Annotated in this window: 55 protein-coding genes, 1 tRNA gene and 2 pseudogenes (2 of these 58 cut by a window edge); 26 read left to right on the forward strand and 32 right to left on the reverse strand. The window is 50.9% G+C overall.

Going from position 1 to position 57426, the window contains the following annotated elements; genetic code table 11:
• The 4 genes in view from NA330_RS05725 to NA330_RS05740 are tightly spaced (at most 11 nt apart) and all read right to left on the reverse strand, a layout consistent with a single transcriptional unit that may run on beyond the window.
• Positions 1-2540, reverse strand: partial view of a hypothetical protein gene (locus NA330_RS05725; protein ID WP_024149218.1) — the 5' portion only. Its footprint begins 2176 nt before the window's first position; only the first 2540 of its 4716 coding nucleotides appear in the window; it begins with the start codon at positions 2538-2540; its stop codon lies beyond the left edge, outside the window.
• Positions 2541-2551: 11 nt separating this feature from the next.
• On the reverse strand, positions 2552-4750 hold the full coding sequence (locus NA330_RS05730; RefSeq protein WP_023202712.1) for a DEAD/DEAH box helicase: 2199 nt from the start codon (positions 4748-4750) through the stop codon (positions 2552-2554).
• Positions 4747-6063: an ATP-binding protein gene (locus NA330_RS05735; protein WP_023202711.1), complete on the reverse strand. Its 1317-nt coding sequence runs from the start codon at positions 6061-6063 to the stop codon at positions 4747-4749. Before NA330_RS05735 ends, NA330_RS05730 begins: the two co-directional genes overlap by 4 nt.
• Before the next feature lie 3 nt (positions 6064-6066).
• Positions 6067-8370: a TerB N-terminal domain-containing protein gene (locus NA330_RS05740; RefSeq protein WP_223175020.1), complete on the reverse strand. Its 2304-nt coding sequence runs from the start codon at positions 8368-8370 to the stop codon at positions 6067-6069.
• Here NA330_RS05740 and NA330_RS05745 point away from each other — a divergent pair.
• Positions 8281-8487, forward strand: a complete 207-nt coding sequence (locus tag NA330_RS05745) for a hypothetical protein (protein ID WP_223175023.1) — start codon at positions 8281-8283, stop codon at positions 8485-8487. The genes NA330_RS05740 and NA330_RS05745 overlap by 90 nt on opposite strands.
• A gap of 89 nt (positions 8488-8576) precedes the next feature.
• Here the strand turns inward: NA330_RS05745 and NA330_RS05750 are convergent, their stop codons facing one another.
• Positions 8577-9644 (reverse strand): nucleotidyl transferase AbiEii/AbiGii toxin family protein, encoded by a 1068-nt coding sequence (locus tag NA330_RS05750; RefSeq protein WP_001650662.1) that lies wholly within the window; start codon positions 9642-9644, stop codon positions 8577-8579.
• Positions 9644-10261 (reverse strand): DUF6088 family protein, encoded by a 618-nt coding sequence (locus tag NA330_RS05755; protein ID WP_001650661.1) that lies wholly within the window; start codon positions 10259-10261, stop codon positions 9644-9646. Before NA330_RS05755 ends, NA330_RS05750 begins: the two co-directional genes overlap by 1 nt.
• A gap of 198 nt (positions 10262-10459) precedes the next feature.
• Between NA330_RS05755 and NA330_RS05760 the strand changes: the two genes are divergently transcribed.
• Positions 10460-10912: an AAA family ATPase gene (locus NA330_RS05760; protein ID WP_023241583.1), complete on the forward strand. Its 453-nt coding sequence runs from the start codon at positions 10460-10462 to the stop codon at positions 10910-10912.
• Between the two features lie 95 nt (positions 10913-11007).
• On the opposite strand, the pseudogene NA330_RS05765 reads toward NA330_RS05760, so the two are convergent.
• The 4 genes and pseudogenes from NA330_RS05765 to NA330_RS05780 all read right to left on the reverse strand — a co-directional run.
• A pseudogene (locus NA330_RS05765) lies at positions 11008-11112 on the reverse strand (IS5/IS1182 family transposase); the annotation flags it as partial.
• A 384-nt stretch (positions 11113-11496) separates the two neighbouring features.
• A complete protein-coding gene (locus NA330_RS05770) occupies positions 11497-12816 on the reverse strand; it encodes a ferredoxin reductase family protein (RefSeq protein WP_024149217.1) in 1320 nt (439 codons plus the stop codon).
• A gap of 75 nt (positions 12817-12891) precedes the next feature.
• Complete coding sequence (locus tag NA330_RS05775) at positions 12892-13155, reverse strand: YdgH/BhsA/McbA-like domain containing protein (protein WP_017441072.1); 264 nt, start codon at positions 13153-13155, stop codon at positions 12892-12894.
• 25 nt (positions 13156-13180) lie between these two features.
• Complete coding sequence (locus NA330_RS05780) at positions 13181-13804, reverse strand: FMN-dependent NADH-azoreductase (protein WP_023241581.1); 624 nt, start codon at positions 13802-13804, stop codon at positions 13181-13183.
• 100 nt (positions 13805-13904) lie between these two features.
• On the opposite strand from NA330_RS05780, the gene NA330_RS05785 reads away from it, so the two are divergent.
• Positions 13905-14810: a LysR family transcriptional regulator gene (locus NA330_RS05785; protein WP_000568121.1), complete on the forward strand. Its 906-nt coding sequence runs from the start codon at positions 13905-13907 to the stop codon at positions 14808-14810.
• A gap of 273 nt (positions 14811-15083) precedes the next feature.
• Here NA330_RS05785 and NA330_RS05790 read toward each other — a convergent pair.
• The 3 genes and pseudogenes from NA330_RS05790 to NA330_RS05800 all read right to left on the reverse strand — a co-directional run.
• Positions 15084-15311 (reverse strand): annotated as a pseudogene (locus tag NA330_RS05790) (Arm DNA-binding domain-containing protein); the annotation flags it as partial.
• A gap of 158 nt (positions 15312-15469) precedes the next feature.
• Positions 15470-15545 (reverse strand) — tRNA-Phe (locus tag NA330_RS05795).
• A 105-nt stretch (positions 15546-15650) separates the two neighbouring features.
• Complete coding sequence (locus tag NA330_RS05800; RefSeq protein WP_023241580.1) at positions 15651-16358, reverse strand: DUF554 domain-containing protein; 708 nt, start codon at positions 16356-16358, stop codon at positions 15651-15653.
• Positions 16359-16782: 424 nt separating this feature from the next.
• Between NA330_RS05800 and NA330_RS05805 the strand changes: the two genes are divergently transcribed.
• Positions 16783-18918 (forward strand): ornithine decarboxylase, encoded by a 2136-nt coding sequence (locus NA330_RS05805; protein WP_023241578.1) that lies wholly within the window; start codon positions 16783-16785, stop codon positions 18916-18918.
• 61 nt (positions 18919-18979) lie between these two features.
• Here NA330_RS05805 and NA330_RS05810 read toward each other — a convergent pair whose 3' ends face one another.
• From NA330_RS05810 to mutY, 4 genes are all read right to left on the reverse strand, one after another.
• A complete protein-coding gene (locus tag NA330_RS05810) occupies positions 18980-20236 on the reverse strand; it encodes a nucleoside permease (RefSeq protein WP_001049804.1) in 1257 nt (418 codons plus the stop codon).
• A 216-nt stretch (positions 20237-20452) separates the two neighbouring features.
• Positions 20453-21538, reverse strand: a complete 1086-nt coding sequence (gene mltC, locus NA330_RS05815; RefSeq protein WP_000976289.1) for a membrane-bound lytic murein transglycosylase MltC — start codon at positions 21536-21538, stop codon at positions 20453-20455.
• A 112-nt stretch (positions 21539-21650) separates the two neighbouring features.
• Positions 21651-21926: an oxidative damage protection protein gene (locus NA330_RS05820; protein WP_000091706.1), complete on the reverse strand. Its 276-nt coding sequence runs from the start codon at positions 21924-21926 to the stop codon at positions 21651-21653.
• A 27-nt stretch (positions 21927-21953) separates the two neighbouring features.
• On the reverse strand, positions 21954-23006 hold the full coding sequence (mutY, locus tag NA330_RS05825) for an A/G-specific adenine glycosylase (protein WP_001148959.1): 1053 nt from the start codon (positions 23004-23006) through the stop codon (positions 21954-21956).
• A 154-nt stretch (positions 23007-23160) separates the two neighbouring features.
• Between mutY and trmB the strand changes: the two genes are divergently transcribed.
• The 5 genes from trmB (at position 23161) to NA330_RS05850 (ending at position 27350) form a co-directional block, all read left to right on the forward strand.
• Positions 23161-23880 carry a tRNA (guanosine(46)-N7)-methyltransferase TrmB gene (trmB, locus tag NA330_RS05830; RefSeq protein ID WP_000786893.1) on the forward strand — a complete coding sequence of 240 codons (720 nt, stop codon included), beginning with the start codon at positions 23161-23163 and terminating at the stop codon, positions 23878-23880.
• Positions 23880-24206, forward strand: coding sequence for a YggL family protein (locus NA330_RS05835; protein WP_001107559.1), 327 nt, complete (start codon positions 23880-23882; stop codon positions 24204-24206). The genes trmB and NA330_RS05835 overlap by 1 nt, the downstream gene beginning before the upstream one ends.
• A gap of 49 nt (positions 24207-24255) precedes the next feature.
• Entirely contained in the window at positions 24256-24975 is a 720-nt protein-coding gene (locus tag NA330_RS05840; RefSeq protein ID WP_000984835.1) for a DUF2884 domain-containing protein, read from the forward strand.
• Positions 24976-25163: 188 nt separating this feature from the next.
• On the forward strand, positions 25164-26210 hold the full coding sequence (gene ansB / locus NA330_RS05845; RefSeq protein ID WP_023241577.1) for an L-asparaginase 2: 1047 nt from the start codon (positions 25164-25166) through the stop codon (positions 26208-26210).
• Between the two features lie 132 nt (positions 26211-26342).
• Positions 26343-27350, forward strand: a complete 1008-nt coding sequence (locus NA330_RS05850) for a DUF1202 domain-containing protein (RefSeq protein ID WP_000252200.1) — start codon at positions 26343-26345, stop codon at positions 27348-27350.
• A 90-nt stretch (positions 27351-27440) separates the two neighbouring features.
• Here the strand turns inward: NA330_RS05850 and hemW are convergent, their stop codons facing one another.
• Genes hemW through NA330_RS05875 form a run of 5 tightly spaced genes read right to left on the reverse strand, consistent with a single transcriptional unit; the run spans position 27441 to position 30747 of the window.
• Complete coding sequence (gene hemW / locus NA330_RS05855; RefSeq protein WP_001096521.1) at positions 27441-28577, reverse strand: radical SAM family heme chaperone HemW; 1137 nt, start codon at positions 28575-28577, stop codon at positions 27441-27443.
• Entirely contained in the window at positions 28570-29163 is a 594-nt protein-coding gene (locus tag NA330_RS05860) for an XTP/dITP diphosphatase (protein WP_001174769.1), read from the reverse strand. The genes hemW and NA330_RS05860 overlap by 8 nt, the downstream gene beginning before the upstream one ends.
• 7 nt (positions 29164-29170) lie before the next feature.
• Entirely contained in the window at positions 29171-29461 is a 291-nt protein-coding gene (gene yggU / locus NA330_RS05865; RefSeq protein ID WP_001277205.1) for a DUF167 family protein YggU, read from the reverse strand.
• The gene (locus NA330_RS05870; protein WP_001094848.1) at positions 29458-30024 is read right to left on the reverse strand and encodes a YggT family protein; all 567 of its coding nucleotides are present in this window, start codon (positions 30022-30024) and stop codon (positions 29458-29460) included. The genes yggU and NA330_RS05870 overlap by 4 nt, the downstream gene beginning before the upstream one ends.
• Before the next feature lie 18 nt (positions 30025-30042).
• Positions 30043-30747, reverse strand: coding sequence for a YggS family pyridoxal phosphate-dependent enzyme (locus NA330_RS05875; RefSeq protein WP_000997812.1), 705 nt, complete (start codon positions 30745-30747; stop codon positions 30043-30045).
• Between the two features lie 17 nt (positions 30748-30764).
• Between NA330_RS05875 and NA330_RS05880 the strand changes: the two genes are divergently transcribed.
• Both NA330_RS05880 and NA330_RS05885 read left to right on the forward strand, forming a co-directional pair.
• Complete coding sequence (locus tag NA330_RS05880; protein ID WP_001055642.1) at positions 30765-31745, forward strand: type IV pilus twitching motility protein PilT; 981 nt, start codon at positions 30765-30767, stop codon at positions 31743-31745.
• Between the two features lie 132 nt (positions 31746-31877).
• Entirely contained in the window at positions 31878-32564 is a 687-nt protein-coding gene (locus NA330_RS05885) for an IclR family transcriptional regulator domain-containing protein (protein WP_000098324.1), read from the forward strand.
• 46 nt (positions 32565-32610) lie between these two features.
• Here the strand turns inward: NA330_RS05885 and ruvX are convergent, their stop codons facing one another.
• The 8 genes from ruvX to metK form a co-directional block, all read right to left on the reverse strand.
• Positions 32611-33027 (reverse strand): Holliday junction resolvase RuvX, encoded by a 417-nt coding sequence (gene ruvX, locus NA330_RS05890; protein WP_000017096.1) that lies wholly within the window; start codon positions 33025-33027, stop codon positions 32611-32613.
• On the reverse strand, positions 33027-33590 hold the full coding sequence (locus tag NA330_RS05895; protein ID WP_001053171.1) for a YqgE/AlgH family protein: 564 nt from the start codon (positions 33588-33590) through the stop codon (positions 33027-33029). The genes ruvX and NA330_RS05895 overlap by 1 nt, the downstream gene beginning before the upstream one ends.
• A gap of 215 nt (positions 33591-33805) precedes the next feature.
• Positions 33806-34753 (reverse strand): glutathione synthase, encoded by a 948-nt coding sequence (gene gshB, locus NA330_RS05900; protein ID WP_023181538.1) that lies wholly within the window; start codon positions 34751-34753, stop codon positions 33806-33808.
• A 19-nt stretch (positions 34754-34772) separates the two neighbouring features.
• A complete protein-coding gene (gene rsmE / locus NA330_RS05905; protein WP_001222488.1) occupies positions 34773-35504 on the reverse strand; it encodes a 16S rRNA (uracil(1498)-N(3))-methyltransferase in 732 nt (243 codons plus the stop codon).
• 76 nt (positions 35505-35580) lie between these two features.
• Entirely contained in the window at positions 35581-36288 is a 708-nt protein-coding gene (gene endA, locus NA330_RS05910) for a deoxyribonuclease I (RefSeq protein ID WP_000286124.1), read from the reverse strand.
• Positions 36289-36383: 95 nt separating this feature from the next.
• Positions 36384-36881, reverse strand: a complete 498-nt coding sequence (locus tag NA330_RS05915; protein ID WP_000856775.1) for a SprT family zinc-dependent metalloprotease — start codon at positions 36879-36881, stop codon at positions 36384-36386.
• Positions 36882-36959: 78 nt separating this feature from the next.
• Complete coding sequence (galP, locus tag NA330_RS05920; RefSeq protein WP_001113171.1) at positions 36960-38354, reverse strand: galactose/proton symporter; 1395 nt, start codon at positions 38352-38354, stop codon at positions 36960-36962.
• A 492-nt stretch (positions 38355-38846) separates the two neighbouring features.
• Positions 38847-40001 (reverse strand): methionine adenosyltransferase, encoded by a 1155-nt coding sequence (gene metK, locus NA330_RS05925; RefSeq protein WP_001062140.1) that lies wholly within the window; start codon positions 39999-40001, stop codon positions 38847-38849.
• 55 nt (positions 40002-40056) lie between these two features.
• Here metK and NA330_RS05930 point away from each other — a divergent pair, with 55 nt between their 5' ends.
• From NA330_RS05930 to NA330_RS05955, 6 genes are all read left to right on the forward strand, one after another.
• Entirely contained in the window at positions 40057-40356 is a 300-nt protein-coding gene (locus NA330_RS05930) for a hypothetical protein (RefSeq protein ID WP_001576358.1), read from the forward strand.
• Positions 40357-40415: 59 nt separating this feature from the next.
• Positions 40416-40565, forward strand: coding sequence for a hypothetical protein (locus NA330_RS05935; RefSeq protein WP_001751809.1), 150 nt, complete (start codon positions 40416-40418; stop codon positions 40563-40565).
• A gap of 85 nt (positions 40566-40650) precedes the next feature.
• Positions 40651-40782, forward strand: coding sequence for an acid stress response protein YqgB (yqgB, locus tag NA330_RS05940; RefSeq protein WP_000729109.1), 132 nt, complete (start codon positions 40651-40653; stop codon positions 40780-40782).
• A gap of 8 nt (positions 40783-40790) precedes the next feature.
• On the forward strand, positions 40791-42767 hold the full coding sequence (gene speA / locus NA330_RS05945; protein WP_001278580.1) for a biosynthetic arginine decarboxylase: 1977 nt from the start codon (positions 40791-40793) through the stop codon (positions 42765-42767).
• 144 nt (positions 42768-42911) lie between these two features.
• Entirely contained in the window at positions 42912-43643 is a 732-nt protein-coding gene (locus NA330_RS05950; protein WP_000032793.1) for a hypothetical protein, read from the forward strand.
• A gap of 153 nt (positions 43644-43796) precedes the next feature.
• Positions 43797-44597, forward strand: coding sequence for a FadR/GntR family transcriptional regulator (locus NA330_RS05955; RefSeq protein ID WP_001576357.1), 801 nt, complete (start codon positions 43797-43799; stop codon positions 44595-44597).
• A 314-nt stretch (positions 44598-44911) separates the two neighbouring features.
• Here the strand turns inward: NA330_RS05955 and NA330_RS05960 are convergent, their stop codons facing one another.
• The gene (locus NA330_RS05960) at positions 44912-45019 is read right to left on the reverse strand and encodes a racemase (protein WP_001667677.1); all 108 of its coding nucleotides are present in this window, start codon (positions 45017-45019) and stop codon (positions 44912-44914) included.
• 810 nt (positions 45020-45829) lie between these two features.
• Here NA330_RS05960 and NA330_RS05965 point away from each other — a divergent pair.
• From NA330_RS05965 to speB, 6 genes are all read left to right on the forward strand, one after another.
• The gene (locus NA330_RS05965) at positions 45830-47302 is read left to right on the forward strand and encodes a mannitol dehydrogenase family protein (protein WP_023241575.1); all 1473 of its coding nucleotides are present in this window, start codon (positions 45830-45832) and stop codon (positions 47300-47302) included.
• A gap of 2 nt (positions 47303-47304) precedes the next feature.
• On the forward strand, positions 47305-48321 hold the full coding sequence (locus NA330_RS05970; RefSeq protein WP_000853913.1) for a zinc-binding alcohol dehydrogenase family protein: 1017 nt from the start codon (positions 47305-47307) through the stop codon (positions 48319-48321).
• Between the two features lie 13 nt (positions 48322-48334).
• Entirely contained in the window at positions 48335-49342 is a 1008-nt protein-coding gene (locus NA330_RS05975) for an Ldh family oxidoreductase (protein ID WP_000104231.1), read from the forward strand.
• A gap of 38 nt (positions 49343-49380) precedes the next feature.
• Entirely contained in the window at positions 49381-49875 is a 495-nt protein-coding gene (locus NA330_RS05980) for a YhcH/YjgK/YiaL family protein (RefSeq protein ID WP_000965537.1), read from the forward strand.
• Between the two features lie 223 nt (positions 49876-50098).
• Positions 50099-51025, forward strand: coding sequence for an alpha/beta fold hydrolase (locus NA330_RS05985; protein ID WP_077943753.1), 927 nt, complete (start codon positions 50099-50101; stop codon positions 51023-51025).
• 204 nt (positions 51026-51229) lie between these two features.
• Positions 51230-52150, forward strand: a complete 921-nt coding sequence (speB, locus tag NA330_RS05990) for an agmatinase (RefSeq protein ID WP_000105550.1) — start codon at positions 51230-51232, stop codon at positions 52148-52150.
• A 100-nt stretch (positions 52151-52250) separates the two neighbouring features.
• Here the strand turns inward: speB and NA330_RS05995 are convergent, their stop codons facing one another.
• Positions 52251-53009 carry a M48 family metallopeptidase gene (locus tag NA330_RS05995; RefSeq protein WP_000701830.1) on the reverse strand — a complete coding sequence of 253 codons (759 nt, stop codon included), beginning with the start codon at positions 53007-53009 and terminating at the stop codon, positions 52251-52253.
• 275 nt (positions 53010-53284) lie between these two features.
• On the opposite strand from NA330_RS05995, the gene tkt reads away from it, so the two are divergent.
• The 3 genes from tkt to NA330_RS06010 all read left to right on the forward strand — a co-directional run.
• The gene (gene tkt, locus NA330_RS06000) at positions 53285-55276 is read left to right on the forward strand and encodes a transketolase (protein ID WP_000098650.1); all 1992 of its coding nucleotides are present in this window, start codon (positions 53285-53287) and stop codon (positions 55274-55276) included.
• Positions 55277-55587: 311 nt separating this feature from the next.
• Entirely contained in the window at positions 55588-56031 is a 444-nt protein-coding gene (gene cmtB / locus NA330_RS06005) for a PTS mannitol transporter subunit IIA (RefSeq protein ID WP_001518319.1), read from the forward strand.
• Positions 56032-56058: 27 nt separating this feature from the next.
• Positions 56059-57426 carry the 5' portion of a PTS mannitol transporter subunit IICB gene (locus NA330_RS06010; protein WP_000400411.1) on the forward strand. The gene runs 12 nt beyond the window's last position, so only the first 1368 of its 1380 coding nucleotides appear in the window; it begins with the start codon at positions 56059-56061; its stop codon lies off the right edge, out of view.

Genomic DNA, 57426 nt, shown 5'->3' on the forward strand with positions numbered 1-57426 from the left:
CTATAGCGCGCCAGGAAGCGACGATTGAAGTTACCGTTTTTGGTGTGGCTAAAACCGCTGGTGGCGCTAAGCCCTATTACTTTATTGTGCGTGCCGGTTAATAAACGCAGCAGCATGGCTTCGGGCAACTCTTGTACCAGATCCATTTCGAACGCCAGAATAATTGTGCGCTCGGCTCCCCTGTTCACGTAATTGAGTTCAGCTATAGGCGTCATCGTGAATACGGTTTTGGGTTGCAGATAAGTGTAGAAATGATCAATCAACAAGTTTTCATCGGTGGTGCGATCGAAGATATGTCGCACTACGCCGGCTACGTTATTGGCTGCGTCAACAAACTGGCCCAAAGGCGTATTCTGGCTGCTGGAGTTATCCTGGCCGCCATTCTTTACCCAGCGCTTAAAGTGCCGGTTGGTGATTTCAGAACAGGCGGCGAGGATGACGGAGACCAACTGGAACAGATCGTGCAGGGTGGGATTGGTATCGCTGGCATCATTTTCGACTTCGTAATATAGCTCGGTGCGCGTTATGTCGCCTTCGCTATTGCGCCTACGAATGCGTTTCAGCCCTTCTTCATTGACGTACATTTTGGGGTTAAAGCTGAATACGTTGCGGGTGATGGAAATGATGCGTTCGGCGGCGTCGCCGTTGACTTCAAATGCCCCTAACTGGTCACGAAACATCTCCAGGATCGATCCCAGCGTTGTACCGGGGGATAGTTCGCACTTTTCCGCCAGTAAATTGCGCAGAGTAGTGATGAATTTGACCATCTCTTGCTCAAAGGTCGTTTGCGCTTCTTTGGGCTTGTTTCGGCGTTCTAAGCTGAGTACCGCGTTGTGAATACGTCCTGCGACGGAAATAACGTGCGCCAGGTTATTTTCCTGTGTGATTAGCTTTACATGGCATGTTTCGTCAAGGCGGGTGTAGGCTTCATGTAGTTCATCAATGATCACCGTAAAACGAATATTTTTCTGGCGAAAAGGACAATCTGGATTGCGTCTGAAGTGTTCGTCGCGAAGATAGGTAACCTGCCCGATATGACCGGCTGCCGCAACGGTGCTAATCTGTGGATCTTTGGGAGTCAGCTTACCGCCAATCAGCAAGTCGAAACCTACGGACTCAAAACGCACACCTTCGCCTCGCTGACGAGGCACCAGTCGGTAAGTTGATGTGTCGAACTTATTCGTGGTCATTAATAGCACTGACGGGCGGTACTGGCAAACTTCGAAAGGCAATACCTGTTTGATAAGCTCGAAATAGACTTCGTGTACGCTTATCTTAGGTTCAAGCTTTCCTGGTTTTCGCACTGTCTCCGCATTTTTCATTCGCTCCTGGCGCGCCTGGAGTCCGCGACGAATGTACTCTTTAATTGAAGCTTTTTCACTATCTGGTCCAAATAGTAATTTACAGGCTGACTCAATCGTATTGCGGATACTGTGACGACAGTTTTTTAGCTGCTCTTCGAGAATTTCTCTTTCGTAGTTGGTATCCTGAGAACCGTATGTTGTCAGCTTTTTTAACTGCTCTTCACAGCGATCAATTTGTGAAACATGATAATTGAGCGAACGCATAGCGACGCCGATATATTTGCTACCTTTCGCTCCTTCGTACCATTGAATATAGCGGTCGCGGTTTTTCAGGCCAGAGGCCCAGTCCATAAAGTCGAGGTCGGCAATATCCTTACGAGAGAGAACGCAAACGAATTCGCCGCCAGCGGCCAGAATTTTCTCTTTCTGGCTGCTGTCCAGGTCGATTTGTGATTTTTGCGGCGACATGAACAGCAGGTTGGTAAAGCCACCTTCGGGAAACAGATCATCTGACTTTGGGGTTTTGGCGAAACGCTCCAGATATTCGACATACCCTTGAATTACGCCATAGCTTTTGCCGAATCCCGTGCCGTCGGAACTGAAAATGACCTCAGCGCCATCACGTTCATGCACGTGGTAAAGTTGAGAGACTCGGGCGCGACAAGAGTTAATATCTTCAATCAGCTTTGCGTCGGGAATTTTATTGGAGATGAAGTTTTGCAGATTATTATTGATAGTTTTCTCTCCAACACGCTCACACTTACGGTAACTATTGATAGCTATTTGATCGCTTTCGATCAGAATCTTTTCCACCTGCATGGGGGCAAGATGCAAGGCTGTCGCGATTTCATTTATAGTATTGGACAGTGGTTCATGTGGATTGCTAATCGTGAAGTGGTTTAGTGCTGCCGCAACGGTATCTGGATGCAATGCTTTTCTGAGGGTGGGAAAGGTGAGGCTGTAATCGTATAGCGCTAAATCATTGCTTATCAGGCAGCGAAACGGTTGTTTAGTGGGATCGCCACCAGGACGGCTGGCAAATCCCAGGATTTTTGCCTGTTCGAGGCGATAAAGCAATGCTGCGGCATCGCGGTCAGGTGAGTCAAATGCATCGTGGAGCTGCTGGCTAAATGGCATTGTGGCATTCAGCCGGTTATGGCTGACCAGCGCGGAAAAGTGCTGACGCACCAAGATTAGCAGCTTACAATCTTCCTCTATAGTCCAGCTTTTTCTCATTCTTCTTCCCCTTAATATAAATGCCCCTGTAACCACTCCTCCACGCGCTCAACATCAAAAGCGCGTAACCCATACTCCTGCGTCAGCAACGCCTCCGGTAAATACTCATCATATTTTTCGAGGCTCTTTTCAACGATGCTTTCGGCAAGACGGGATTCGGAAGGTAGCCCTTCCTGAAGTGCGCTGAATAACGCCTGTTTAACCTCCGAGATCGTAGTTTTTTCTACTTCAACCACACCAGCAAATGAGCCCGCCTTGAAACCGCGCTGGATAAGTAATGCCGACAGCGTATTTACGGTTTGATCGCCAAGCCAGGGAAGAATGTAGACATGCTGCCCCTGCTGAATAAAATATTCCGAAGCCAGATTATTGTTGCGAAAACAGTGCAGCCCTTCATCAAACAGGTTTCTGGCCGTGGTATCGGCAAAATCGGCTTTGCGATCGCCAACGGTGATGCGGTAGTCTCCCTCCCGATAAATGGTAAGCATTTCCTGGCGGACGACATCATGAATTGACATCCCTTGTCCGCAAAATAACGGTGGCTGCCCACCCTTTGTCGCCTCGACATAGATGACTTTTTTATCACTATTGATATCGGTTACCTTCCAGCGTCGACCGCCGAAAATAATGTGTTGGTCAGGCATTAGTGGGGAATCGACGGGGATAGAGCCCAATATTTTGCTCCCCGCCACAATACGAAACTCTTCCGGCGTGCTGAACACGGCGTAGAAGGTGTATTGATTTACCTGACGTTCGCCCTCGACGCCCAGAACCAGTTCGCCGCTTGATAGCTGGGTCAGAAACTGGTGCTCTCCCATATGCTTCAATAACGTTTTGAAGTCATCGATTCGGACTTTCTGAAATGGCCCTTGTTGACATAGCTGTGACCAGATCTGATCCGCACGCACGCCTCCCCACTGTGCCACGATCGCCAGAATCTGATGGAACAGGGTGGAATAGTGCATCTGCCGGGTATCGGCGGGCTCAAACCATTTGCTGTCGATAAGTAAGCGGATCATGGCCAGCGACTGAACAAGCTGAAGCCTGAGCTGGTCGACAATGCCTGATGTTGGCGTCAGTTCATGTTCGGCAATCAGCATTCTCAATACGGCAGGCGAGTCGCGCCGACCGGAGCGTCCCATTCGCTGGCGCAGGCTGGCTACGGAATGGGGGGCGGTAACTTGCACAACGGAGCTGACTTTACCGATGTCGATGCCAAGCTCTAACGTCATCGTACAGATGGCGGTGGTGGGTAAGTTGCCTTGTTGAAGCCTCTGTTCCAGCGTTTCACGCAGATCTCTGGACAGCGAGCCGTGATGCGGGAAGAACTCGTTGGGTACGATGTTTGCTTCACTGAGATCGCTAAGCGTAGCGGCAATGCTTTCGGTCCGTTTGCGACTATTAGCGAACACCAGATGGGAATCACCGCGACAGAGGCGAAAGATATCATGGCAGATTTGCGTCTCTGCTGACGGTGGTGGCTGCTGGCCTGTGGTGGTCAATGGTTCCAGATAACCTTTCACCTGCACTTTTAACGTGGCGTGAGTCTGACTATCAGTAATAATGTCGCAGGGTAGACGTTGATTTGGCCGCAGAGATAAAGGTACTCGCTCCAGTTCCCCCAGTGTTGCGCTGAGTGCGACTCGGGGGACTGGATTGTCGATTCTTCCGAGCAGGTGATCGATTCGATTTAACAGAGAGAGAAGCTGCATACCCCGCTCAGAACCGATGAAAGCATGGAATTCATCAATGGCGATATAGGCCAGTGGCGCGAAAGCCAGCTTTAACCATCCCGCATTGCGGATCAGCATCGCTTCCAGCGACTCCGGGGTGATAAGCAAAATACCGGCAGGATTCTTCTTTGCTTTCAGCTTCTTGCTCTGCGCAACATCGCCATGCCAGGGTGTGACCGGCATCGCCAGCGCATCGCCGAGGCTTTCCAGCCGCCGATACTGATCGTTAATCAGGGCCTTAAGTGGGCTAATGTATAGAATGCCAAAACCGCCCTGAATATCCGCAATGGCAGAACAGGCGGGCAGGAAAAAAGCTTCCGTTTTACCCGCGGCAGTCGCGGCGCTGATCAGAACATCCCGATCGCCCGCTAATATCGGTGGAACGGCTTTTTTTTGCAGTTCCCGGAGATCGGCCCATCCCTGCCGGTATATCCACTTCTGTATCCGTGGATCCAGCCGCTGGTATTCGTTCATCATAATCTGAAGTCGGCCAGACCATCCTCATCGGCATCTTCTGCCGACGTTATTTCATCCATATCGCTGGGCTTTTCTTCCGCGATCGCGACACCCGCGATTAACTGTGACCACTGAATGGACGGGTTTTGTTCCAGCACGGCCAGCATATCCAGGAAGGCTTTAATCGTGTTTCGTGGCGTACGGAAATAGGCATCGCCAATAGTGTTGCTACAGTGGCGTAGGAATGCCGTCAGCGCATCATCAGGAACCAGATAGTTATCCGCATCGCCGCCGGAATAAACGTGACGTAGGTTTTTCAACAGAATGTAGAGCTCTTCCGGCGTCAGGCTGGCTAAATACAGGGAAGGGGACGAATAATCAATCACCCCAGCCCGCTGGGCGAAGCTGTTTTCCGCCAGTCGTGACTGGAGCGCTTCGTAGCTGTATAGCCCCTTGCGTGGATCGAACAGGAACTCTGGCGTACCGCCGAGTAAAAAGCCGATATATTCAGCCGTCCCTTGCAGACAGTCATTCAGAATACGCAGTATTTGTTCATAGTTGGCAACCCGGGCCTGAGTATTACTGAGCTTATACAGATTGACCATCTCATCCAGATTCACCAACAAACCCGCGTATCCGGCCTGACGGACAAACAGGCTCATCAGCTTTAACGAGTCGTAGAAAGAGGCATCAGAAATAATGGTACGCACACCCAGATCGTTACGGGCGTCGGTTTTCGTGGTGTATTCACCTCTCAGCCAGCGAATGGCATTTGATTTTAATGTCTCATTGTCCTGCTCGTGGCCCTGCCAGTAACATTCAATGACTTTGGCGAAATCGTAACCGCCAACCATATCAGACAGGGCGGCGAGCTTTTGGTGAATAATTGTCGGAACAGGTGTGTTTATACTTTCCGCTTCTTTTCTAGCTTCCGTGATAAAGCGCTCAACCACGCTTAATAATGCGTTTCCGTCCGGCTTATTTCGCGTAGATAGATTTTTCATTAGCTCGGAATAGAGGTTACGCGCCTGTCCACCCGTCGCGTGGATGCGCCTGTCCGGGGATAAATCGGCACTGATTGTCACCAGTTTTTTCTCTAGTGCAATTGAGCGCACAACGCTTAAAAAGAATGTCTTACCTGAGCCGTATTCCCCGATAATCAGCCGGAATCCTGCACCGCCATCCGCGATACGTTCAATATCCTGATACAGCGCTTTTATCTCGTTGACCCGGCCAACCTGAATATGCTGAATACCAATTTTAGGCGTCACTCCTGACTTCAATGACTGAATAATAGCGTCTCTTTCTTTGAGACGAATACGAATGCCAGACATAAATTATCCTTTGAGTTCTTGTGCAATTTCCAGGTCAACGTAAATATCATCGTCATCATCAAGCACCGGGGCGTCAACCTGTTCGAAAGACCAATCATTAATTGCTTCAATCGCGCCGCTTAGCATCAAATTAAATTGCTGGCATAGCTCAGCGACTTCGTTTCGCGCCCAGCGCTCTTTTTCCAGCAAACGTTGGTAAAGCTGGTGATGTGCTTCATCAAGACCTGCGCCAGCGTCTGGCGGGATCTCCGCCGGGGATTCATCTGCGGGTTCATCTTCGGTGAAGATGGTGTTCAGTAACTGGCGTACGTCCGTGGTATCAGACTCATGACGGGCAAGGATCCGTTCATCAAGAGAAAACGCGCCGCTCGTCGCTGATGGGGTTTGTAACGTAGCCGTCGGCGTTGTTTCTGCGGTTGACAGACGGTGGATATCGCTGGTGACGGTACTGCTGTCCAGACCAAGGCTGGCGTAGATTTTTTCCAGTTGCTTAATTTCAGCCGGATCGATTTTTCCATCCGCGCAGGCGACGCTGATAATCACGTTGCCAATAGTGGACTTATCTTTATCGCTGAGCTGCTCAATTTTACCTTTCAAGCCGGCCTGATTTGCAGGCGTATTGAGCCGCCAGGTGAGGTAGGCGTGCAGCGAACGTTTTTCTGTTGGTGACAACGCGTCGTTATGATTAATCGTTCTCTCCAGCGCAGCCTGTTCAGCAACGTCCACGCGCTTGTCCATTTGTGCAATCATGGCGCCCAGCCGAAGCGCCACTGAGACTGATGTAAATTCCGCCGACGGTACGTAGAATTCCGCATGTCCTTCGGGAAATAAAACAAGATGTCCTTCTGGTTCTGGCCGGACAAGGTGATAGCGCATATCCGGCGCAATGCCGTAGCCTGCTCGCCGGGCGAAATTTTGCATCAGTTCGGCTTCTTTCTTATTAATCTTATCCGGTACAGGCATACCCAGTCTGGCCCAGAAATCAGCTACTGTCGCCAGTCCTGAATAGTCACGGATTTTATCATCTGCCCAATGTTTAAATTCAGCAAACAGGCGTTCTGCGTCTTCGGTCAGTATTTCATCGGGAAGCAGCATGATGGCGGCGACATCGCTTGCTGAGGCATCTTTTTTACCGAGATAGCGACTGTAGGTATCCAGCGCGTTGATACAGGATTCTGCAACAGAAATTAATTTCTGAACTGGGGCTTTTAAAACGCTGGGATCGGGAAGATCCATCTGTTTTTTTACCTGAAGTTCCCGAAGCGTACCACTGGCGGGGGTATAGCTTAGATGCAACCGTGTTTTATTGGGTTTGACGACAATACCGTCACCGTATTTTTGGGTATAACGCTGTTTGAATAACGCGGAAAATTCAGCATGACATCGACGGGCAGGCGTGCGCAGGGTGTAATCAGGAAAATAGTGTATCCATGCCAGTGCCAGATCGGCATAAACAGGCTGTCCTTTATCGACCACCGTCGCCAGATTTAATCTGAACAGTAATGAACTTCTTGACGAGAAATATTCGTTTTCGGTATGTATAGAAAGTAACTTCGGTCTGAGAATGATCATCATTTCCAGCAACTGTGTTGCATAATGACGGAAGGAACCGCTTGCCTGAAATACGGTTCTCAGGCGCGATATCTCTTCGAATAATGCTTTGAATTCATCGTCAGAAATGGCTTCTTGTGTGCCATCCGCCAGTACGCGGCGTTCAAGACCGTAAAAATAGATAAATACATAACCAACGGGGCAGGTCGCATCGCTGCGATCGCTTGCCAGCCAGTCAAGATAGGCACCACGGCAGCGAGGGGAGAGTGTGGCAAAGGTGGGCCAATATCCCAGAGATTCATCATAATAGTGGCGTGAACCAGGCTCAATGGATAAAGAGTCATTAACCAGAGAAGCATCGGAACCATCGTTGTAAAGATAGCCATATTCACCTGATGAATATGTTTTTAACTGCCCACCAAAATAAAAATTACCGTTCTTAATGACGATGTTTTGAATAGTGATGCTTTCTCCCGGTTTGACCCATCGCGCTGGCGTGGTATTGCGCCGGGGGGCTGTTTCTCGCGGCTGTTCACGATGGGTGCTGTATTCAACCGTTTGCCCATTCACAAAAGTAAAGGTTGCCAGTTCGTCATCATCGGATGCCTGAGAATGCATATTTGTCACGCTGTTGGCTGGCTTATTGGGATATTTGTGTTGAGATGAATGATTTATTTTGGTGATGATTTTGCTGTTTACTTTGGGGGGCGGCGACTTTTTCTTTTTGGAAAACAGAAGCCAGATAACCGCCAGCATAATAACAAATATCCAGAAGCCCATTCCGTGCCCTTAATCGCTGATAACGCTTCCCGGCATTGTTCAACTATCGGCAAAGGCGGTAAGCATAAAACTGGAAGAGAGATCGTAAAATGATACCGCGAATGGGCTGGAGTACAAGCATGAAACTATATTATTCAAAAGGCTTATGTCATATGGCTGAGGGATCAATTAGCAGGAATAATTTATATCGATGAACCACACATAAAACGATTGATATTATCCTGAGCATGGCGAAGGCGGTCAGCAATCTCAGTAAATCTGTCAGGCTCACGAAAGAACATTCCCCCTTCCACTGCCGTTTGATGATCCCCGGCGATCGCAGCGAACCGTTCAGCATCGTCAGGCAACAGTTGCAGGTTTCCGACAATCACCTGAGTAAAATCCACGCCCGGCACAGACCAGCGACGTTGCTTCATCTCGACCACGTTGCCCATGGCTTCCAGCGTTTCATAGGGGCTGGCAAAATGATTACGCAGCAGACAATCCACATCATACCAGTGGCGTGCCAGTCGGGCCGGATTTGGCGCTTTGGTTTGCGTGCAGAATTGGTGCAGCGCCGTCAGCTTTTCCCAAAGAATATAACCGGTGTCATAAGCGCTTACGGTCGCGCTGGGTAACTTGAGTGTATCCATGCCTGCAATCCCGGACAGATAGCTTACAACAGGCATCAGATCGGTTGGCTTGCCACGATTTCGTCCGCCAAATTCCAACAGAATATGATCGCGCTGATAGGCCATACTGTCTTCTTTCACCCGTGGAAAATAGATATCGACTTTTTCGCCACCGCTGTCGGGTTCCATTTTTGCTTCAAGGCCCGAAATATCATAAATTTGAAAGCGTTGGTTTAACCGTTCTGCCAGCGCGTTTGTCCATTCTGTTAAGCGCTCTTGCTGCTGCTCTCTGAACCGGCGATTCTGGCTGTTATTTAGCGTGCTTTGCTCCCATGCCTGCTGTTCTTCCTCTTCAGAGTGACCTGCCAGATCGGCCCAGTGAACAGAAAGATCGATATCTTCAGAAAAACGCTCAATCACGTTCCAGCATTTGCTTAACGCCGTTCCACCTTTAAACGCGACAGATAAATCTCCCAACAGCTCCTCATTAAAAAGCAACCGAAGGATCTCCGTTACCCAGAGATCCTTTTCCAGAAAGCTGGCTCCCAGCCCGGAGGGATGCTGCTGCGCCGCGTAAGAGAGGATTTCCTGAAGCTCGCGACGTTGTGATGCGCTCCGGTAGTAATCAAAAATGTCCATCAGAGCGCCTTTTGCAACGTCATCAGGTGCGAGCGCCACGCGTGAAGCGCAGGCTCATTCATTAACTTTCCGGCAATCTGTCGCGCTTTAGCGGACGGGATGCTCAGCCGATGAAAAGCATTCTTCAGCGTTTCCGGTGGGGTATGTTGCTGATCCAGACTCAGCAAACCGCGCATCAGCTCTCCTTCAGGTCGGTTCAGCCAACGTAACCGGCTTGCTGATTTATGCTGGATCCGGACCAACTCATTGCCGACACGGAACTCTCGCGTAGGGCCGTTTGACCAGTAGATGCGTTTAACCGGCGCCTGCGTTTGCAGCCCTAGCCGGTAAGCGGCTTCCAGCCCCTGAAGGGTGATTTTGTAACCGCGTTCCTTTGCCCATGCGGCGGCAACGGCATTGGCGCTGGCGACAACGTTTACGGATGGAAGGTTTTTTAACGGTTTTGGCCGGGAGTAGAAACCGCGTTCAACCCGGACCAGCAGGCCTTCTTTGACCAGACGACTCATTGCCTGTTGTACCGACGCGCGACTTCCCAGCGAGTAAAATCCGCTGATGGAAAAGGGAACGCCCCGCTTCATGCGGTGAACCCGCTGGCGGGCCAGAGCGGCAACAGACATTGATTCTCCTGTACTGACATTTTAATTGATATGTGATTTCATTGTATCCCTTGTGTATCAAGGAGTCTAACATAAAAAATGTCAGTAACGTTCATTATAGAACAATGTATAAAATGGCAGTTATCAGTGAGGTTGCTTGCTGTAGGGAATGACGGCGATAAAATATCCACATACAGAAGGCGGTGACAATGATATAGCATGACCATTCTCTCCATCCACGGCGTTCGCAGTTATCAGGGTGAAAAGCCAGCAGAGTTCGACTTGAGTAAGTATGTCACTCTTATCTATGGACAAAACGGTTCTGAGAAATCAACCGTTTCTGGCTACTTTTATAAGCATGGTCGACCAGATTACAGCCGGTGCAGCCTGCAACCTCCATTGGATATGAACTACCTGGTGTTTAACCAGCAGTATGTAGACGATATTTTCAGTCAACCTTCTCAGCCGGGCATTTTCACTTTACATAGTGAAAATGCAGAAATAAAAACGGAAATAGATGATCTGGAAGCGGAGAGTAAAGTTTTTTCGCCCGGCGTGATGCTTTGGACGTGCAAAAACGCGGCGTTGAGGGTATGGAAGAAAACATTAAAAATGGTTCTGCGAGATATATTTATGGGATTTGATGGCTGGAATCATGATCTTACCCAGTAATAGTGGACCCGCAACTAAGTGGGTAAACTCTCAACCAGAGGTGACTCACATGACAAAACCAGCATCAACCACCAAAAAGGCACGCAAGCAGCACACGCCTGAATTGCCTCGTCGTCCAGCCAGAAAGTGATGGAGTCGCGGTGGATAAGGGCTTTATTGTAGTTGCGCCAGTTGGTGATTCTGAACTTCTGCTTTGCCATGGGACGAGCTGTGTTGCCGGATGATGTGTGAACTGATCCTTCAACTCATCAAAAGTTCGATTTATTCAACAAAGCCGAAGATAACCCGTATTTATCGATCATTACGTAGTAATGGAAACGGTGTGGAGGGGCGCACCTCTTTTTCATATCTAAGGGACGCCGTAGTGGCGTCCCTTAATTATTTACATAATCCCTTTTCTGACCAGAGGAGTATTAACCCACTCATGAGCTTCTTTACTTATCTCAACATCCGGAGCGCATTGTGCCAGTAGTCCGAAAAATGAATTACAGGGCTATTTCTAAGATACACTTCCTTCGGTTTTCTGTAAAACCAATACCGAGGTAGCCTGAGAAAAATATGTATATGCATTTTCTCATCAATAATTAACGCATATTAAAACGATCATAATGGAAGGCTTTCTCTGATATCCCGTACTTTTGTAGTCCGGATAATAGACTTTTCGCAAAGCCTGCGGGTCCGCAAAACCAGACGTGAACGTTTTGGCTATTATCGCTTTCCATCATAATATGTTTGGCTTCCAGTTTCATCCTGGCATCGATACGGTGTAAAGTCACACCTGCCGCTGTACATAACAAATCGAGATTTACAGGGTACTGCAAATCATCATGCTGACCAACGCAATACCATAAATCAATAGGGCAGAGTGGGTGGCCTGAGTTTTTTAAATATTCCAGCTGAGATATAAAAGGAGTGATACCGATCCCTCCCGCAACCCAGACCTGACGCTCAGATTGAATATTAAAGTCTAAATAACCCCAGGGGCCCTCAACAATCACGTCCTGTCCAATTTTTAATTCTTTCTTTAGTGAATGTGTATGATCCCCTAATGCTTTAATGGCAAAACGCAAGTGTTTTTTATCCTGGTAATAAGAGGCTATAGTGAATGGGTGTGCCTCTGCATCATGTTGAAATGTTAAAAATGAAAACTGCCCTGGTGTATGCAATAGGGGGGTGTCAGTATGTAGAGTTATTTCTATAATATCATTTGGGTAATAGTCGATGTTGGTGATGATCGCAACGCGTTTGTTTTTATAAGCAATCATATTAAATAGCGAAAGGCCGGCAGCATAAATACCAGGGATACTCACTATTACCAGCAGAATGCCCGCAGGTGAATTCCACCAATATGTTTTAAATAGAACGGTAAAAATATGGAAAGCAGTAGCCAGGTAAAAAACAGGAAACAGACGATGTATAAAATGGAAAATGTTATAAGGGATTTTTTTTACAAGAGAAACCAGCACCAACCCTATCATCAGGTATGTAGACCATTCAGCAGCTAACAATCCTGCATAGATCAGTTGAGATTGCCATGAGCTTATCTGAACACTTCCCAGTGATCCTGGATGAGCAAGCCAGCCATTTTGCACCAGCCAGTGAGGTATTTTTTCGTCCAGCCAGTGCGCCAGCGTAAAGACTGTTGCGATAATACCAGCTTGTTTGTGTAAACCCCACGATTTATCCAGACCTTTCAGAATTCGATTCAACCAGGGTGAACGCAAAATCAGACACATAGCTAATGTCATAAAACACCATGCGACGCACCCACTAAAAAAGAGAAAGTTTTGCCGAAACAGCCAAAAGATTTTAGATGTTTCGGCGTGGAATATTTCACCTGATAAGACAAAAATAAGACTTGCTGTGAGTAATGTTAAGCTACTCACAAAATACGTTATTTTCATAATAGCCTGTTTTTTTAGCAGGCACGGGCAATTACCCGTGTCCTGGATAATAATTACGATTGATTGTAATTGTGATTATTTATAAAGAATAGCGGTGGCGTGTGATTGATTATCGATATGAAATGAAGTGATTCGATAATAATGAGCACCTGACGCTTCAGTTTTATTCTGAAGGAGTTGTATGATGCTTTCAGGATTTGTATTTATGGATGATACACTAACATGAGCAACTTCTTTCATGTCTGTTTCTGGATGACTAATTTCTGTTGCAGCAATGGATGTCTGCCCAAATAAAGAGAGTAAGAAAAAAGAGATGACAATTTTTTTACTGATATTCATAAGAATTCCTTTCATATTAATAAACTTATCGATTAAAAGCATGAGCCAGCATACAGGGAATTTGCGCCAGCGAGTTTTTTTCTGCCAGAGATCTGCCTGGTTCGGTTTTATCCACTCCTTCGGTGGGCAATATATGGACGTTAGTGATCCCCATCAAATTTAACGTTGACCGCAGATAGCTTTCCTGATGATCCAATTCCCGATGCCTGGTATCTGAATAAATTCCACCACGCGTGGAGACAATAAATGCTGGCCTGTCGGCCAGTAACCCCGTTGCACCCGTAGAGGTAAAACGAAATGTCAGACCAGCCTGGCAAACCTGATCTATCCAGGTTTTCAGACCCGAGGAGACAGAGTGGTTAATCATTGGTGCACCTATTACTAATATATCGCAGAGGCTCAACTCCGCGATCGCGTTTCTGATACCCTCCACTTCACTTTGCGTTTGTGCGTCTGTAGACATTAACTTTCCCCCAAGCACCAGAAATGTCTCTTCGCGTAAGTGGGGTGGCGGTGTCCGTCCGAGATCGCGGTATGTCACGCTGGCATTCGGAAAGCGCTGGCAGATAGCTTTTGTCAGCGCCAGGCTCAGCTTTCGTGAGCTGGAGTTGCAGAGCATAGGGCTGCTGTCAATGTGGAGGATCTTCATGGTGTTCGTCTCATTTAAAACGTGTGGCTAGTTTAACCGTTCTTAAAATGATGTTTAAATAGACGAAATTGAACTTCATTGTTGCGATAAAAGAACAATCATGATTGACTGGAATGATTACTGGTATTTTGCCCTGATTGCAGAAGAAGGAAGCTACAGCCGGGCGGCAATACGTGCGCAAGTGTCCAAATCGGTGCTAAGCCGACGGATGTCGGCATTAGAGGAACAGCTTGGTGTACATCTGATTCAGCGGACAACCCGACGCCTTGCGCTGACCAAAGTCGGCGAGCAATTTGCGCAGGAGTGTCAGACGCTGGTAAATCAAAGTGAGCGAGCCCGCGCTGTTGTTCAGGCGGTACAGGAGTATCCACAGGGGACATTACGGATCAGTGCGCCGGTATTCATGGCAGAAACGTGGCTGGGAGCACTCATCAACGAATTTATTGCCCGTTGGCCGCTGGCAAATGTGCAGCTCCTTGCTGTCAATCGCCCGGTGGATATGATTGCAGAAGGTATTGATATTGCGCTATCAGTAAGTTCAGGGGCATTGCCTGATTCTTCGTTGCACTATAAAAAAATCAATACGCTATACGATATTTTAGTTGCCAGCCCCCAGTGGGTCGAGCAACATCCTGATTTAAAGACCATTGGAGATCTTCACAGAGCTCCGGCAATGGTGAGACTGGCCGACGGTCGTATGCAATCGTGGCATTTAATCAATGGGAGTCAGGAAATCACTCTGTCACTTTCCCCCCGTTTGTATTCCAATAATCTGCGGGTTCTGTTACAGGCAGTCGCTGGCGGCAATGGTGTGGCTTTATTACCGTTTCCGGCCTGCAAGGAAGAATTGCAAAACGGGGGACTGGTACAACTTTTCCCCGAGTGGTCTGGCCAGCCAAGACAGATTTATGCACTATTCCCAGCGAACAAAGGAATGCCCGCAGTTGCACGTTATTTTATGGACGAGTTAACCATGCGGCAGGAGAAACTAAATTCAGGACATTAAAAAGGTTAATTCATAGCGGCAGGAAACTGTCGCCGTGTTGTTGTAACAAATGACCAGACATGACTGTGGCAGATAATCCCGGCTTAGACATTCTGCAATCAGTTCATAAGTCTTAAATATACGCTATGTTGCCGGGCATAAATATAGGGCGCAACGTCCCCCTCGCGGCTCACGTCCAGATAATCTGACCACCACTGCATCATCTCCATACGCGCCTCCATGTACATACGCCGCCCGCACGCCGTTGCGCTCCTTGACGCTCACTGGCATCAGAGAAGGGCAGATACCCGATACCAGCAGCTTACGCGCGGCATTGCGCTTTTCGCGGGCTTTTGCCAGCGTAACCTGCGGATAGGGGCCGAAAGTCAGACGATTTTCTTTACCGCCGAAGCGATAGCGGAAATACCATAGCTTAGAGCCGTCAGGTACAGAATTTGTGAATCGGTGATTTTTGTAGGGTTTTTCGAGGGGCGCGGCGCAGATCTTGCTATCAGTTAACATGAGGGTCTCTCCGTTCATCGAACTGAATGAACCCTTAATCTGACCCACAATTTTCCGGATACGTAGGGATAAATCAAAACGCACCTGAAAAGATTTCCACGCTAAATCATTGAATTAAAAACACATGGGGATTTTTAAGGAAGTATAAAAAGGAAAGGTGGTGCCCGGACTCGGAATCGAACCAAGGACACGGGGATTTTCAATCCCCTGCTCTACCGACTGAGCTATCCGGGCAACGAGGCGCATTAAACCGTAATCGCCTCGCTTCGTCAACGAAATTTCTTCAAATCAACGTAGACTGCACAATCTATCACCACTTTGTTGTTATTGCACGCAGAGTCAGGCAAAAAACATCGCCCATGCGGCGGAGATCGGCATCGCCAGCAACAGCGCCGGGAGCATATTCACTACCGGAAACATTTTGATTCCACATACACGCAATCCGGTAGCCACCAGCAGCAGTCCACCCACAGCGCTAAAGTCGCCCATCATTGCCGGCGTGGTCAGTGGAAGAATGAGGGTGGAGCAGGCGGCAAGCGTTAACTGGATAATCAACATCGGCGCGCAAATCGCCGAAACGGCGATGCCAAGCGAACAGGCGAAAATAATGGCAGTGAAAAAATCCAGAAAAGATTTAGCGATCAAAATGTTTGGATCGCCGGTCATCCCTTCATGCATCGCGCCGAAAATACCGGTGCCGCTGGCGCAAAAAAGTACAATGATAGCGACGTAACTTTGAATAAATGAGTCGTGTGTCGGCTTCTTACCCGATGCCATAAATAATTGTTGGATTTTCGCGACTGCGCCATTAATGCCTTTTTCCAGCAAACAAAACTCGCCGATAAGCGCGCCGACCAGCGTCGCCAGCACCATCACCGGAAGATTAGCGCACTTCATCACCAGCAGAATGCCAATTCCCAGAGAGCACAGACCAAAAATAGACGTCATTGAGACGCGAATCCGTTCTGGCAGACGCTGACTTAACAGCGCGCCAATAACGCCGCCGAATAAAATTGCGCCAGCGTTAATAAAAGGTCCAATTACCACAATGACTCCTGTTATTTGTCTTTCAAATTGCCTTATTATCACGCGATTAAGCTGTTAATAGCTTGATTATCTGTGACGTATAGAACGCTGATTTTACCTTGCGCCGTCTGGTGAAAGGTGCCATGATTGCGCGAAATTTCTCCTGCCAGCATGGGGCTCGCCGGGATGAACATAGCGCCTTTATATTGTCTTCACTGTCGCCTGACTGCGCGAGGTTTGCCCCTTTCTTTCCTTTTTTTTGTCATCCCCGCTATGCGGTGAGGGCAGCGCACGCTCACTGCAGGACAACAGTAAAATCAGAAACAGTCTGTTTTTACTGATGTCTGGCGGTCGGAGCTGGTATCCAGTTTGACCCGGCATCTCGTTGGGCAAGGCATCGGCCTTGTCCGGGGTTACTCTACTCCCGAAACGGGTATTTGCGCTTATGAAATCAATGAATATTGCCGCCAGCGGTGAACTCATCCCCCGTCTCTCCACCCACCGAAACGTAGTGGCGCTGGACAGTACCGACTTTACCGATGTGGCCGCAGTCGTCATTACCACTGCCGACAGCCGTAGCGGTATTCTGGCGTTGCTTAAACGCACCGGTTTTCACCTGCCGGTGTTTATGCTTGCGGATGAACCCGTCAGCGCGCCTGTCGGCGTTACGGCGGTAATAGTCGGGAACGCGCAGGAATGGCTGGAGCTGGAAAACGCTGCCTGTCGCTACGAAGCGGAACTTCTGCCGCCCTTTTATGGCACCCTGACCCAGTATGTCGACATGGGGAATAGTACCTTTGCTTGCCCGGGGCACCAGCATGGCGAGTTTTTTAGAAAACATCCCGCAGGCCGCCATTTTTATGACTTTTTTGGTGAAAACCTGTTTCGTGCAGATATGTGTAACGCCGATGTGAAACTTGGCGATCTGCTAATACATGAAGGTTCTGCCAAACACGCGCAGAAATTTGCGGCAAAAGTATTTAATGCGGATAAAACCTACTTTGTGCTGAATGGAACTTCGGCGGCGAATAAAGTGGTCACCAACGCCCTGCTGACGCGCGGCGATCTGGTGCTGTTTGATCGTAATAATCACAAATCCAACCACCACGGCGCCCTGATTCAGGCCGGGGCGACGCCGGTCTATCTTGAAGCGGCGCGCAACCCGTTTGGTTTTATCGGTGGTATTGATGCGCACTGTTTTGATGAAACGTACCTGCGCGACCAGATTCGTGACGTGATGCCGGAAAGCGCCGATGCGTCGCGTCCGTTCCGCCTGGCGATCATTCAGCTTGGTACCTATGACGGCACTATTTACAACGCCCGTCAGGTGGTGGATAAAATCGGGCATCTCTGCGATTACATTCTGTTTGACTCCGCGTGGGTAGGCTATGAGCAGTTTATCAATATGATGGCGGATACCTCGCCGTTGCGGCTGGAGCTTAATGAAAACGACCCAGGGATCTTTGTGACCCAATCGGTACATAAGCAACAGGCGGGGTTCTCACAAACCTCGCAGATCCACAAAAAAGATAACCATATTCGCGGCCAGGCGCGTTTTTGCCCGCACAAACGCCTGAACAACGCCTTCATGTTGCATGCTTCAACCAGTCCGTTCTACCCGCTGTTTGCGGCGCTGGATGTCAATGCCAAAATCCACGAAGGGGAGAGCGGTCGCCGCCTGTGGGCGGAGTGCGTTGCGCTGGGCATTGACGCGCGTAAAGCCATTCTCGCCCGTTGCAAACTGCTTCAGCCCTTTATCCCACTGGTGGTTGACGGCAAGCCGTGGCAGGCATATCCGACGGAGACCATTGCCAGCAATCGTCGTTTCTTCAGTTTTGAACCCGGGGCGAAATGGCATGGCTTTGAGGGCTATGCGGATGACCAGTATTTTGTCGACCCCTGTAAACTGTTACTGACCACGCCAGGTATTGATGCCGATAGCGGGCAGTACACCGAATTCGGCATCCCGGCGACCATTCTCGCCCACTATCTACGTGAGAACGGTATTGTGCCTGAGAAGTGCGATCTCAACTCGATTCTGTTCTTGCTGACACCTGCCGAGAGCGAAGAGAAACTGGCGCGGCTGGTCGCGATGCTGGCGCAATTTGAACGGCACATTGAAGACGATACGCCGCTTGCGGATGTATTGCCGACGGTTTTTCAGAAATACCCGGTGCGCTACCGCGATTACACCCTGCGTGAGCTATGTCAGGAGATGCACAACCTGTACGTTAGCTTTGACGTTAAGGATCTGCAAAAAGCGATGTTCCGCAAAGAAAGCCTGCCGCATGTGGCGATGAACCCACAGGATGCCAACAGCGCCTTTATTCGCGGCGATGTAGAGCTGGTGCGTATCAGCGAGGCGGGCGGGCGTATTGCTGCCGAGGGGGCATTGCCATACCCGCCGGGCGTACTGTGCGTGGTGCCGGGGGAGATTTGGGGCGGCGCGGCGCAGCGTTATTTTTTGGCGCTGGAAGAGGGCATCAATCTATTGCCTGGTTTTTCGCCGGAATTGCAGGGGGTATATAGCGAGACCGATGCCGATGGAATTCAACGTTTGTACGGATATGTTTTAAAGTAACGTTGCCTGCAGGCCGGATAAGGCATTTACACCTCATCCGGCCTGCGAAACAGGGCAAGGATTAATGTGCAACGGGTTGCGAACTTGCCGGAACGCGAACGTGTTTGTATTTGAACAAGGCTACGAACGCAAAGGCCAGCACCAGCGAGTAGCCTGCGAAGATGAGCCACACGGTCTGCCAGTCGGTAATGCCGTTTTGAGTGTAATACTCCACCACTTTACCGCTCACAATGCCGCCCAGGATACAGCCGAAGCCGTTGGTCATCATCAGGAACATCCCCTGCGCGCTGGCGCGGATTTCCGGGCGTACTTCTTTTTCGACAAACACCGAGCCAGAAATGTTGAAGAAGTCGAAGGCGCAGCCGTACACAATCATCGACAATACCAGCAGAACGGTACCGAACGGCGTCGGGTCGCCATAAGCGAACAGGCCGAAACGCAGCATCCACGCCACAATACTGATAAGCATAACGTTCTTAATACCATAACGGCTCAGGAAGAACGGAATGGTCAGGATGAATAACGTTTCAGAAATCTGCGAAATCGACATCATCACCGAGGCGTGCTGCACGATAAAGCTACTGGCGAATAGCGGATCTTTATCAAAGCTATGCAGGAAGGTGTTGCCAAACATGTTAGTGATCTGCAGTTCCGCGCCCAGCATCATGGAGAAGATGAAGAAAATCGCCATCCGCTTATTTTTAAACAGCGCAAAAGCGTCAAGGCCCAGCATTGATGTCCAGCTCTGGTTTTTCTGTTGGTTCGCCACCGGAATGTGCGGCAGGGTAAAGGTAAACAGTACCAGCAGAACGGAAAGCGTCGCGCCGATATAAAGCTGCATATGGCTCAGCTCGAAACCGGAGAAACTCACGCCCCACATCGCCAGAATAAAGCCAATGGTGCCCCAGATACGGATAGGCGGGAAGTCAGTCACAATATCCATGCCGGCAGACTGCAGGCGGTAATACGATATGGTATTGATCAAGCCCAACGTCGGCATATAGGCCAACGAGTTAAGCAGGATCACAAAGAACATCGCCCCAGGCGTAGTGACTTCCGCGGCCATGAATAGCGTGATGGCGCCGACGACATGACACAGGGCATAGACCCATTTCGCGCTCAGCCATTTGTCAGCCACAATGCCTAACAAGGTCGGCATAAAGACGGCGGCAATCCCCAGTGAACTATAAACTGCGCCAATAGATGCGCCGTCAAATTTTAAGGTGACGAACATATACGAGCCCAGGGTAGTGAGCCAGCTTCCCCACAGACAGAACTGCAGAAAAGAGAGTATTTTAAGCTGCAGCTTAAGATTCATGTTAATTTCCTCACACCTGAGAGCGGATGAATGTTTTAAAAGGCACATTTGCCGTTGTGATTTGGTGTGATTCTATCAATGAGAGGCGGGCTTTTTTTGTTACCTGTGACAAATATTTGCAAACAATTTCTGATTGCAAAGCAAAAGGGTGACGGAGTTAACACTTTTACCTTTCCCGCCTCTGTCATTTGCCAGCCAGAGGCGGGATGCGATGGTTTATCGGCGGCGATACGATCGCTGGGCGGAATTCACCTTATACAGATAGCGGCGCGACTCCGCAGATGGATGTCGGGTGGTTAATATCTGGTACACATCCCCCGGCGACATGCGGTTAATCATATTCGCGGCTTGAATCTTATCGTTCGAGAATACGCGTAATACGCTGCCTGCGCCGCCATTGTAGGCAGTAATGACCGCATAGCGCCGCGACGTCGGATTCTCAATACCGCTCAGATAGACATTATTCAACATTGCCAGATACGCTGTGCCGGTATCGATGTTGCTGGCGGGGTCGAACAGGAAGTTACGGCTTGGCGTGCCGGACTTACCCTGAGAACGGAAAACATCTTTCCCGGCGCTGTGTTGCACCACCTGCATCAGGCCCAGCGCATCCGCGTGGCTGACCGCATACGGGTTAAACGAGGACTCCGTTTGCATAATCGCCAGAATCAGCGACTCGTCAACGCCGTATTTACGGGAGGCCTGGCGTACCATGCCAATGTATTTATGCGCGCGTTTATCAAGGTGGTTCGGCACCAGATTAATGGTGACGCTGTAAATAATACGCAGGCCGTTACTGCGGCTTTTGAGCCGCGTTTTCAGCAAGTAATCCGCGAATGTCGTGGCGCGGCCTTCCCAGCGAATAGGCTGGCCGGTATTGTCGAGGACCTGACCATACAGGAAGGGTTCTTTAGAAATTTTTATGTCATCGACATCGGAGTAAAGATCGACGGAGGTTGGGTCGTCACCCATGAGCAACGTTTTAATAATGGCCCGGCGCAGATGTGCGGTAGGTTCCGTCCCGGCGATGGTTTCAACGGTAATGGTCCCATCATCAAAGTTGATGTGGCTACGGGTCTGGAACTGATCGGTATATTTGACGTAGTCTTTCGGCCCGGCAATCAGGACTTCCTTATATCCCCACAGATTTTCAATATTGTTGGCAAATTGCCCCATCAAAATATCAAAGCCGTTGGTATCCTTGACCCAGGCTTCATTATACGTCTCGCCTTTTTTGGTCGAACTGGAGCAGGAGATGAGCAACGGCGCAATAACAGCAAGCGCGAGTAATTTTTTCATCATTCCGGGAGTGCATGTTGTGTTGTCGTTATGCCATGTTGCCGGGCAGCGGCGCTAAGGGCTTATCCGGCATAACTCACAGGCCGAATAAGCGCAGCGTCATTCAGCAACGGGCCTATTTTTTATCTTCCGGCGTATAACCTTCGATATGAACGTCTTTGCCTTCGAACAGGAAGCTCACCATCTCCTGTTCCAGCAGCTTACGGTGCTCGGCGTTCATCATGTTGAGCTTTTTCTCGTTAATCAACATGGTCTGCTTATGCTGCCACTGCGCCCACGCGTCCTTAGAGATCTCGTTATAGATACGTTTTCCCAGTTCGCCAGGGTAGAGCTGAAAATCTTGCCCTTCAGCGTCGCGTTGCAGGTAAGTACAAAAAATCGTTCTGCTCATAAGTCATCCTCTTCATCGACCGGGGCGTTAAACTGGCGCTCCGGTACGTAACTGCTGTAACAAGCGCTCCACGGGGGCCGCCAGTCCGACTGACGGCGGTTGCGCTAAGTTATACCAGAGCGCGCTGCCTTCATCCATGCAGGCGTCCAGTGACGACACGGGAAGCCACATAGGCACAATATCCAGATGGAAATGGCTAAATGTGTGGCGAAACGCATTAAGCTGGGTCAAATTATCAGCGTTAACATGCCGTTGCGCCAGCCATTCACGTAATTCATCTTCGCTGGCGAACTGCGGGAAGCAGTAGAGTCCGCCCCATAAACCGCTGGGAGGGCGCTGCGCCAGGAAAATCTCCTGATTATGCTGTAACAATAAAAAGTAACCCGTCCGCTCCGGCAACGTCTGTTTCGGTTTCTTGCCCGGATAGCGTGACCAGCTTTCATGCGCAGCGGCGATACAACCGTTTTGCAGCGGACACAGGGTGCACTTTGGTTTTGAACGCGTACAAACCATCGCGCCCAGATCCATCATCGCCTGATTAAAACGCTCCACGCCGCGTGCGGGCGTCACTTGCTCGCTCAACGTCCACAGCGTATTCTCCACCTCTTTTTTTCCAGGCCAGCCGCTAACAGCATAACAGCGAGCCAGCACACGTTTAACGTTTCCATCAAGAATCGGATAATGTTTACCTAACGCGAGGGAGAGAATCGCGCCGGCGGTTGAACGCCCGACGCCGGGTAGCGCGGCGATTTCGGCAAAAGTTTGCGGGAATTCTCCACCGTGAAGCGTCGCCACCTGTTGCGCCGCTTTATGCAAATTACGCGCGCGGGCGTAATAGCCGAGCCCGGTCCATAAATGGAGCACTTCATCCAGCGGCGCATTCGCTAAATCCGTTACCGTGGGAAAGCGCGCCATAAATCGCTCAAAGTAAGGAATCACCGTTGTCACCTGCGTTTGTTGCAACATGACTTCCGAGAGCCATACTTTGTAAGGCGTCTTGTTAATTTGCCAGGGCAGCGTTTTCCGCCCGTATTTGTCGTACCAGTCCAGAACCTGGGCTGAAAATTGAGACGCTTGCATGGAAACTCATTCATTATTGCCGGGGGCAAGATTGCAGCACAGAGGCCGCAGGGTGTAAACCGGAACTTTCCGCAGTGCGCTTCATGCTTGCATCCGGCAACTAACTTTGGATAATGCCCGTTTTCAGAACTCAAACACAGCAGACTACACTTTTATGAAAAACGACGTCATTTCACCGGAATTTGATGAAAACGGTCGCCCGCTGCGCCGTATTCGTAGTTTTGTTCGTCGCCAGGGGCGACTGACAAAGGGGCAAGAGCACGCGCTGGAAAACTACTGGCCGGTGATGGGCGTCGAGTTCAGCGAAGCGCCGGTAGATTTCGCCACGTTGTTTGGTCGCGAAGCGCCGGTGACGCTGGAGATTGGTTTTGGCATGGGGGCGTCTCTTGTGGCGATGGCGAAAGCGCGCCCGGAGCAGAATTTCCTCGGCATTGAAGTGCATTCACCCGGTGTCGGCGCGTGTCTGGCGTCCGCTCATGAAGAGGGCGTTGAAAACCTGCGCGTCATGTGCCACGACGCGGTAGAAGTGTTGCATACAATGATTCCTGACAATTCTTTATCGATGGTTCAGCTCTTTTTCCCTGACCCGTGGCATAAAGCGCGTCATAATAAACGCCGTATCGTTCAGGTGCCGTTTGCTGAACTGGTATTGAGCAAGCTGAAATTGGGCGGCGTTTTCCATATGGCGACCGACTGGGAAGCGTATGCGGAACACATGCTTGAAGTCATGTCTTCTATCGACGGGTACAAAAATCTGTCAGAGAGCAATGATTATGTACCGCGCCCGGAATCGCGCCCGGTAACGAAATTTGAACAACGTGGCCATCGTCTTGGTCATGGCGTATGGGACTTAATGTTCGAGAGGGTGAAATAATGGCAAAGAACCGTAGTCGTCGTCTGCGTAAAAAAATGCACATTGACGAATTCCAGGAATTAGGATTTTCGGTGGCATGGCGTTTTCCGGAAGGTACATCTGAAGAGCAGATCGATAAGACTGTCGATGACTTTATTAATGACGTTATTGAGCCTAATAAACTGGCGTTTGACGGCAGCGGCTACCTGGCCTGGGAAGGGCTGATTTGTATGCAGGAAATCGGTAAATGTACCGAAGAACATCAGGCGATTGTGCGTAAGTGGCTGGAAGCGCGCAACCTTGAAGAAGTCCGAACCAGCGAACTTTTCGACGTTTGGTGGGACTAATGAGTACAGGGTCGGCAAATGCCGGCCCGCTTTGTCTTGAGGGAAAGTTATGATGCGCAAAACGCTGCTGGCGGCAGTGCTAACGTTGACGGCGATGGCCGCTCATGCAGATTACAAATGCAGTGTCACGCCGCGTGACGATGTGATCCTGAGTCCACAAACGGTGCAGGTGAAAGGTGAAAACGGCAACCTGGTGATCACGCCGGACGGCAATGTGATGTACAACGGTAAGCAGTACACCCTTAGCGCCGCGCAGCGCGAGCAGGCGAAAGATTACCAGGCGGAACTACGAAGCGCGCTGCCGTGGATTGATGAGGGTGCCCGATCGCGCGTCGAAAAAGGCCGCGTGGCGCTGGATAAAATCATCGCTAAAGAGGTGGGCGAAAGCAGCAACATGCGTAGCCGTCTGACGAAGCTTGATGCGCAATTAAAAGCGCAAATGAACCGCATTATTGAACATCGTACGGACGGCCTGACGTTCCACTATAAGGCTATCGACCAGGTGCGTGCCGACGGTCAGCAGTTGGTGAATCAGGCGATGGGCGGTATTTTGCAGGACAGCATTAACGAAATGGGCGCCAAAGCGGTGCTTAAAGGCGGCGGCAATCCTTTACAGGGCGTGATGGGCAGCCTCGGTGGTTTGCAAACCGCTATCCAGAACGAATGGAAAAACCAGGAGAAAGATTTCCAGCAGTTTGGCAAAGATGTCTGTAGCCGCGTAGTAACCTTAGAAGATAGCCGCAAAGCGCTGGTTGGCAGCCTGAAGTAATCTTTCCTTTTTAAACAATGGCGTAGATCGTATCTGCGCCTTTTTATTCTGTTTTTTCCTGCATTTTGTTATCCATCTCTAAAAAATACTCTCTGTTGGATATATATCGCTGGTTAATCGTATGGCGTCACATTATTCGTCTGCAATATAGAGATAATGCGACCAGTTGACATAACTGGAGATATAACATGGAGTTTTTCAGGAAAACGGCATTAGCTGCTCTGGTAATGGGTTTCAGCGGCGCAGCGTTCGCTTTACCGAATATCACCATCTTAGCGACCGGCGGAACGATCGCTGGCGGCGGTGATTCAGCAACAAAATCAAATTATACGGCAGGTAAAGTCGGCGTCGAAAATCTGGTGGATGCCGTTCCTCAATTGAAGGACATTGCGGTAGTGAAAGGCGAGCAGGTCGTTAACATTGGCTCGCAGGATATGAACGATGAAGTCTGGCTCACGCTGGCGAAAAAAATCAATACCGAGTGCGACAGCACCGACGGTTTCGTGATCACCCACGGTACTGATACGATGGAAGAGACCGCTTATTTCCTCGATCTGACCGTGAAATGCAATAAACCGGTGGTACTGGTCGGCGCGATGCGTCCTTCCACGTCAATGAGCGCAGATGGCCCGTTCAACCTCTATAATGCGGTAGTAACAGCGGCTGATAAACAGTCTGCCAACCGCGGCGTGCTGGTGGTAATGAATGATACCGTCATGGACGGACGCGACGTCACTAAGACCAATACGACTGACGTGGCGACGTTTAAAGCGGTTAACTATGGCCCGCTGGGTTATATCCACAACGGTAAAATTGACTACCAGCGTACGCCAGGGCGTAAACATACCACCTCCACCCCGTTCGACGTGTCGAAGCTGACCGCGTTGCCGAAAGTCGGTATCGTTTATAACTATGCGAATGCGTCCGATCTGCCGGCAAAAGCGCTGGTAGACGCGGGTTATGACGGGATCGTGAGCGCAGGCGTGGGTAACGGCAACCTGTATAAAACGGTCTTTGATACCCTGGCGACCGCCGCGCACAACGGTACGGTAGTGGTGCGTTCTTCACGTGTGCCGACTGGCGCAACCACGCAGGATGCGGAAGTTGACGATGCAAAATACGGCTTTGTCGCCTCTGGCACGCTGAACCCGCAAAAAGCGCGTGTCTTACTGCAACTGGCGTTAACCCAGACTAAAGATCCAAAACAGATCCAGACGATGTTCAATCAGTATTAAAGATAATGCCCCGGTCGGAAGGCCGGGGCCATCTTTGGAAGACCTCTCGCACAACCAACACTATTATCTTGCTAATTATCATCCTGGTTATGATAATCGTGGGCGTCATGTCTCTGGACGGGAGGTCCACAAGTGGTTCGACAATGGATTGCTGGCGCAGCGCTGTTTGCCCTGATTTCAGGCTATAGTTGGGCAGAGGTTGCTCAACCCTCCGATAACATCTTAAAAGAACAGTTTAGTAAGCAGTACCACGGCATACTTAAACTGGATTCCATTACCTTAAAAAATCTTGATTCGACGGGCAATCAGGCCACCTGGTCTGCCGAAGGGGATATTTCTTCCCGTGAAGATATGTATACCGGCGTTGGTATGGCGGCGGATTATTATTTTGTTGAAAAAACCTGGACCAAAGATCGTCCCGTTAAATTTTCTGCCATGTTAACCAGCAAAGGGACGCCAGCCTCTGGCTGGACGGTGAGCTATTACTCATTACAAATGGCAGCCAGCGATCAGGGCCGGGCTATTGACGACATTAAAACGAATGATAAATACCTGATCGTCAACAGTGATGACTTTAACTATCGGTTTGGCAACATTGAAGCCTCCTGGCGTGCGCAGAAAGCGTCGATCCCCGGTCTTGAAGAACAACTCTCTGCCCTGGATAAGAAAATAGCGGTAGCTAAAAAAGAAGCGGACGCGTATTGGGGAAAAGGCGCTGATGGGAAACCGTTGACCCGCGCCGAGGCGTTTAAAAAGACGTTAAAAGAGCGCGATGATTATGTAAAAGCCAACGATAGCAGCGTATATGCCGAGAAATACGAAAAAGAGGTCTATCAACCGGCATTAGACGCGTGCCGTAAGCAGAGTGAGCCGTGCAATGAAGCGGCTATTCAGCAGAAAAGAGATTTAGACATACACGAGCAACGGCGGCAGGTATTTTTGAAATCAGAAGAGCTGCGTCGAAAAGCGCAGAATGACTGGATAACGTTAGAGAAAGGACAATATCCGCTGAATATAGCGGTACAGAAACTTCAGATGCAACAGAGTGATATCCGTGTGAAAATTATGGATATTAATGACGGTTACGAGCGCTGGAAAAAAGATACGGACGATTTGCGTCGTAAAGGGGTTATTAAATAATGCGCTTGCCGGCGGCGCATTAACCGCCACAGGTCGGTAAGCGTCGCGCCATCAGGTATTTTACCCGCTGGCGCGACAGACTTATCCTTGTTATTCCGCGAGAAACAACTCAAGAAGAGAGTTTAAAAACAGTTTACCGTGCCGGGTAATCTGCCAGTATTGCTCGCATTCGGTCAGGTAGCCCTGGGCAATAGCCTCGTCGATTGGCTGACGAATAACCGCTTCCGTAAGCCCGGTGTAGTCGACAAATTCGGCGCGAGGCGCGCGCTCCAGCAACCGAAAACGATTCATAAAGAACTCAAAGGGTTTATCGTCATCACTCACGTCACGCTGGCTTTCCAGGTAACGTCCCTGCATATAACCGCGTGGGTGACGGGTTTTGGTGGTGCGCAGGATCCTGCCGCCCGGGAAGGTGACTTTACCGTGGGCGCCGCAGCCAATCCCCAGATAGTCGCCAAAGCGCCAGTAGTTCAGATTATGCTGGCACTGATAACCGGGTTTGGCATAGGCCGACGTTTCGTATTGCTGATAGCCCGCGGCGGTTAATAACTGGTGGCCCTGCTCAAAGATATCCCACAGAGCGTCATCGTCCGGTAAAACCGGCGGACGCGAACCGAACAGAGTGTTGGGTTCAATCGTCAATTGATACCATGAGAGATGCGGCGGATTAAGCGCAATTGCCTGTCGCAAATCATTCAGCGCCTCTTCCAGCGTCTGGTCCGGCAATCCATGCATCAAGTCGAGGTTAAAGCTGCGTAGCCCAAGCCCATTTGCCAGTCTTGCTGCCCGCATCGCCTCTTGTGGACCGTGAATACGGCCAAGACGTTTCAGCTTAGGCTCACTAAAGCTCTGTACGCCAATGGAGATCCGGTTTACGCCGGCGCGCTGATAGTCGATGAAGCGGTCGGCTTCGACCGTGCCGGGGTTCGCTTCCATAGTAATTTCCGCATCCGCCGCCAGATTCAGGCGCGCACGCACGCCGTCCAGCAGCGTTTGCATCGCCGGCCCGGAAAGCAGGCTTGGCGTACCGCCGCCAATAAAAATGGTCTTTACTTCGCGCCCTTGCGCCCAGGCGACGTCGGCATCCAGATCGTTTAACAGATGCTGGACGTAGTCGTCATGCGGCACCTCGCCCTTCAACGCATGGGAATTGAAGTCGCAATATGGACATTTTTGTACACACCAGGGAATATGAATATAAAGACTGAGCGGCGGTAGTTTAGCCATTGCGTAACGCATCCAGCAGCAGCTTGAGCGCTTGTCCACGGTGGGAAATCGCGCTTTTTTCTTCACGGGTCAGTTCTGCGGCGGTTTTGCCTTCAGACGGTACGAAGAAAATAGGATCATAGCCAAATCCGCCATTTCCGGCCGCCTGGCGAGTAATGACGCCAGGCCAGCTACCGTGACAGACTATCGGTGTGGGATCTTCGGCATGACGCAAATAAACCAGTACACAATGGAATCGCGCCTGGCGTTTGTCGTCCGGAACATCCCGTAGAGTATGCAGCAGTTTTTCCAGATTTTGCTGATCTGTCGCGTTTTCGCCAGAATAGCGCGCGGAATAGATACCCGGCGCGCCGCCTAAAACGTCAACGGCCAGACCGGAGTCATCGGCAATGGCGGGCAGACCGGTCATTTTAGCGGCATGGCGCGCTTTGAGAATCGCGTTTTCAATAAACGTCAGGCCGGTTTCTTCCGCGGAGTCAACGCCCAGTTCCGTTTGCGCTACCACATCAAGCCCAAAATCGCTTAACAGCGACGCGAGCTCGCGCACTTTACCGGCGTTGCCGGTTGCGAGAACAACTTTTTGCATGGAATACCTACTCAGTTAACGCCGCAATTTCCGGCGGGATCTGTTGCGGGTGAATAATTTTTACCTGTTTGTGACGGCCCAGCTCGCCTTTTTCGATGACGATCTGACTTTTCGCCACGCGAAACTGTTTACCGAGAAACTTGGTCAGATGGCTGTTTGCCTGACCATCAACCGGCGGGGCGGTAATGGCGACTTTCACCTCGTCGCCATGTAAGCCCACAATACTGTCGCGGCTGGCTTTCGGCTGAATATAAAGCCGTAACACCAGACCGTCTTCGCAGCGAGTCACAGCACTCATAACGCCATCCACAGCCCCGGCAGCAACATGTTGCCTGTCGCTTGTAAGACTTCAGCGATCCCCATATTAACGACATACAGCAGCAGCACCAGAACCATCGGCGAGAAGTCGATGCCGCCCATCGCAGGCAGTATACGGCGAATCGGGCTGAGCAGCGGCTCGGCAAGCTGAATCAATACATATTCAATCGGGCTACGACCTTGGCTCACCCAGCTCATGATAGCCATGACCAGCAGCACCCAGAAGATCAGCAGGCCGATTGTTTTAAGCAAGATAAGCACCGCGGCAATCCAGATAATCGCCTGAAACGTAATTACCTTAAACAGCACTATCGCCTTAATAACGCTAAGAATAAACGCCACCAGCAGGGAAGCGCTGTCAATCGGCCCCATTGGCGGGATAATACGACGCAGCGGTCCGATGATGGGCTGCGTAATTTTCACCACGAACTGGGAAAAAGGGTTGTAAAAGTCACAGCGGGCCCACTGCATCCACACGCGCAATAATAGCACCATGGTATACAGCTCAATTACCGTTGAGAGCAGGAAGGTCAACGTATTCATGGCGTTCCTCAGTTTTCCTTAATTTTTTGTGTAATCACGAGCACCAAAGATAGCGGTGCCGATGCGCACCATTGTGCTACCTGCCGCAATCGCGGCTTCCATATCGTCGCTCATACCCAGAGATAGGGTATCAACGTCAGGGTAGCGCGCTTTCAGCCCGGCAAATGCTACAGCCATTTGACGTGCGACTTCAAACTGCCTTACATAATCTGACTCTGGCGCCGGGATCGCCATCAGTCCGCGAAGCCGCAGACGCGGCAGTGTAGCCACCGCAGCGGCCAGCTCATCCAGTTCCGCCAGCGGAATGCCTGATTTGCTGTTTTCATCGCTGATATTAATTTGGATCAGAACATTTAGCGCCGGCAGATTATCCGGGCGCTGTTCGCTCAGCCGCGAGGCGATACGCAGGCGATCGATGGTATGACACCAGTCAAAATGCTCGGCCACCAGCCGACTTTTGTTGGACTGTAAAGGGCCAATAAAGTGCCAGTGCAGGCCTTCCACTTTCGCTTCCTGAAAGTGGCGGATTTTTTCCACCCCCTCTTGTACATAATTTTCACCAAATGCCCGTTGTCCGGCGGCAATGGCTTCTGCGATGTCGCTCGCAGGTTTGGTTTTACTCACTGCAAGCAACGTAACTTCTTCTGAAGAGCGGCCGCAACGCGTCGCCGCGGCGGAGATTTTGTCCCGGATGTATGCCAGGTTATGCGCGATATCGTTCATTTTCCGAGGATGTTTATATGAATATGGAAGAAATTGTGACGCTTAGTGTAAAGCATAACGTCTCGGATCTACACCTGTGTAACGCCTGGCCTGCGCGATGGCGCAAACAAGGACGCATGGAGAACGCGCCTTTTACCGCGCCTGATGTCGACAGGCTTCTGCTTGATTGGCTTAATGATGCGCAACAATATCAGTGGCGAACGCACGGCCAGCTTGATTTCGCCGTCTCGCTGTCTGGCACGCGGCGCCTGCGCGCCAGTGCGTTCACACATCAACAGGGAACGTCGCTGGCGCTACGGCTATTGCCCGAGCGTTGTCCTGATCTGGCGGAAATCCAGACGCCGCCGATAGTACCCGCACTGCTTGCCAGCGAGAACGGACTGATTCTGGTCACTGGCGCTACTGGCTGCGGGAAATCCACCACGCTGGCGGCGATGGTGGGACATCTTAATCAACATGCCGATAAACACATCCTGACGCTGGAAGATCCTATTGAGTACCGTTACACCAGCAAGCGTTGCCTGATACAGCAGCGGGAAATCGGCCAGCATTGCGCCACTTTTGCCGCCGGGCTGCGCGCGGCGTTACGTGAAGATCCCGATGTCATTTTGCTGGGGGAGCTGCGTGACAGCGAGACCATTCGCCTGGCGCTGACGGCGGCGGAAACGGGGCATCTGGTACTGGCAACCCTGCATACTCGCGGTGCGGCGCAGGCGGTGGAAAGATTAGTGGATAGTTTTCCGGCGCAGGAAAAAGAACCGGTACGCAGCCAACTGGCGGGTAGTCTGCGCGCCGTACTATCACAAAAACTGGAGGTCGACAGACAGGATGGGCGCGTGGCGTTGTTTGAATTACTGATTAATACGCCAGCCACAGGGAATTTGATCCGTGAAGGCAAACTCCATCAGTTGGCCCACGTGATACAAACCGGGCAGCAGCAGGGGATGATGACATTCGCCCAGAGCGCGCAATGGCGTCAGGCGCAGGGACGACTGTAGCGAAGATGGCGGCGTAGAGGGGGGAGGAAAGTGTTGACTGGCGCGGTGGATTGAACGGCATGCAGGCTTGTATCCTGGCGAACCGGCGTTAAAATCGCAGCTTTGTTAAAACCACAGCGAAGCCATTTAACGATGTCATCACAACCGAATCAAAGCCTGATAGATGGCATTCGCTGTCTGCAATATCTGGTTTCCAGCGACCGTGCTATCGGATGTCGCGAGCTTGCCCGGCTGATGGATATTAATACCACGCGCGTTAATCGCCTGTTAATGACGATGGCCTCTATTGGACTCACGATGCAGGATGAGCACCGACGCTATTTACCCGGGCCAGGCATTCATGCTTTGGCGGCGCAGGCGATTCGCGGTTCAGCGCTGTTCTCCCATGCGTTGCCTATCCTTGAGCGCCATGCGCCCAAAGACATCGTGGTGGCATTAGGCGTGCTATGGGAAGACCAGATTATCTATATTTATCACTCTACGCCGGGTTCGCAGGGAAGTCAGGCGCTGGCGGGGTTTCGCATGTGCCCGGCCTGGCAGTCGGTAACAGGAGTGGCGTTACTGGCGGCAGAAAGCGATGAGGCGCTAATGCAGCGTTTTACTCCGGAGCAGTGGCGTAATCTGGCGCCGCATGTGGCGCAGCAGCGCCAGCGGGGATACGTGCTGTGGCATCACGCTGATGGTGAAGTTTCTATGGCGCAACCGCTAGACAAGCACGCCGCAGCGCTGGCCTTTGCGGGAATGTGGCGGATTGATGAGGCGGAGGCGGCTGCGCGTTTACAGGCGTTGAAGGCATTAAACCAGCTTATTGCCCAGTAAGCCTGGCAACCGTGATCGCGTTATCCGCCTGCTGACAAAAACGGCTTTAATACCCCTGTTCAAAATAGCTTTCGAGGATAATCACGGCGGAGGCCGAGTCCACTTTGCCTTTGTTCAGCGCGCGATACCCACCTCGTTCAAACAGACCGGAGCGTGCTTCAACGGTGCTGAGTCGTTCATCGTGCAGCGTGACAGTTACCCCGAAACGCCCATGAATACGGTTGGCGAATTTACGGGCGCGCGCCGTCAGCGGCTGTTCAGTGCCATCCATATTAAGCGGTAGCCCGACAATAATTTCGTCTGGCTGCCACTCTTTCAGCAAACGTTCAATGAGCGTCCAGTCGGGCGTGCCGTCCTGTGCTTTGATTGCCGGAAGCGGACGGGCGGTGCCGGTAATGCGTTGTCCTATTGCAACGCCGATGCTTTTTGTGCCGAAGTCAAAGGCCAGTAAGGTGCCGCTCATCAGGCGTGCCCCGCAACGCCAGGCATGGTCAGAATATCAATGCCAATAAGTTTTGCCGCTTCGCGCCAGCGCTCGGCAATGGGCGTTTTGAACAAAATATTGAGATCGGCGGGCGCGGTAAGCCAGGCGTTATCAAGCAACTCTTGTTCAAGCTGGCCTTTATCCCAGGAGGCGTAGCCCAGCGCGACCAGCACATCGGAAGGCTGTTGTTGGGTTCCTAACGTTTCCAGCACATCGCGGGAGGTGGTAATCACGGTATTGTCTGAGATACGAATGCTGGAGGCGAAACGTGACGGCGGAGTATGGAGAATAAATCCGCGATCTTCCGCCAGCGGGCCGCCGAGCATCACGGCTTTATCAAGACGAATTGCCGAATCGCGCGGTTCCGGCGTAATTTTTAGTTTTTCCAGAATCCCTTCAATTTGCAGATTTTCCAAAGGTTTATTAACAATAATCCCCATAGCGCCGTCCTGGTTGTGCTCGCAAATATACACCACGGAACGGCGGAAAATCGGGTCCTGGAGCGCAGGCATGGCAATAAGAAAGTGATGCTGTAAATTCATTGTCAGAGGTTCTGTTTCCTGGTTCAAAAAAACGACAGCGTTCAGTATGTGGGGAAAGCGGACGGTTGTCACTCATATAAGCCGTCTTTTGCCAAAGGACGGCTGCCTTATCGGGCAATTGATTGCCGGATGGCGATGCTGATGCGCCGCCTTATCCGACCGGGGCGGCGTGATTGCTCAGGCCCGGTAAGCGCACGCCACCGGGCAATAAACGTTTACTTCGCCAGACGCGCTTCGATGGCGTCCATCAACATCCCGGTGATAGAGATCGGATATTCCGCTTCAATTTCACGCACGCAGGTTGGGCTGGTCACGTTAATTTCCGTTAAGCGGTCGCCGATAATATCCAGACCGACGAAAATAAGCCCTTTGGCTTTAAGCGTTGGCCCAACGCGGCGGGCGATTTCCCAGTCGCTTTCGCTCAACGGACGGGGTTCGCCGCGACCACCAGCCGCCAGGTTGCCGCGGGTTTCGCCGCCCTGCGGAATACGCGCCAGGCAGTAAGGCACCGGCTCGCCGTCGACGACCAGTACGCGCTTATCGCCATCTTTGATCGCGGGCAAATACTTCTGCGCCATGCAGTAGCGGTTGCCCAGCTCGGTCAGCGTTTCGGCAATAACGCCTATGTTAGGATCGCCTTCCTTAACGCGGAAAATGGACGCGCCGCCCATACCGTCCAGCGGTTTCATAATGATATCGCCGTGCTTTTCCCAAAACGCTTTGAGCTGCGCTTTATTGCGCGTTACCAGCGTTTCCGGCGTCAGGTCGGAAAACCAGGCAGTATACAGTTTTTCATTACAGTCGCGCAGGCTTTGCGGTTTGTTGACGATCAGCGTCCCTTCCTCTTCAGCGCGTTCCAGAATATAGGTCGCATAAATAAACTCGGTATCAAACGGCGGATCTTTACGCATCAGGATAACGTCGAGGTCGGCAAGTTTAATCTCCTGCTCGCTGCCGAACTCGTACCATTTATCGTAATTTTGCTCCACACTCAACGTTCGCGTGCGGGCGCGGGCTTCGCCGTTAATCAGATAAAGGTCGGCCATCTCCATATAATGAAGTTCATAACCACGACGTTGGGCTTCCAGCAGCATAGCGAAACTGGTGTCTTTCTTGATGTTGATGTGTGCGATGGGATCCATCACGATGCCGAGCTTGATCATTATTTTCTCCGTTAACGCTTCATCCTAAGTCGCCAAAACGCACCTGTAGCGCGGTAATGGCGGTGAGCGCGGTTGTCTCAGTACGCAGAACGCGAGGTCCTAACAGAATATCAGTAAACTGATAGCGCGCGGTCATCGCGATTTCGTCCGCCGACAGCCCGCCTTCCGGGCCGATCAGCAGTCGGACGCGTTCAACCGGCAGCGGCAGAGTGTTGATGCTGGCATGGGCGCGCGGATGAAGATTGAGCTTCAGCCCGGAATCTTGCTCGGCGCACCAGGCTTCCAGCGCCATCGGCGGGCGAATTTCCGGCACCCGGTTACGCCCGCATTGTTCGCAGGCGGCGATGGCGATCTTTTGCCACTGCTGGCGCTTTTTGTTCAGACGTTCATTATCCAGTTTAACGCCGCAGCGCTCAGAGAACAGTGGCGTAATGAGGCTTACACCCAGTTCGATCGATTTCTGGATAGTAAATTCCATTTTTTCACCGCGCGACATCACCTGGCCCAGATGGATATGCAGCGGCGATTCACGATCGTCGATTTCGCCTTTCATCACTTGCACTTCAACGCTTTTCTTACTGGCGCTAATGATTTCAGCATCGAATACCTGATTACTGCCGTCAAACAGCTGTAACGCTTGTCCCGGTCCCATGCGCAGTACACGACCAATATGGTTGGCCGCATCTTCGCATAACGAAATCTGCGTACCGGACGTCAACAATTCAGGGTGATAAATGCGGGGAATACGCATAATAAAAAAATCCGCGTCATGGCCCCGGCGTTTGGCTATCCAGGGCATGGGTTAACAAGAATCCCGCTAGTGTAGGTTAGCTCTTTCGCGCCTGGCAAGCGCGTTGCACATAGGGATTATGATTACCCTGGACCTTCGCGATACGCGCATCGCGCTCGCACTCCCAGGCGGTAACGGGGTACTGCTTATCCCAGACGTTAAAAAGCTGCGTTTGTTGGCGGGAAAGTTTCAGTTGGTATTGGTCGCGCATATAAAAATAAGTGCGGGCGATTGCGCCACGGGCGCGGGCGGGCGGCTCGGCGAGCTTCGCTTTGAAATCCACTTTCATGGCGCACTGCCCGTACTGACCTTCGCCGCCGTTCCACTGGCTATACATAAAGTTGCCGCGATCGCCATTCACTTCGCCAATCGCGGGTTGCAGGTTATGCATATCGCTTTCCATTTTGCGGTAGACCGGGTCTTTAGCGCAGTTTTTTCGCCCGCCGTCCTGCCAGCACTGGCGCTGATGACCGAATTGCCAGGCGGGGACAACGTGCTCCCACTCAATGCGTCTGGCGCGATTCTCGTTTTTACGCACCTTATAGCCGCAGGACTCCAGGTCTACGACGCCTTTTTTACCCTGCCAGCGGATTTGGCACCCGCAGTAAAAGCTGCCGGGCGCGTCGGCATTGACTTTGACGCTCGCCGCTTTGGCCTGAGAAAAATTGTTAATGCCGTCGGCCAATGCCTGGCCTGAAAACGCTGCGGCCAGCAACGCAGCGGCAAAAGAAAAATTACGGTACATTGCACACTCCATAGCAAAACGAGCCCGCAACGTAACGAAAGTTGTGTCTGTATGCAATCAGTCCGCTCAGGAAAGTTCCCGGACGTTTCGGGAAACTACCCGGCGACCAGTGGTTCGCCACAGTGAACGCAACGATAAACCGCTTCGCCGCGTACTACCCGATTATGGCGGCGGACGGTGAGTTGATGTTGCTGGCATTGGCAATGGTAGGGAAAGGTATTGCGCCGTACGGATTGCAGCGCAAATTGATGAGTACGTCTGGCCGGAACGCCCAGCACGCTTTCCATCATCCACTTCCACTCCTTGCCATGCGGAGCCTTGCGTCCGAAGTGCTTCCACACCAACAGATGCGCCAGTTCATGCGGCACGACCTCTGCTATAAAGGTGTCGATGTTTTCCAGCAGTAACACCGGGTTGAGGCGGATTTCGTAGCTCTCCAGCCAGGCGGTGCCCGCCGAGGTGCCGCGTTGCGTATACACCAGTTTCGGCTCCGGATAATGTCTATCGAGCTTGAGGTTCGCCTGGGCGAGATTTTCCCGCAGACGGCGCATCACGGCCTGCTGGATAGCGATAGGGAGACGAGGGGTTTTCATAGCGGCAGAGAATAGTGCGACGGAAGAGGGACTGCAAGAAAAACGCTTCCTCCTGTGGCAGGAGGAAGCGTGGAGGGATTAGTCGTGGGCGCCGATTTCGCGCAGTTTACGACCTTTCATCAGGTTACGTTCAATGTGCTCCAGCGAAACGTGTTTGGTTTCCGGCACCAGCCACAGGGTCAGCAGGATAAACAGCACGTTCAGGCCAGCGTAGACCCAGAAGGTGTTGGCGTTACCCAGATTGTTCAGCATGGTCAGGAACGTTGCGCCGACGATCATATTGGCGATCCAGTTGGTCGCGGTGGAGCAGGTGATGCCGAAATCGCGGCCTTTCAGCGGCTGGATTTCGGAGCACAGTACCCAAATCAGCGGACCAGCGCTCATCGCAAATCCAATGATGAACATCAGCAGCATAGCGATAGCGAAGTATTGCGCAGACGGCGAATGGATGCCGATGTGCATCATCGTACCCAGAATCCCCATACCAATCGCCATGACCAGGAAGCCCAGCGTCAGGGTCGGCTTGCGGCCCCAGCGGTCAACCAGGCCGATAGCGATGAAGGTTGCCAGCACGTTAGTCAGACCAACAATAACGGTGCCCCACATCTGCTCCGTGGTATTCGTGTACCCCGCCAGTTCGAAGATTTTCGGCGCGTAATACATGATGACGTTCATCCCGGTAAATTGCTGCATGACCTGCAACAAAATGCCAAGAAACACGGCGCGGCGGAAGTTGCTGTTCTCTTTGAACAGCGCCCAACCGCTCTGTTTAACCTGCAAACTTTCGCGAATTTCATCGAGCTCACGTTTTGCTTCCGCACTGGTGTCACGCAGGCGCAACAGGACGCGTTCAGCATCATGGAAACGGCGTTTCGCCGCAAACCAGCGCGGGCTGTCCGGCAGGAAGAAGACGCCGATCAGCAGCAGAATGGCCGGGATGATGATCACGCCGAGCATCCAGCGCCATGCGCCGCTGTAGCTGAACGCGGTATCGGACAGATAAGCGCCCAGAATCCCGATGGTGATCATGAGCTGGTACATTGAGATCATACTGCCGCGAATTTTTTCCGGCGCGATCTCGGACAGGTACAACGGTGCAGTGTAAGAAGCGACGCCGACGGCCAGACCCAGCAGCACGCGAGAAATAATCAGGACTTCAACGTTAGGCGCCGCAGCGGAGAACAGCGAACCGGCGACGAACAGGATAGCGCCGATCATCAGGCTTTTTTTACGACCCAGCTTAAAGGAGAGCCAGCCGCTGCCGACAGCGCCGACGGCCGCGCCAAACATCATGGAGCTGACCACCCATTCCTGAGTGTGTGCGGTAATCTGAAACTCGTCGGTAATGAAGGGTAAAGCACCGGCGATAACGCCGATATCCAGGCCAAAAAGTAATCCTGCCAGGGCTGCAAGAAAGCAGACAAAAAATGTCATGGCCTTGTTGGAACGCCCTTGTTTTTTATTGTCAGGCATTATGCCCTCCGGTTGGGTTAGCAATTTTATCGATGTTAAGAGTAGGTGAGTACGCCGTAAAAAGATGTGAGGCTAATCACAATGGTGTAATCGTTTACACTACTATTTATCTCGGTGATTATTTAATTATCTGAAAAATAATAGTTTTAATAATCTTATAACCATATCAATCGCCTGGTATTCAGACAAAGTTGAAAAATTATGTAATATTTTCATCGCAGAATTAGCATACCGATAGTGATGTAGTCAGTTCTTAATGAAAATGAATGTAACCGCTTTCATGATGACTGAAACTGAATGATAAAAAGTGTAGTCGAAGAAACGAAAGGGGAGAGTGGATTGTGCTGCGCATCACAAAAAGGTCAGTATAAATTCACGCTGGAATATCTGATAACGTTGCGTGTATCAGCAATGATAAAGGCCAGCAGAGCGCTGGCCTTGATAAGTACGGTATGGTTTCCCTGACTGAAAAACAGCGTCAGGCGCGGGCGATTATTTCAGACCGGCAGCATCGCGCAGCAGTTGCGCTTTGTCGGTTTTTTCCCATGGGAAGTTTTCGCGACCGAAGTGGCCGTAAGCCGCAGTTTCTTTGTAGATCGGGTGCAGCAGATCCAGCATCTGAATCAAGCCGTACGGGCGCAGGTCGAAGAATTCGCGCACCAGCAGAATCAACTGTTCAGCAGGCACTTTTTCAGTACCGAACGTTTCCACCATGATGGACGTCGGCTCCGCTACGCCGATAGCGTAGGAGACCTGGATTTCACAGCGATCCGCCAGACCTGCCGCCACGATGTTTTTCGCGACATAACGCGCAGCGTAAGCTGCAGAACGGTCAACTTTAGACGGATCTTTACCGGAGAAGGCGCCGCCGCCGTGACGCGCCATACCGCCGTAGGTATCAACGATGATCTTACGACCGGTCAGACCGCAATCGCCCATCGGGCCGCCGATAACAAAACGCCCGGTTGGGTTGATAAAAAACTTAGTGGACGTATTTAACCATTCAGACGGCAGAATGGGTTTGATGATCTCTTCCATCACCGCTTCTTGCAGCGATTTTTGGTCGATATCTTCTGCGTGCTGCGTAGAGAGAACCACGGCGTCGATACCGACGATTTTGCCGTCGTCATACTGGAAAGTGACCTGGCTTTTTGCATCCGGACGCAACCATGGCAGGGTGCCATTTTTACGCACTTCAGCCTGACGCTGTACCAGACGGTGCGCGTAGGTGATTGGCGCAGGCATCAGTACGTCGGTTTCATTTGTCGCGTAGCCAAACATCAGGCCCTGGTCGCCCGCGCCTTGTTCCAGCGGGTCTGCGCGGTCAACGCCCTGGTTGATATCCGGAGACTGTTTGCCAATTGCGCTCAGTACCGCGCAAGAGTTGGCGTCAAAGCCCATGTCGGAATGCACATAGCCAATTTCGCGCACCGTATTACGGGTAATCTCTTCGATATCGACCCAGGCGCTGGTGGTGATCTCACCGCCAACTAAAACCATGCCGGTTTTAACGTAGGTTTCACAGGCGACGCGTGCTTTCGGATCCTGTTGCAGGATAGCGTCCAACACGGCATCAGAGATTTGGTCTGCGATTTTGTCAGGATGCCCTTCTGATACGGACTCAGACGTAAAAAGGTGTTTTGCCATATTTAATTTCACCTAAGGAGAATTTAGTTAGCTCAAACTGTTGTGCGGAATAGTCATGACAGAAGATTCTACCATGAGTCTGAAGGTCGCTGACACTGGCAGTCTGAGTGTTAATCAGTATGGATGGATTAACATCTGGACGGCTATTTTAGGTCACTTCTTCGCCCAATTTCCAGCTTTTTTTGAAGGCCGTCGCAATGTCGGTCAAAATCAGGCGATAAACGTTTCTGATAATGCTGACATTATGCGCATTTATGCTTTGCTTTTTTTCTGCGTTCTGGGTATAAAACGCGACGCGCGGCTCATACAAAAGCACACGACGTTTTCTTCGTGTCGCCACTTCCAGCCGGGTTAAAACGTTGCTTTGGCTTGTGGGTTCGTCTTACGAGGCGGCCGTGGAGGTGATACGAGATAATGAACCGTTGTATTCTGCTGAATCTGTCGCATCGTTCTGGTGCGCGCATGTCCCCCGCAATCTGCATCTCTGCTTTGCATACCTGCCGATGTTATACCCATCTCGGCGCTTCTCAGGATTCCAGAGCCGGCAATGGCGCTGAAGACTGAACAAGGGCGCTCTTGTTAACGCAAGAGTTTTCTCGTGGTTTCGCCGAACCGTTATCTGTGAGTTCGGTTACGTGTTTACAATGATATGAAAAAGAAACCGGTCGCGCAGGCGGAGCATCAGCGCTATCTGCTGGAAAATCCGCTTGTCTATGGGTTGTTATCGCGTCTTCGGATTGCGATAGTAGTCAACTGTTTTACACTTGCTAATAAAAATTGAGGTTCGCTATGTCTGACGACATGTCTATGGGTTCGCCTTCGTCAGCAGGCGAACAGGGTGTACTACGCTCCATGCAGGAGGTTGCAATGAGCTCCCAGGAAGCCAGCAAGATGCTGCGCACTTACAATATTGCCTGGTGGGGCAATAACTACTACGACGTCAACGAGCTGGGCCATATCAGCGTATGCCCCGATCCCGACGTACCGGAAGCGCGTGTCGATCTTGCCAAACTGGTGAAAGCGCGCGAAGCGCAAGGCCAGCGTCTGCCGGCGCTGTTCTGCTTCCCGCAGATCCTGCAACACCGTTTGCGTTCAATTAACGCGGCGTTTAAGCGTGCGCGTGAATCTTACGGTTATAACGGCGACTACTTCCTCGTTTATCCGATTAAGGTCAATCAGCATCGCCGCGTGATCGAGTCCCTTATCCATTCCGGTGAACCGTTGGGGCTGGAAGCGGGGTCAAAAGCGGAATTGATGGCGGTGCTGGCGCATGCCGGCATGACCCGTAGCGTGATCGTCTGTAATGGTTATAAAGACCGTGAATATATTCGGCTGGCGCTGATTGGCGAGAAGATGGGCCATAAGGTTTATCTGGTCATCGAAAAGATGTCTGAAATCGCGATTGTGCTGGAAGAGGCCGAGCGCCTGAATGTGGTTCCTCGCTTGGGCGTGCGTGCGCGTCTGGCCTCTCAGGGATCCGGTAAGTGGCAATCCTCCGGCGGCGAAAAATCAAAATTCGGCCTGGCGGCGACGCAGGTGCTGCAACTGGTGGAGACCCTGCGTGACGCCGGGCGTCTGGACAGTCTGCAACTGTTGCACTTCCACCTGGGATCGCAGATGGCGAACATTCGCGATATCGCGACCGGCGTGCGCGAGTCCGCGCGTTTCTATGTTGAGCTGCATAAGCTGGGCGTTAATATCCAGTGCTTCGACGTGGGCGGCGGTCTGGGCGTGGATTATGAAGGTACCCGCTCGCAGTCCGACTGTTCGGTGAACTATGGCCTGAACGAATATGCCAATAACATCATCTGGGCGATTGGCGATGCCTGCGAAGAGCATGGTTTACCGCATCCGACGGTGATTACCGAGTCTGGCCGCGCCGTCACTGCGCACCATACGGTACTGGTCTCTAACATTATCGGCGTGGAGCGTAACGAATACACGGATCCGACTGCCCCTGCTGAAGATGCGCCGCGCGCGCTGCAAAATCTGTGGGAAACCTGGCAGGAGATGCATAAGCCTGGCACTCGCCGCTCGCTGCGTGAATGGCTGCATGATAGCCAAATGGATCTGCACGATATTCATATCGGCTACTCTTCCGGCGCGTTTAGTTTGCAGGAGCGCGCCTGGGCGGAGCAACTTTATCTCAGCATGTGCCATGAAGTGCAGAAGCAACTGGACCCGCAAAACCGTGCGCATCGTCCGATTATCGACGAACTGCAAGAGCGGATGGCGGACAAAATGTACGTCAACTTCTCGCTGTTCCAGTCAATGCCGGACGCGTGGGGAATCGATCAGCTCTTCCCGGTACTGCCGCTGGAAGGGTTAGATCAGGTACCGGAACGTCGTGCCGTGCTGCTGGATATAACCTGTGATTCCGATGGCGCTATTGACCACTATATCGATGGCGACGGTATCGCCACGACGATGCCGATGCCGGAATACGATCCAGAGAATCCGCCGATGCTCGGCTTCTTTATGGTCGGCGCCTATCAGGAGATCCTCGGTAACATGCACAACCTGTTTGGCGATACTGAAGCGGTTGACGTGTTTGTCTTCCCGGATGGTAGCGTCGAGGTTGAGTTGTCGGACGAAGGCGATACCGTTGCGGATATGCTGCAATATGTGCAACTGGATCCAAAAACGTTGTTAACGCATTTCCGCGACCAGGTAAAACAGACGGATCTGGACGATGCGTTGCAGCAGCAGTTCCTTGAGGAATTTGAAGCGGGACTGTACGGTTATACTTATCTTGAAGATGAGTAATTAAGAGTATTCCGCTTGTGGGTCGATTTAATTATTTAAGTCGACCCTTTTATATTTTATAAATTCTTAATTATCAGCGGTGCCGCTTCTCTATGTGATTTTATGGGCCTACAATCCCCCTAATAATTAAAAAGGGGTATGAGTATGAGCAAATTTAAATTTAATGCCGTCATTGTTGGCTTGTTTTTGCTGTTAGGCGGCTGTTCCAGCGGAATGCAATCTAATAATGGCTCTTCATCCGACGTCGGCACCGCCTGGGGCGGCGACGTGCATTCATCGGTACAAAGCGTTTCGGTAGAACGTGCCGATCGAGAACCTGCCGAAATGGTGATAATAAATTACTCCACTCAATATCCGTCAGGTTACGATAAAGTTTATAGTATACGTATCAGCGATCTTGAATATGCTGTGCGCGACGCTAATTTTAATTCGATTCCAATTACTCGTCGCTACAACGCATCAATGGGACAATGGCAATATAGTATTCCTGCAAGATCAGGGATGAACTATCAGTTATATATTCGTAATTACAGTCATGATACCAATTACGAAATCGTCGCAACGGTTGATGGCCTGGACGTGTTGAACGGAAAAGCAGGCTCGCTGAATCATCATGGCTATATTGTTAACGCTGGCGATTCACTGGCGATTAAAGGGTTTCGCAAAGATAAACACACTGAGGCGGCATTCCAGTTCGCCGACGTAGCTGACGCTTATGCGGCCCACTCCGCGCAGGGCGACGTACGCAACATCGGCGTCATTGGCTTTGCCGCTTTTGCATTGCAGGGTAAAGCAACAAATACGCTACCGCCTTGTTCCTCGCAGGCTTTCCCGGCGGACAATAACGGGTATGCGCCGCCGCCCTGCCGCAAATAAACCCGGCATCAAACGTCAAATATGCGTTATGGGAATCAGCGCCTTTCCTGCCGAGTCTGGTGGGGAAGGACTGTGTGACGCGCATAGCCGTAGGTTGCGGGAAAGAAACGACCACTCTCTGGCAGGGAAATTGTTTACCATAAACATTAGGATTTGTTTACACTACCCTCAAGTGGAGCAATTGCTGTCTACATAGGTATGTGCATGGAACAAATTTTAACCAAGCGGCGCTATTTTGATATAGGGCTGCAAATAGAAGAACTACTCTATTCAGGGGTATTTAAAGCTGGCGAGCGACTTCCGGCGGAGAGAGAACTCAGCGAGCGTTTTCAAACCAGCCGCACGACGATTCGTGAGGCGATTATTATGCTTGAGCTGAAGGGAGTGGTAGAGGTTAAGCAAGGCGCAGGCACTTACTTTATTGATAGTCTGGAGAAAATCAATCAAAAAGCGCTCTTGCCTTACTCAGACATTGGCCCCTTTGAATTGCTACAGGCCCGGCAGGTCATCGAAAGCAACATCACCGGTTTTGCCGCTACGCAAATAAGATTTAATGAACTTAAGCAGCTTAAACGTATTATTGAGCAGCAGGAAAAGCAGATTGGCGGCGACAGCGACAAATTTGAAGAACTGGATCGCCAGTTCCACAATATCATCGCGGAATCCACGCAAAATCGTGTATTAATGAAACAATCTGCCGAGCTGTGGCGGGCTGTCAGGACCGAAAATCCGCGCTGGAAGCAGTTAAACTATAAGTATTTACATAAGAAAGAGTTAAGAATGAAATGGGTGGAAGATCACCGTAGTATCTTCCTTGCATTGCAAAAACGCGATGCTGAGCAGGCCAGACAGGCCTCGTGGACCCATCTTGAAAACAGTAAAAATGAGCTGGTAAAAATCTTCCAACAGGATGATTCGCTGGAAGATTTTGATGATTTTTTCTTCGCCACCTGACGGCTATTTTCAGGCGGATGACATTTTTGTCAGCGATTAACCGGGCCTGCCGCCAAAAACAAGCCCGAAGAGAGGGAATCAGGCTTCGTAAACGCTCAGCTTATCCCAGTCAAACTCTACGCCAATGCCGTAGGTGTCCGGTGCCACGGCGCGATAATTGTCGACCACCAGCGGATGTTTGGTATATTGCTCGATCGGGAAACTGTGAACCTCCAGTCAGCCAGTCTCGAATGCGGAAACCAGTCTGATGTGTAATTCCTGCATACCGAGCGAGCATACCAAACGACCGCTATTCGTCGACAGACGCGCCGCCTTCAACCAGCCATTTTCCACAGCGGCAGTTTTTCACGTTTGCCTTTCAAATCCCAAAGGGCGATATCCACCGCAGACATCGCAAACGACGCGATGCCTCCGCAACCCATATAGTGAATATGCTATTCCATAAAGTCATAGATATCGTCAATCGCAGCGCCTCTTTCCCTGACAGTACCGGGGCAAGATCGTGATCGATCATCGCTTTAATTGCATACCCTCCCTTTCCGCCGGTATAGGAATATCCGGTGCCAGTTGAACCGTCTTCCAGCGTAATCGTCGTGGTTACCAGTTCGAAATGGCTATTATGCCATGTTTCGCGTCAACTAAGACCTCGGCCAGAGGGGCTTTGAAAGCTTTGTTTCAACGTGCCTAATCTGCGTCTTCATTAATTTTTTCCTGTTTTTAATCAATGGATTAATTTGACAATTACGTCTAAAGGCGGCTCACTCCCCATCGCTTTAGCAGCGACCCGGATGATCAAAACCGTAACTGATGTTCTTAGGTTAACGTTGATGCTGATAATAAATTGAGTTCATTAATTCACTAGACAAATTATCAGATTTGGTTTGCTGTATTTCGGGTAATTATTGAACCAATCATGCGTGACATATACGCTCGCAGCGGGCGTGTTATTCAATAAGATATTGTTTTTCATGGTGTTTAATGATTGCGGGTTGTATGGGCGGTATGCCAATTCGTGGCCGATTTTTCTAATCAAAATCACGCTTTTGTGAATCGTAAAATTTATCCTGACAAGCGAGTTTTATAACTAATTGATAAATAAATTATTTTTATTCATTGTCTATTAGTCGGCATACCAAGGTAAAGAATCTGGTGCCGTGAGTGTGATCGTATTCACGGATTTTGGTATGGTGTTTAAGCAGAATTGGTAAACAAAACAGGAGTGGGAAAAATTCATGGACACCATAGCTCGCCAGTTAGACGCCGCAAGGCACCAATTCAAAACAACTTATCCACGTCAGGGGATGGAAGCCAACATCGTACATATTGGATTTGGCGCCTTTCACCGTGGTCACCAGGCTGTTTATAACGATCTCACGAATGAGATAACCGGCAACCGCTGGGGGATTTTTGAACTGAATCTGTTCGGCGATGCGGAGCTGGTGGATGCGCTAAATGCGCAACAGGGGCTGTTTTCAGTGGTGGAAACGTCAGCCAGCGCCATCAATAGTCGCCTGGTTCGTACCATCACCGGCGCGTTGCATACGCCGAAGTCAGGTATTCAGGCGGCGATCGAGAAGCTGACTGAGCCGCAGGTAAAAATTGTTTCGTTGACGATAACGGAAAAAGGTTACTGCACCGATCCACGGTCCAGAACGCTCGATCTCAGCCATCCGCTCATCAAACACGATCTTGCCGATCCTGAACATCCCCGGTCAGCACTCGGACTGATCGTCGAAGCGCTACGGATACGCCGCCAGCAAGGGCTTCCCCCGTTTAGTGTACTGTCGTGCGATAACATTCCGGAAAACGGTCATTTGACCAAAACGGCGATCGTTACGTTTGCCGATAATCTCGATCCGCAACTGGCGGCCTGGATAGCGAAGCATGTCACCTTTCCTGGCACCATGGTCGATCGCATCGTGCCGGCAATGACGCCAGAGCAATTTGACATGATTAAAGACCAGATCGGTTTTGCCGATCCCTGCGGCATCGTATGCGAGGATTTCCGTCAGTGGGTTATCGAAGATAATTTCGTTGCCGGTCGTCCTGACTGGGATAAAGCAGGGGCGATGTTCGTCTCGGACGTGCTTCCCTATGAAGAAATGAAACTTCGTATGCTGAATGGCAGCCATTCGTTTCTCGCCTATAACGGCAGCCTGGCTGGATATGAGTTTATCTATCAGTGCATGGAAGACGACGCTTTTAAAACCGCCGTACATCATTTAATGACGGAAGAGCAGGCAAAATCGCTGCGCCCGAATTTGGCGGTAGATGTACATCAATATGCGCAGTTGCTCATTGAGCGATTCAGCAACTCGAACATTAAACATAAGACCGGACAGATTGCGATGGACGGTTCTCAGAAGCTGCCTCAGCGGGCCGTCGATCCTTATCTGACGCTCCAGGCGCGCGGCGTTAAGGGCAGGGCGTTAGCGGCGCTGATTGCGGGCTGGCTCCATTACGTCATTAATACCCTCTCTCAGGGGCAGAGTGTGGCCGACCCGCTCAATGATACCTTCAATGCGGCTATTAAAAATAAAAACACGCGATGGGAACAAGCGCTGTCTTTGCTGCAGATAAATAGCATCTTTGGAACGCTGGCCGGCGACAACGCAGACTTTTTAAACGACATTCAGCAGGCCTTTAACCATATTGAGTTACATGGCGTCACGGCCACCATTCACCGTTTATCTTCAAAGGGTTAAGTATGAAAACGCTTATCTGTAATAATCCGGGAAATATTGAATACATTGAAAGAGATATTCCTCATTTAAAAGACGATGAAGTACTGTTAAAAATTAAAGCGGTTGGTATTTGCGGCACCGATATCCATGCGTTTGCTGGCCGCCAGCCCTTTTTTGCCTATCCGCGCGTGCTGGGTCATGAAATTTGCGGCGTGGCGGAAATGTTGGGTAAATCGTGCAGCACGGCGAAGGTCGGCCAACGCTATAGCGTTATTCCCTGTATTCCTTGCGGCGCTTGCGCAGCCTGCCGGGAAGGAAAAACCAACTGCTGTGAGAACGTCTCGCTGTATGGCGTTCACCAGGACGGCGGCTTTAGCGAATATCTGGCCGTTCGTGAACAAAATCTGGTTGAACTGTCGGATAACCTCACCGACAGCGCGGGCGCGCTGGTTGAGTGTTTCGCCATCAGCGCCCACGCAGTACGCCGCGCTGACGTGAAGCCGCAGCAAAACATTGTGGTGGTCGGCGCCGGGCCGATTGGGCTGGCCGCCGCCGCGATAGCAAAAGCCAAAGGCGCTCGCGTCGCGGTAGCTGATATTGACGCCGAACGCCGTCGTCTGGTCGCCGAAAAGGTAGGCGTTGCAACGCTCGATCCGTCGTCAGACGACTATATTGATGCGCTGAAAGCCTGTTTCTCCGGTGAATTAGCCGGCACTGTGCTTGATGCCACCGGCAATAAATCCTCCATGAGCCGCGCTGTCGATCTGATTCGTCACGGCGGAAAAATCGTCTTCATCGGGCTGTATATCGGCGAGCTCGTCATTGACGATCCGACCTTCCATAAAAAAGAGACCACGCTATTGAGCAGCCGTAACGCGACGCGGGAAGACTTCGAATGTGTCATTGAGCTAATGGCTCAGGGCGCTATTAGCGAAACAATGATGAAAAACCAGGAATTCGATTTCTATACGTTCGGCAACCAGTACCAGAAGAACGTGGTAGAAAACAAAAAATTGGTTAAAGGCGTTATCAAATTTTAATAGCGGGATAGTTATGTCAACAATATTAGTCAAAGAAAATGAATTGAAAGCGCTGGCGTTTAATAAACTCACCCAGGCGGGTCTTGACGCGCAAACGGCGCAGCAGGTAGCCGACGTTTTGGTTCATGCCGATATTACCGGCGTTCACTCCCACGGCGTTATTCGCGTAGAGCACTATTGTACCCGCCTGAACGCAGGCGGGCTCAATCCAAAAGCAACATTCAGCATCGAACAGATTTCGCCTTCTGTCGCTATTCTGGACTCTGATGATGGAATGGGACACTGCGCGCTGATAAAGGCGACAGACCACGCTATTAGTCTGGCAAGAGAGACGGGGCTGGGCTTCGTCAGCGTCAAAAATACGTCCCACTGCGGCGCGCTCTCGTGGTTTATTGAGCAGGCGACAAGCCAGGGAATGGTGGCTATCGCCATGACGCAAACGGATACCTGCGTTGCGCCGTATGGCGGCGCGGAGCGCTTTCTGGGGACTAACCCAATCGCCTTCGGCTTCCCCGTTAAAGACAGCCATCCGATGATCGTCGATATGGCGACCAGCGCCATTGCGTTTGGTAAAATTCTGCACGCCAAAGAAACCGGGAAACCAATAGGTCATGGTCTGGCGCTGGATAAAGAGGGACATATCACTACCGATCCGCATAAAATTGAAAATCTGCTGCCCTTTGGCGGACACAAAGGTTCTGGTATTGCCCTGGCGATTGATGCGCTCACGGGCGTCCTGATGGGGGCAAACTTTAGCAACCATATTGTTCGGATGTATGGCGACTATGACAAGATGCGCAAGTTAGCGAGTCTGGTTATCGTTATTGATCCGCAGATGTTGGGCAATCCGCTGTTTTCCTCAATAATGAGCACAATGGTCAATGAGCTAAGGGCTGTAAAACCGATGCCCGGTGTTGATAAAGTGCTGGCGCCAAACGATCCGCAAATCGCCTATAAAGAAAAATGTTTAAAAGAAGGTATTCCTGTGGCTGAGGGTATTTACCAGTACCTGATTGGCTGATAATTATAATCACGACCATTATTTAGGATAACTATAGTATGCTATATGGAAATATAGAGCAGCTTACTTTATTACCTTACGTTAACCACATTATTAAAAAACTTATCATCGAAGCGGTGAAGATAGCTGAAGACCAGCCTGCTGGTAGATATGAACTTTCTTTCCCGGAATCATTTCTTATGATAAGCGAAGGAGAAACGCACTCTTCGTTAAACCGCAAAGCTGAACTTCATAAAAAATATATCGATGTTCAGATTTTACTAAGCGGTTATGAGGAGATTGGCTATTCCAATAAAATTGATACCAGGATAAAGGAGCTTGAGCATCTTCCTGATGACATCATCTTTCCTGAATGTGTCGCTAATGAGCAGTTCGTTACATTAAATCCTGGCGATTTCGCGCTTTTTTATCCCAACCAGATCCACCGTCCGCTTTGTACGCGTGGTAAACCTGCGCCGGTTAAAAAAGCGATTGTGAAAATTCCGGCCACGGCATTTAGCGAGTCAAGCTTGCCCTGTCAGACGAAGGAATAAAGAAAGCGCCAAATGCAATTCAGGAAGAGACCTTCAAGTCATCCTGAATTATAGCCAGAATGAATAAGGTGGCACTTTTCTGACTTCAGAGCCTTTTCGCGTTGAGGCTAATCGCGGAAAGGCTTTTTACGTTCTGTAAAAAGATGATGCGGGGTCTCCACGGTAAATAAGTGAAAATGATACGAATCGATTTTGATATTGTTTTTTGTTCAACCTGAATAATATGGTCTTTTACACGGAAAGTGATTGGCGAGGTGTTATGAATCATATTTTTAAATTCGCATTTATTTTTATTATCAATATTATATTTTTAATAAATGCTTCAGCAACAACGATGGACAAAGATAAATTTGTGGAAGCGAATGGTATCAAAATTCGTTACGTTGAAGAGGGCGAGGGGCCTCCGCTGCTGTTGATTCACGGTGGTGGTCTGACGGCGAAAAGTTGGCAGGGATTAGCGAAAGAAGCATCTCGATATTTTCGCGTCATCATGCCGGACAGTCGTGGACATGGATTAACCAATAACCCGCAAGGAACGTTTAGCTATGATCTGATGGCGGAAGATATGGCGGCTTTTGTTAAAGCGCTGAAGCTGGAAAAACCGCTGGTGATGGGTTACAGCGATGGCGGCATGGTCGTTCTGAAGTTAACCAGCCGATACCCGGATCTAGCGCGCGCTGCTATCGTCGGCGGCGCAACGCATCGCTTTGCTACGGCCCATTACATGCAGGGGATGGAAATTTTTTATGGTAAAGGAATGCCTCAGGGGCAATTGACGGATCGCGATCTGGATAAAATGGCTTCGGATGCGCCCGGGATGGTTAAATTTTATCAGAACATGCATCATCCAGAGCAAAAAGACTACTGGCGCACGTTCCTCAAAGGTGTCTGGCCAATGTGGACAACGCCCACATCGCTGGCGGAAGAAGAGGTGAAAAAAATCCACATTCCTGTGCTATTACTGGACGGCGACCGGGATGAATTTTTCACCGTTGAAGAGGTAACGAAGCTGTACCGGCTGCTGCCTCAGGCGGAGATGACCCTCATTCCCGGTAGCGGTCACGCCATTTTCCAGACGCCAGGAAAAACACCGCTGTTTTACGCATTAGTGCTTGAGTTTTTACAGCGGCAAATCCCTAAGGCTTCTTAACTGACCGCGATGGACGTATGAGCCTACTGATTTGCGCTGGATATATATTTTTTTCGGGCGTTGTCTACTGTACCTGGCTAAACTGACTTCAATAATGCGGTCTGTCAGAGTAAACTTTGAGCCGTAAACAAATTCAAACCCTTCCTCGTCGGGCCTAACGACGCGGGAGGGTTTTTTTATATTGACTAAGAAGAGGTTTTTGCCATGAGCACCTTAGGTCATCAGTACGATAACTCACTGGTTTCTAATGCGTTTGGTTTTTTACGTCTGCCAATGAACTTCCAGCCGTATGACAGCGATGCCGACTGGGTGATCACTGGCGTACCGTTTGATATGGCAACGTCCGGTCGCGCTGGCGGCCGTCATGGCCCGGCGGCGATCCGTCAGGTGTCGACCAACCTCGCCTGGGAACATCACCGTTTCCCGTGGAATTTTGACATGCGCGAGCGCCTGAACGTCGTGGACTGCGGCGATTTGGTGTATGCGTTTGGCGATGCCCGTGAAATGAGCGAAAAATTACAGGCGCACGCTGAAAAACTGCTGTCTGCAGGCAAGCGTATGCTCTCTTTCGGCGGCGACCACTTCGTCACGCTGCCGCTGCTGCGCGCCCACGCGAAACATTTTGGCAAAATGGCGCTGGTACATTTTGACGCGCATACCGATACCTACGCTAACGGCTGCGAATTCGATCACGGCACGATGTTCTACACCGCGCCGAAAGAAGGCCTGATCGATCCGCATCATTCGGTACAGATCGGTATTCGCACTGAGTTTGACAAAGACAATGGCTTTACCGTGCTGGATGCCTGCCAGGTCAACGATCGCGGCGTGGATGATATTCTCGCTCAGGTGAAACAGATCGTCGGCGATATGCCGGTCTATCTGACCTTTGATATCGACTGTCTGGACCCGGCGTTTGCGCCTGGTACCGGTACGCCGGTGATCGGCGGCCTGACCTCCGATCGCGCCATTAAACTGGTACGCGGTCTGAAAGATCTGAACATTGTCGGTATGGATGTAGTGGAAGTCGCGCCGGCTTACGATCAGTCGGAGATCACCGCTCTGGCGGCCGCGACGCTGGCATTAGAAATGCTCTATATCCAGGCGGCGAAGAAGGGCGAGTAAGTTGTTTTGCCGGATGGCACTGCGCTTATCCGGCCTACGCTTACCGGGCCTGTGTAGGCCGGATAAGGCGTTCACGCCGTCATCCGGCACTGTTCGAGGGTTATTTGATCCCGTCTGCGCTCATACGATCGCGCACATGCTGTGCGCGTGCGGCGGACGCCGGGTGATCGTCGAACATCGAGCTTTGACGACCCGCTTCCAGTTTTGCCAGTTTCTCAAAGCTGGTGGCGAGTCCTGCCGGACTGATACCGCGTTTGCGCAACAGATCGTAAGAATAATCATCCGCTTCGGACTCCTGACGCTGCGAGAACTGCGAGTTCACCAGTTTTTCGCCAAGATCGCCAAGCTGTGATTGCGACAGGCTGCCGACAACGCCTCCTGCCGATGCCGCCGCGACGCGCACGGCGTTAGTGCCCAGCGCGACCTGCATCCCTTTCTTTACATGACCCAGCGCGACATGGCCCATTTCATGGCCGATCACGGCTTCAACTTCGTTGTCGGTCATCATATCCATCAGTCCGCTGTAGACGCGGATACAACCGTTCGCCATGGCAAACGCGTTGACGTCTTTCGTCTCGTAAACCTTATAGTTCACCGGCTGGCCGTTAATGTTATCCCCCAGCGCGGCGGCAATTTTTGCCAGTCGTTTAGTGTATTCGCTGCTCGCCGGCGCGATTTTCGCTTTGCTGTCGAGCTCTTGACAGGATTGATCGCTCAGCGCTTTTACCTGCGCATCGCTTAACGTATAGGCCTGAAAAGCTTCAGCACCCGAAGAAAGCAGTCCATTAGAGTCCATATTCTGGCAACCGGTCAGCACCGTCGCCATGCCCAAAGCAAGCAGTAAAGCGCGAATTTTCATTTTTCTCTTCCATACGAATTAATATTATTTTGAAATGCGCCCGTTGCAGATGAATTAGCGCCTGGGTTAAGTATAAAGAAAAGCGTGGCAGGCAAGTTAGCTAATTGCGCAACATGCGAGCACGATCCGGAGATTTCTGAAGCGGTAAAAGGATGTTCCATGTACATGACGCGCGGCTTGGGGTAAATTGTTGGCAAATTTTCCGGCGTAGCCCAAAACGCGCTGTCGTCAAGTCGTTACGGGCATGGCCTTTCAACATCCGATCTGGAGTCAAAATGTCCTCACGTAAAGAGCTTGCCAATGCTATTCGTGCGCTGAGCATGGACGCAGTACAGAAAGCCAAATCCGGTCACCCGGGTGCCCCGATGGGTATGGCTGACATTGCCGAAGTCCTGTGGCGTGATTTCCTGAACCACAACCCGACCAACCCGTCCTGGGCCGACCGCGACCGCTTCGTGCTGTCCAATGGCCACGGCTCAATGCTGATTTACAGCCTGCTGCACCTCACCGGTTATGACCTGCCGATGTCCGAACTGCAGAATTTCCGTCAGCTACATTCAAAAACCCCGGGTCACCCGGAAGTGGGCTACACCGCTGGCGTTGAAACCACTACTGGCCCGCTGGGGCAGGGTATTGCCAACGCCGTCGGGATGGCGATTGCCGAGAAAACTCTGGCGGCGCAGTTTAACCGTCCTGGCCACGATATCGTTGACCACTTCACCTACGTCTTTATGGGCGACGGCTGCATGATGGAAGGCATTTCTCACGAAGTGTGCTCTCTGGCTGGTACTCTGAAACTGGGCAAACTGATCGCGTTCTATGATGACAACGGTATCTCTATCGATGGTCATGTTGAAGGCTGGTTCACCGATGACACCGCGAAACGTTTTGAAGCCTATGGCTGGCACGTTATCCGTGGCATTGACGGTCACGATGCCGACGCCATTAAACGCGCCACGGAAGAAGCTCGCGCCGTGACTGACAAACCGTCCCTGCTGATGTGCAAAACCATCATCGGCTTCGGTTCGCCGAACAAACAGGGTACCCACGATTCCCACGGCGCGCCGCTGGGCGACGCGGAAATCGCGCTGACCCGCGAACAGTTGGGCTGGAAGTACGCGCCGTTCGAAATCCCGTCTGAAATCTACGCCCAGTGGGATGCGAAAGAAGCCGGCCAGGCGAAAGAGTCTGCATGGAATGAGAAATTCGCGGCTTATGAGAAAGCCTTCCCGCAGGAAGCTGCTGAATTCACTCGTCGTATGAAAGGCGACATGCCGGCTGACTTCGATGCGAAAGCGAATGAGTTCATCGCTAAACTGCAGGCGAATCCATCCAAAATCGCCAGCCGTAAAGCGTCCCAGAATGCCATCGAAGCCTTCGGTCCGCTGTTGCCGGAATTCCTCGGCGGCTCCGCTGACCTGGCACCGTCTAACCTGACCCTGTGGTCCGGTTCGAAAGCGATTAACGAAGATGCCGCAGGTAACTACATTCATTACGGTGTGCGCGAATTCGGTATGACCGCTATCGCCAACGGTATCGCCCTGCACGGCGGTTTCCTGCCGTACACCTCCACCTTCCTGATGTTCGTCGAATATGCCCGTAACGCAGTGCGTATGGCAGCGTTGATGAAACAGCGTCAGGTGATGGTGTACACCCACGACTCCATCGGTCTGGGCGAAGATGGCCCGACGCACCAGCCGGTCGAGCAGGTGGCAAGCCTGCGCGTAACGCCGAACATGTCCACATGGCGTCCGTGCGACCAGGTGGAATCCGCGGTGGCGTGGAAATATGGCGTAGAGCGTCAGGATGGCCCAACCGCGCTGATCCTCTCCCGTCAGAACCTGGCGCAGCAGGAACGTACTGAAGAGCAACTGGCAAATATCGCCCGCGGTGGTTACGTACTGAAAGATTGTGCGGGCCAGCCGCAGATTATCTTCATTGCGACCGGTTCAGAGGTTGAGCTGGCGGTTGCCGCTTACGAAAAACTGACTGCCGAAGGCGTGAAGGCGCGCGTGGTTTCCATGCCGTCCACCGACGCGTTCGACAAGCAGGATGCGGCCTACCGTGAAGCTGTCCTGCCGAAGGCGGTCTCTGCGCGTGTGGCGATTGAAGCGGGTATCGCTGACTACTGGTTCAAATACGTCGGCCTGAACGGCGCTATTGTCGGGATGACCACCTTCGGTGAGTCTGCTCCGGCAGAGCTGCTGTTTGAAGAGTTTGGCTTCACGGTGGACAACGTGATCGCCAAAGCGAAAGCGCTGCTGTAATCCTTAATACGGCATGAAACGGGTCGCTTCGGCGACCCATTTTTTTAGATACATTTATTTTATCGCTAACAAGGCTTCATTTGTGATTTTTATCACAATTTTGATATTTTATTATTTATTGAATTTGCAATTAACATCACAAAATTAAACTTGCTTTTTATTTTTATAATTATAACAGATTGTTTTATAGATAAATTATAATCATGCCATTTTAAGCGCTCGCTTTTTCGCCTGGATTGATTTCATTTTGCCGCCCGCGTATTTTATTTTTAACGACAAGTTGTACCCTAAAAATAAAATAAGGATAGTTTATGCGGTTAATAGATTATTTTCCTGAAGCATCTATTACAATAAGGCCATTGGCACAAAATTGGCAGGAAGCTGTTGATTTTTCCATGTCATCTCTTTTGGCTAATCGTTATATAAATGAAAATTATATTCAGGCTATCAAAGATTCAACAATCAGTAATGGTCCTTACTATATTCTGGCACCTGGTGTCGCGATGCCTCATGCTCGCCCCGAATGCGGCGCGTTAAAAACCGGGATGTCATTAACATTGCTCAGGCAGGATGTGCAGTTTACCGACGAGGATGACGGCATAAAATTATTAATCGGCCTGTCAGCAGCAGATTCAGATTCACATATTGGCGCTATCCAGGCGTTAAGCGAACTATTATGTGAAGAGGATGTTTTAGCGGCGTTATTAGCTGCGAAATCAGAAAAAGAGCTGGCGGATATTATAGCTCGCGCATAATTATTCTCTCCTTTACAGGATATTAATATGGAACACAAGTCTGCTCGTGCAAAGGTCCAGGCTTTTGGGGGATTTTTGACCGCGATGGTCATTCCCAATATCGGCGCTTTTATTGCCTGGGGTTTTATCACTGCATTATTTATTCCAACCGGGTGGATGCCAAACGAGCATTTCGCCAAAATTGTCGGCCCGATGATTACCTATTTACTGCCGGTAATGATTGGTTCTACCGGTGGACATCTGGTCGGTGGAAAGCGTGGCGCCGTGATGGGGGGAATTGGCACCATTGGCGTTATCATCGGCGCTGATATCCCCATGTTTCTTGGCTCAATGATTATGGGGCCTCTCGGCGGTCTGGTCATTAAATATATTGATCGGTTGCTGGAGAAGCGGATTCCCGCCGGTTTTGAGATGGTGATTAATAACTTCTCGCTGGGTATCGCCGGGATGATTTTGTGCCTGCTGGGTTTTGAAGTGATTGGTCCGGCGGTACTTATTGCCAATAACTTTGTGAAGGAGTGTATTGAATCATTGGTACATGCGGGCTATCTGCCGCTGCTGTCTTTAATCAATGAACCGGCAAAAATCCTCTTTTTGAACAATGCCATCGATCAGGGCGTTTATTATCCGTTGGGAATGCAACAGGCGTCGGAAACCGGAAAGTCCATTTTCTTTATGGTGGCCTCTAACCCGGGGCCTGGCTTAGGTTTGCTGCTTGCCTTTACGCTATTCGGCAAAGGAATGGCAAAGAAATCTGCGCCTGGCGCCATGATTATCCATTTCCTCGGGGGGATTCATGAGCTCTATTTCCCCTATGTGCTGATGAAGCCATTAACACTCATCGCCATGATTGCCGGCGGGATGAGCGGAACATGGGTGTTTAACCTGCTGGATGGCGGCCTGGTTGCAGGGCCAAGCCCGGGGTCAATTTTCGCTTACCTGGCGCTGACGCCGAAAGGTTCTTTCCTTGCTACGATTGCTGGCGTAACGGCGGGAACGGCAGTGACCTTTATTATCACCGCTTTCATTTTGAAAATGGAAAAAAGTAGCGAAGCCGACAGCGAAGATACTTTTAGTGATTCCGCTAAAGCGGTGAAAGCCATGAAGCAAGAAGGCAAATTTTCATATCGCGACGTGAAACGTATCGCCTTTGTCTGCGATGCGGGGATGGGCTCCAGCGCAATGGGCGCCACAACGTTCCGCCGACGTCTGGAAAAGGCGGGCCTGACTATCGACGTTAAACATTACGCTATCGAAAATGTACCGGATGATGCCGATATTATCGTTACCCACGCCAGCCTTGAAGGACGGGTTAAGCGAGTCAGCGATAAGCCCTTAATACTTATTAAAAACTATATTGGCGATCCGTGCCTTGATGATTTATTTAACCATTTG

The sequence above is a fragment of the Salmonella sp. NW722 genome (genome assembly GCF_051702785.1).
Taxonomy (GTDB): domain Bacteria; phylum Pseudomonadota; class Gammaproteobacteria; order Enterobacterales; family Enterobacteriaceae; genus Salmonella; species Salmonella enterica.

Bases quoted from the DNA above. Each gene is read 5' to 3' on its own strand.
- speB (WP_000105550.1), top strand. From the start codon at position 51,230: ATGAGCACCTTAGGTCATCAGTACGATAACTCACTGGTTTCTAATGCG.
- NA330_RS05895 (WP_001053171.1), bottom strand. From the start codon at position 33,590: ATGAATTTACAGCATCACTTTCTTATTGCCATGCCTGCGCTCCAGGAC.
- NA330_RS05965 (WP_023241575.1), top strand. From the start codon at position 45,830: ATGGACACCATAGCTCGCCAGTTAGACGCCGCAAGGCACCAATTCAAA.
- NA330_RS05835 (WP_001107559.1), top strand. From the start codon at position 23,880: ATGGCAAAGAACCGTAGTCGTCGTCTGCGTAAAAAAATGCACATTGAC.
- hemW (WP_001096521.1), bottom strand. From the start codon at position 28,577: ATGGCTAAACTACCGCCGCTCAGTCTTTATATTCATATTCCCTGGTGT.
- galP (WP_001113171.1), bottom strand. From the start codon at position 38,354: ATGCCTGACAATAAAAAACAAGGGCGTTCCAACAAGGCCATGACATTT.
- yggU (WP_001277205.1), bottom strand. From the start codon at position 29,461: ATGAGTGCTGTGACTCGCTGCGAAGACGGTCTGGTGTTACGGCTTTAT.
- NA330_RS05785 (WP_000568121.1), top strand. From the start codon at position 13,905: ATGATTGACTGGAATGATTACTGGTATTTTGCCCTGATTGCAGAAGAA.
- NA330_RS05840 (WP_000984835.1), top strand. From the start codon at position 24,256: ATGATGCGCAAAACGCTGCTGGCGGCAGTGCTAACGTTGACGGCGATG.
- trmB (WP_000786893.1), top strand. From the start codon at position 23,161: ATGAAAAACGACGTCATTTCACCGGAATTTGATGAAAACGGTCGCCCG.
- ruvX (WP_000017096.1), bottom strand. From the start codon at position 33,027: ATGAGCGGCACCTTACTGGCCTTTGACTTCGGCACAAAAAGCATCGGC.
- NA330_RS05770 (WP_024149217.1), bottom strand. From the start codon at position 12,816: ATGAAAATAACGTATTTTGTGAGTAGCTTAACATTACTCACAGCAAGT.
- mutY (WP_001148959.1), bottom strand. From the start codon at position 23,006: ATGCAAGCGTCTCAATTTTCAGCCCAGGTTCTGGACTGGTACGACAAA.
- NA330_RS05810 (WP_001049804.1), bottom strand. From the start codon at position 20,236: ATGAATCTTAAGCTGCAGCTTAAAATACTCTCTTTTCTGCAGTTCTGT.
- NA330_RS05740 (WP_223175020.1), bottom strand. From the start codon at position 8,370: ATGCTGGCGGTTATCTGGCTTCTGTTTTCCAAAAAGAAAAAGTCGCCG.
- NA330_RS05935 (WP_001751809.1), top strand. From the start codon at position 40,416: ATGAACCGTTGTATTCTGCTGAATCTGTCGCATCGTTCTGGTGCGCGC.
- NA330_RS05780 (WP_023241581.1), bottom strand. From the start codon at position 13,804: ATGAAGATCCTCCACATTGACAGCAGCCCTATGCTCTGCAACTCCAGC.
- NA330_RS05820 (WP_000091706.1), bottom strand. From the start codon at position 21,926: ATGAGCAGAACGATTTTTTGTACTTACCTGCAACGCGACGCTGAAGGG.
- cmtB (WP_001518319.1), top strand. From the start codon at position 55,588: ATGCGGTTAATAGATTATTTTCCTGAAGCATCTATTACAATAAGGCCA.
- ansB (WP_023241577.1), top strand. From the start codon at position 25,164: ATGGAGTTTTTCAGGAAAACGGCATTAGCTGCTCTGGTAATGGGTTTC.
- mltC (WP_000976289.1), bottom strand. From the start codon at position 21,538: ATGATGAAAAAATTACTCGCGCTTGCTGTTATTGCGCCGTTGCTCATC.
- NA330_RS05950 (WP_000032793.1), top strand. From the start codon at position 42,912: ATGAGCAAATTTAAATTTAATGCCGTCATTGTTGGCTTGTTTTTGCTG.
- NA330_RS05760 (WP_023241583.1), top strand. From the start codon at position 10,460: ATGACCATTCTCTCCATCCACGGCGTTCGCAGTTATCAGGGTGAAAAG.
- NA330_RS05805 (WP_023241578.1), top strand. From the start codon at position 16,783: ATGAAATCAATGAATATTGCCGCCAGCGGTGAACTCATCCCCCGTCTC.
- NA330_RS05750 (WP_001650662.1), bottom strand. From the start codon at position 9,644: ATGGACATTTTTGATTACTACCGGAGCGCATCACAACGTCGCGAGCTT.
- tkt (WP_000098650.1), top strand. From the start codon at position 53,285: ATGTCCTCACGTAAAGAGCTTGCCAATGCTATTCGTGCGCTGAGCATG.
- NA330_RS05875 (WP_000997812.1), bottom strand. From the start codon at position 30,747: ATGAACGATATCGCGCATAACCTGGCATACATCCGGGACAAAATCTCC.
- NA330_RS05745 (WP_223175023.1), top strand. From the start codon at position 8,281: ATGATTTATTTTGGTGATGATTTTGCTGTTTACTTTGGGGGGCGGCGA.
- NA330_RS05930 (WP_001576358.1), top strand. From the start codon at position 40,057: ATGACAGAAGATTCTACCATGAGTCTGAAGGTCGCTGACACTGGCAGT.
- NA330_RS05860 (WP_001174769.1), bottom strand. From the start codon at position 29,163: ATGCAAAAAGTTGTTCTCGCAACCGGCAACGCCGGTAAAGTGCGCGAG.
- NA330_RS05915 (WP_000856775.1), bottom strand. From the start codon at position 36,881: ATGAAAACCCCTCGTCTCCCTATCGCTATCCAGCAGGCCGTGATGCGC.
- NA330_RS05870 (WP_001094848.1), bottom strand. From the start codon at position 30,024: ATGAATACGTTGACCTTCCTGCTCTCAACGGTAATTGAGCTGTATACC.
- speA (WP_001278580.1), top strand. From the start codon at position 40,791: ATGTCTGACGACATGTCTATGGGTTCGCCTTCGTCAGCAGGCGAACAG.
- NA330_RS05730 (WP_023202712.1), bottom strand. From the start codon at position 4,750: ATGATGAACGAATACCAGCGGCTGGATCCACGGATACAGAAGTGGATA.
- NA330_RS05995 (WP_000701830.1), bottom strand. From the start codon at position 53,009: ATGAAAATTCGCGCTTTACTGCTTGCTTTGGGCATGGCGACGGTGCTG.
- gshB (WP_023181538.1), bottom strand. From the start codon at position 34,753: ATGATCAAGCTCGGCATCGTGATGGATCCCATCGCACACATCAACATC.
- NA330_RS05980 (WP_000965537.1), top strand. From the start codon at position 49,381: ATGCTATATGGAAATATAGAGCAGCTTACTTTATTACCTTACGTTAAC.
- rsmE (WP_001222488.1), bottom strand. From the start codon at position 35,504: ATGCGTATTCCCCGCATTTATCACCCTGAATTGTTGACGTCCGGTACG.
- NA330_RS05880 (WP_001055642.1), top strand. From the start codon at position 30,765: ATGAATATGGAAGAAATTGTGACGCTTAGTGTAAAGCATAACGTCTCG.
- NA330_RS05985 (WP_077943753.1), top strand. From the start codon at position 50,099: ATGGTCTTTTACACGGAAAGTGATTGGCGAGGTGTTATGAATCATATT.
- NA330_RS05975 (WP_000104231.1), top strand. From the start codon at position 48,335: ATGTCAACAATATTAGTCAAAGAAAATGAATTGAAAGCGCTGGCGTTT.
- NA330_RS05885 (WP_000098324.1), top strand. From the start codon at position 31,878: ATGTCATCACAACCGAATCAAAGCCTGATAGATGGCATTCGCTGTCTG.
- NA330_RS05755 (WP_001650661.1), bottom strand. From the start codon at position 10,261: ATGTCTGTTGCCGCTCTGGCCCGCCAGCGGGTTCACCGCATGAAGCGG.
- NA330_RS05735 (WP_023202711.1), bottom strand. From the start codon at position 6,063: ATGTCTGGCATTCGTATTCGTCTCAAAGAAAGAGACGCTATTATTCAG.
- NA330_RS05960 (WP_001667677.1), bottom strand. From the start codon at position 45,019: ATGGGTTGCGGAGGCATCGCGTCGTTTGCGATGTCTGCGGTGGATATC.
- metK (WP_001062140.1), bottom strand. From the start codon at position 40,001: ATGGCAAAACACCTTTTTACGTCTGAGTCCGTATCAGAAGGGCATCCT.
- NA330_RS05970 (WP_000853913.1), top strand. From the start codon at position 47,305: ATGAAAACGCTTATCTGTAATAATCCGGGAAATATTGAATACATTGAA.
- endA (WP_000286124.1), bottom strand. From the start codon at position 36,288: ATGTACCGTAATTTTTCTTTTGCCGCTGCGTTGCTGGCCGCAGCGTTT.
- NA330_RS05775 (WP_017441072.1), bottom strand. From the start codon at position 13,155: ATGAATATCAGTAAAAAAATTGTCATCTCTTTTTTCTTACTCTCTTTA.
- yqgB (WP_000729109.1), top strand. From the start codon at position 40,651: ATGAAAAAGAAACCGGTCGCGCAGGCGGAGCATCAGCGCTATCTGCTG.